Source organism: Mesorhizobium sp. W050 (assembly GCF_054719535.1).
In genome coordinates, this window is sequence record NZ_JBTTIH010000001.1 from 840418 (window position 1) to 895859 (window position 55442).

The following is a 55442-nucleotide window of genomic DNA, read 5'->3' on the forward strand; positions in this document are numbered from 1 at the left end:
AAGGCTGAATCCCGGCAGCACGGTCTTGCTCATCACGACTCCTTGCCGGCAAAACCGCTGCCGGCCTGTCGCAGAAATAGTTTCTGCCGCCTCCGTTGACAAGATGGTGGTATATGCCTACTTCCCAGAAAGTGGTATATGCCACTAACTGGAGATCAGGGCGGGACGAGGGTCATCGACCTGTCTCGCCGGGCAGAAAAAGGAACAGGACAATGAGTGGACAGGACAACAAGGGTACCGCAGTCGTCACTGGTGCATCGGCCGGCATAGGTGCTGTCTATGCCGACCGGCTGGCCGGGCAAGGCTACGATCTGGTGCTGGTGGCGCGGCGCGCCGACCGGCTGCAGGAACTGGCTGAAAAGCTGCGTTATGCCTACAAGCGCAAGGTCAGCGTGATATCAGCCGACCTCGCCGACGACAATGATGTGCGCCGCGTCGAGCAGGCGATCGCAGCCGACGATAGCGTCACGCTGCTGGTCAACAATGCCGGCATTGGCGGCCAGGCCGTGGTGGCAACGGCCGACGCCGACGAGGCCGAGCGCATGATCAAGGTCAACGTCATCGCCTTGACCCGCCTGACCCGCGCCGTTCTGCCGGGGCTTCTTGCGCGCAACCGCGGCGCCATCGTCAACATCGCCTCTGTGCTCGCCTATGATACCTCGTTCGGCGGCATCTACAGCGGTACCAAGGCCTATGTCGTCAACTTCACCGAGGCCCTGCACCGCGAAGTCGCCGGCACCAATGTGAAGGTGCAGGCGGTGCTGCCGGGCGCGACCCGCACCGATTTCTGGGAGCTCGCCGGTGGCGATATCCACAATCTGCCGAAGGAGATCATCATGTCCGCCGACGATATGGTCGATGCCGCGCTTGTGGGCCTATCCAGGGGCGAAGCCGTCACCGTGCCGGCACTTGCCGACACAGCCAAGCTCGACACCTTCCTCGGCGCAAGGCAAGTCTTCTACGGCAGCCTGCACGCCGACAAGCCGGCGGCGCGTTACGCGGCTTGAGAGTAGCTGGTTCGCTTCGCGAACCAGGACCCCCACCCCGCTCACTTCGTTCGCGGCCCTCCCCACAAGGGGGAGGATAAAGTGCGCGCTCCCCTACCTCCCCTTTGTGGGGAGGTCGGACCGCAGGTCCGGGTGCGGTACTGGCGCCGACCTCTGCGTTTACGCTCCCCGCCACATCGGTATGATCGACGCAGCCAGCACCAGCGCCAGCACGATGTTGAGCGCGCGCCATTGCCATTCGGTCTTGAGCAGCCGTGCCAGCACCATGCCCGCCACGCACCAGATCGACAGCGAGATGGCTGCGGTGAAGCCGAAGGTCGAGCCGAGCAGCAGCGCGAGTTGTCCCGGACCGTCGGCAAGGGCTGCGAACGAGGCCGCCGCACCCAGTCCCATCGCCCAGCCCTTCGGGTTCATCCATTGAATGCCGGCGCCGCCGAAGAAGCTGTTGGGTTTTGCCATCGCCACATCGAGATCAGGCGGCCCGGCGCGGCCGATCTTGATTGCCAGCCAGATGAGATAGAGCGAGCCGATGATTTTCATCGCCAGTTGCAGCGACGGCATGGCCAGCAGCAGACCGGCGAGCCCGGCGGCGGCAGCAGCGGTCACGGTGGCGAGGCCGGCAGCGCTGCCGATCAATAGGGGAACGGAACGGCGAAAGCCGAACTGCGCACCTGAAGCAGTCGACAGGGTGGTGGCGATTCCCGGCGTGACGGTGGCCACGAAGGCAAACAGGATGAGCGGAAAGATGGGCTGCAACATGAGGCGTCCTCCATCGAAGGCCCTACGGTAGACTTCTGCATACTTCAGTAAATGCAATGTTTGCGATGGTTGGCATTAGTAGGTATAATGCCAACCATGATCCGTAACCTCGACACAGCGCTGATCCGCACCTTCGTCACTGTCGCCGACAAGGCCAGCATGACGGCGGCGGCGAACGCGCTGCATCTGACGCAAGGCGCCGTCAGCCAGCAGATCAAAAGGCTGGAGGAGGCGCTGGGCTGCAGCCTGTTCGAGCGCGACCGGCGTGGCTTGCGGCTGACGCGGCCCGGCGAGCGGCTGTTCGGCAAGGGCAAACGGTTGCTTGGCCTCAATGACGAGATCTGGGCCGAGATGGCGGGCACCGAGGTCGCCGGCCAGGTGCGGCTCGGTGTTCCCTATGACCTTGTCGGCACCTTGCTGGCGCCGGTGCTGAAAGCCTATGCCGAGACCTATCCGAAGATCGAGATATCCCTACTCTGCGCCGCCTCGCCGGATCTTGCCGCGGCTCTTGCAGCCGGCACCATCGACCTTGCCGTCATCGAGGAACCGGTCGGCCCGTCCGCCGGTGAGTGCCTGGCCATTGACCGGCTGGTCTGGGTGGGGGCCAAGGGCGGCGTCGCCCGCGCCAAGCGGCCGCTGCCGGTGTCGATCGTCGCCGACACCTGCGCCTTCCGCCCGGTGGTGCTGTCGGCGCTGAACGAGCACGGGCTGGAATGGCGCACCGTGTTCGAGAACGGCAACATCGACGCCACGACCGCGACAGTGCGCTCCGACCTTGCCGTCACCGCCTGGCTGGCCTCCACCGTGCCTGCCGATCTTGACATCCTGGCTTTTGATGCCGGGCTGCCGCCGCTGCCGAATTTTTCCATCAATCTGCATTTGCCGAAGTACGGCACGGCGCCGGCAGCGCAGGAGTTCGCGCGGTATATCCGGGGTGGGTTGGCACGGCGGGCTGTGGCGGCTTGACAGAACTTGCATTTCCTCTCCCCCGTCGATCGGGGGAGAGGAAAGGTGCCAAGCCTGTCCCTGTTACTTCCAGTTCTTACGCCGCTCGAGCTCGGCCTCTGACGGCTTCTGCGTAGCGAACGACCCGACCTTGACCTCACCCCCGCGTTCGTAGGTCGCCATGATGACGCCTGTGGTAGTGGCCTGCGACTTGACCAGCTTGAAAGCGGCGGGCATCGCACCACCATCGAACAGCCGCTTGCCCTTGCCCAGCAGCAGCGGGAAGATCATCAACCGGATCTCGTCGATCAGCCCGTTGGCGAGCAAAGTCTGGATCAGCTCGCTCGAACCCTGGATGAGCAGGTCAGGCCCATCTTCCTTCTTGAGGCGGCGCAACGCCGCGACGATATCTTCTCCAAGCCATTGCGTATTTTCCCAGGTGAGCGAATCCGGCCGATGCGTCGCCACACATTTAGTCGCAGGGTTGAAGGCATCTCCGATGGCATCTTTCTGATACGGCCAGTAAGCGGCGAAGATGTCGTAGGTTCTGCGGCCGAGCAGCAGGGCGAAGGGTTTGGAGAACAATTCCTCTATGGCCACCCCCGCCACCTCGTCGAAGTAGTGGAACGTCCAGCCGCCGAATTCGAAGCCGCCAACCGGGTCTTCTTCCGGGCCGCCTGGCGCCTGCATGACGCCGTCGAGGCTGACGAAGGTGGAAGCGATGATCTTTCGCATTGGATTTTCCTTTTCCAGGATCCGCGCCGTCAGGGCCGGATTTCGATCTAAGGACGGACAGGCCGGCGGCCGCCCGACAGGCGTTGGCAAAAAAACGCTGCCGGCCGACAAGGGTACCTACCGCCGTCGCCCGCCGCCAAGCGCCTGCGACGAAAACCAGACGTCGCCGATGATGGCGGTGGCGGTCCGGTCCGGCGCCCTGTCTGATGTCAGCCAGATCGAACGGCTGCGCGCCGCCTTCTGGAGGTCGGGGATTTTGGCCGCCGAACCGGCCGCCGAGGCGCCGACGCAGGGGATGAACCACGAGCGCATGAAGGGGTCGCAGGCAAAGCCCTTGTCGTTGCGGGTTACCATCACGGCCAGGCCGACGCCCTGGGACGGACGCCAGGGAAAGATCATGCGGCCACCGGGTTTCAGCGCCCGCAGCCAGGCAGCCGGCGGTGCGACGACACCGGCATTGACATAGATGATGTCGGACGGCGGCAGATCGCCGGTGACGGCATCGCCGTGGACGACGCTTACATTGCCGTAGGTTTCGAGATTCTTTGTTGCTCTGGCAGCAAGATCTGCCTCTATTTCGAAGGCGGTCACCGGGCCGGGCGCAACCAGCCGCGCCAGCAAGGCGGTGTAGTAGCCTGTGCCGGCGCCGATATGGGTGACGGCCTCGTCCAGTCTGGGGGCGATCCTGCCTATCCACATGGCGTGCAGGGAGGGTTCGCCATTGTTGATGCCCTTGTCGGCATCGAGCGCCACCAGCACGTCCTGATAGATGTGAACAGGATCGGCGCTCGGCGTCATGATCTTGCCGTTGCCGGTGGTGAGCGCCCTGCCGGCGACTACCGCCCAGGGTCCGGGACCGAGAAAGGCCTCGCGCGGAACGGTGGCGAACGCCTCTTCGAGGCGCGGATCGGCCGAGCCGGCATTGGCCGCCATCAGCTGCGCGTAAAATTTCCTGGCGTCTTCGACACTTGTCATGATGGCCGGTAAGATAGCGCAAGCCGCCGGTTTGTCGCCGTCTTGAGCAATTCCAGGAAAAGTGTGAGGCGGCTTTCCGCCCGGAATTGCGTCAAAACAAGAGATTGAGCAGTTCGCCGTTTCGGCGAAACGGCGAACTGCTCAAGAAGAAACTCAGCCGACGCCGAAGACGGTGTCGTAGAGCAGCTTGAAGTTGAGCACCAGGATGACCGCCGCGACGACCCAGGCGAGGACCGCCACGCCGCGGGGAATGGCAAGGTTGCCCATCTTCTTCTTGTCGGAGACGAACTGCACCAGCGGGATGACTGCGAAGGGCAGCTGCATCGACAGTACCACCTGGCTGAAGACCAGCAACTGGCCGGTGCCCTTTTCGCCATAGAGCGCGGTGACGACCACCACCGGGACGATGGCGATGCCGCGCGTCAGCAGCCGGCGCGCCCATTGCGGAATGCGCAGGCGCAAAAAGCCTTCCATGACGATCTGGCCGGCAAGCGTTGCCGTAACGGTCGAGTTGAGGCCGGAGGCCAGCAGCGCCACCGCAAACAGGATGGAGGCGATGCCGAGGCCGAGCAGTGGCGACAAGAGCTCGAAGGCTTGGCCGATCTCGGCGACATCCTGATGGCCGGTGCCATGGAAGGCCACCGCCGAGACGATCAGGATCGAGGCGTTGACGAACAGCGCCAGGACGAGCGCGATGGTCGAGTCCGTCGTCGCCCATTTAATGGCGTCGCGCTTGCCTTTTTCGGTCCGTTCATAGGCGCGTGTCTGTACGATCGAGGAGTGCAGGTAGAGATTGTGCGGCATCACCGTGGCGCCGATGATGCCGATGGCGATGTAGAGCATCGCCGGATTGGTGACGATCTCCGTCGACGGCACGAACATCGAATGCAGGATCGAGCCGACCGGAGGGGCAGCGGCAAAGATCTGGATGGCGAAACAGCCGAAGATGATGATCAGAAGCGCGATGACGAAGGCTTCGAGATAGCGGAAACCCTTGTTCATCAAGAGCAGCACGATGAAGGCGTCGAGCGCCGTCAGCAACGCGCCGCCGATCAGCGGAATGCCGAACAGAAGCTGCAGCGCGATCGCCGTGCCGATCACCTCGGCGAGGTCGCAGGCGATGATGGCGAGTTCGCAGGCGATCCACAGCACGAAACTGACGGGACGCGGATAATAGGCGCGGCAGGCCTGGGCGAGGTCGCGGCCGGTGGCGATGCCAAGCCGGGCGGCAAGCGCCTGCAGCAGGATCGCCATCAGGTTGGACAGCATGATGATGAACAATAGCGTGTAGCCGAACTGGGCGCCGCCGGCGAGGTCGGTGGCCCAGTTGCCCGGATCCATATAGCCGACCGAGACCATGTAGCCCGGTCCCATGAAGGCGAACAGGCGACGGAACCAGACGCCGGACTGCGGCACCGCGATCGTGGAGTTCACCTCGCGCAGGCTGGGAGGATTGTCCTCCGGCCTGTCAAATCGCCAGGATGATCCCAAGGTAGCGTCAGCTTCGGACATGGAGGGCTTTCCACTGGGTGGATCGGTTGACGTCATCCTATCTATGCCAGGGCTCAACATTATGCAATAGGCTATATTTCATTGTATGTGCTTCCTGTTGCGCCGACCGGCAGGCCGGCAGGGGATCGCAAACGCCGGTTGCGCCTGCCATGGAATGGAAATAAACGGCTGGAACAGTTAAGCCCGTGCTATGAATGGCAAAGGGCGATTGCTTTGCCCAAAGCCGATTCTTGTCAAAAGATGGGAAGGAGCGCGTGTTGGCGCTGAAGCACAGACCGGTTGGACGCGAGGAGCCGCTGCCTGACGCCGAGATTCATTCGAAAGGGTTCCGGCAGCAGCGCGAAGCGCGCCGCGGCGCGCTGGTCGAGGATTATGTCGAGCTGATCGCCGACCTGATCGAGGACGGCAATGAGGCGCGTCAGGTCGATATTGCTGCGCGGCTGGGTGTCGCCCAGCCGACGGTGGCCAAGATGCTGACCAGGCTGTGCGCCGACGGGCTCGTTTCCAGAAAACCCTATCGCGGTGTGTTCCTGACCGACGCCGGGCGCAAGGTGGCGGAAGAGAGCCGCATCCGCCACCAGACGGTAGAAGCGTTTTTGCGTTCGCTCGGTGTCAGCGCCGAGACGGCGCGCATCGATGCCGAGGGCATCGAGCATCATGTCAGCGCCGAGACGCTGGAAGCCTTTCGCAAGGCGATGATCGCGCCGGGCTGAGGGGTGCCGGGGCCGCACCACTGGAACCTCCGCACGTCAGGCTCGTTGCTCCTGACGTTGCGCGTGATTGTTGCGCGCCAAGGAGGAAAACATGGGCGTCGAACAGGCACCGACCGCGAAGGGCAAGCAGGCGGCCGAGGGTTTGAGGCAGGCAGCGGCAAAGGACGAACGCAAGACCGAGGTCGAAACCGGCCATGCGCTGAAAAAGGGCGCCGCGCGTTTCGAGGAACGCTCCAAAAGCTCGGACGGCAAAAGCGCCGGCACCAAGCAGAAGATCTGAGTTCTGTTCGCAAGCGGCAACCTGCCGCTCATTCCTCGGTGTCCTGCACCCAACTGCGCGGATGGCCGTCGACGCGGAACTGGAAGATGAAATAGGGCGGAATGCAGGAGCCCTTGCCAGGCTTGGCTGCGGCCAGATCGTCGTAGCCGGCGGTGCAGATATAGTCCTCGCGGCAGGGATGCGCCTTGTCGCAGGCGCGCAGGCCGGCGGTCTTGGTGAATTCCCTGGTGCAGAATTTGTGATCCTTGCCCGACGCGATGCAGTCGTTGAAACCGGTCTTGGCCAGGCGGCCGCAAGTCGCCTCGTCGGGAAGCTTGTCGCAGCTTGCCTTGCGCAGCATGCCCCCGGGAAAGCCACCGGTCTTCTGCCCTGGGTAGTCATAGCGTTGGCGCGCCGCGCCATAGCCGGCGAGCTTGATCACCGGTTTCTTGTCGCGCGCCGGATCGATGGCGCAGGCTTTTGCGGTGGCCGGCGACAGGCGGCAATATTTGTCGCTGCCCCAGCTCGACATCTTGATCTCGCCGAACTCGACGGGGTCGCCGACTGCGGTGGCCGCCTCGCTGACGCAGGTGCCGAAGCCCGGATGGATGTCGCTTTCATGGACGCCGGCGCAGCGCAGGCTTTCGCCGCAGCTCCAGTCCTTGAAGCTGGCGTCATCGCCGCTGTAGCAGATCGAGCCCCAGCCATTGTAGAGATCGGTGCCTTTCAGCGCTTCGGCGAGTTTGGCGTCCGGACGGGCGGCGAAGCCGCGTGAGAAATCCGGATGGCCGCCGGCGGCGAAGTCCTCGACGATGGCGCGGCGGCGCGGCAGGTCGGCGAAGAACACCGCCGAGCCGGGGACGAAGACGGCGTTGCGGCGCGGCTCGCTGGCCGGATCGGCGCCGGTGTAATGGAAGCCGGCAATGCCGTGCGTCTGGTGGCAGCCGGTGCAGGTCATTTCGTTGAGACGCAGATTGAAGCCGGCCACCGATTTCACGCTGCGCAGCGTGTTGCCCCTGGCGACATAATCCTGCAACGCCTTGTCGATGTCAGCATCGTCGAGCAGCCCATAGGCGATGTTGTTTTGCGATCTGGCCATGCCGCCGGGTGCGACCGAGACGGCGCTGGTCGCCAGGAATTTGTCGTCGATGACCAGCCGGCCGCGGTCGAGATCGTAGATGTTGCGGTCGGTGAGCAGCCATTTGGCGAAGGCCGGCCGGTCGGCCAGAACCACTTTCCGGTCGATCTGGTTCTCCATCTTCGATTCCTGGAAGGTGGACGTCGTTGGGTCCCATTTGAAAATCTTGAGGAGATATTCGGCGTGGCCACCGAAGTCGCGGCGGCTCGAGGCCGACAGCCGGAGAACCTGCATGTTCAGCTCAAGCCGCATGATCTGCGACGAATTCAGCATGGCGTTGGAGAGCGGCCCTTCGTCGGAGCGCAGCCAGGCTGCCAGTTGCTCGGGCGCAAGGTTCTTCTGGCCGGCGGCGAGCCAGCGCTTGGCGATTTCGGCACAGGAAACGGCGGTGGCGCTTGGGCGATCTCTCGAAGCGCGAGGGCGAGCCTCGCCGGGCCTGGCGTTGAAAACCAGGCTCATGGTCAGCGGCAGCCGCGACGAAATTCGCTGTGCCGTCTTTCCCATCGCCGGCTTTTCCGCCACCGAGTAATGGAAGCGGTAGATCAGCCTGATCTCGCCGCATTCGGTGTGGCCGAGATAGCCGCGGTCCATGCGGTTGACGATGCCGGTCAGGTCGAGCGTCGAACCGTCATCGTCGATGTATTTCGGGTTGAATTTCTGGCTGGGGTCCCTCGTCTTCGCCAGCGCGGCGACATAGGGATCGGGGCTATTGGTAGGCTCATCGGCGATCTCCTGCTTGACGGCGTTGCGCACCGGGGTCAGCGCGCGCACCGAAAACAGGCCGCGATTGTCGACCTCGCGCGTGAGACCCAGCGCCGGGCCGAGCAGGCGGCTGATCGACAGGCCGCCACGCTCAAGCGCCTGCAATGTCTCGGGATCGGTTACGGCGACGCTGGAATCGAGTGTCACGGCGCGCGCCGGCGCCGGGCCGAGGCATAGCACCACCGCCAGCAGGAGAAATCGACCGATCGTCAGCAAGTCCCCGATACCCCGTTCGAACCGGATGCTACAGCGCGCATGCCGCCTCGACCAGAGTGCGAACGCGCGATGCCGCTTCCACGAAAAATACTGTGACTTGGCGCAACCATTGCGATAATTGTCTGTTGGGTCGGACTGGGCCACGACAATCGGCCAGGCCAGCCGAAAATTTGCATACGGGGAGTTGCCATGCTCTGGAAGGGCCGCCGTCAGAGTGACAATGTCGAGGACGAGCGCAGCGACAGCGGCGGCGGTGGTGGTTTCGGCGGCGGCAGCCCTGGCCAGTTCCGCATCCCGATCGGCGGCCGCACCGGCGGCGGCGGCAGCATCCTGCTGGTCGTCCTCGTGGTGCTGGCCGGATGGTATTTCGGCTTCGACCCGTCGCAGATCCTGGGCAGCGGCGACGGCGGCGGCGTGCTGCCGGGTGGCGGTGGCCAGATTACCGACAACAGCGGCGGCCAGGACGACGGCGCCGGCACGCCTGCTTCCGACGAGATGAAGCAGTTCGTGGCGACCGTGCTGGCCGAGACCGAAGAGACCTGGACCGGCATCTTCCAGTCGCAGGGCCTGAAATACGAGGACCCGAAGCTTGTGCTGTTCAGCGGCCAGATCCGCTCGGCCTGCGGCTCCGCCTCGACGGCAGCCGGACCGTTCTATTGTCCCGGCGACCACAAGGTCTACCTCGACACCACCTTCTTCCAGCAGCTCGACCAGCAGTTCGGCGCCTCGGGGGATTTCGCCCAGGCATATGTGATCGCCCATGAAGTCGGTCACCATGTGCAGAACCTCACCGGCATCCTGCCCAAGTTCAACCAGATGCGGCAGTCGATGGGTGAGGCGGAAGCCAACCAGATGTCGGTGCGCATCGAGCTGCAGGCCGACTGCTTCGCCGGCGTTTGGGCGCATTTCACCGCGCAGAAGGGCATTCTGGAACAGGGCGACATCGAAGAGGCGCTCAACGCCGCCAAGCAGATCGGCGACGATACGCTGCAGAAGAAGATGCAGGGCTATGTCGTTCCGGAAAGCTTCAACCACGGGACGTCGCAGCAAAGGCAGACCTGGCTGGCGCGCGGCTACAAGAGCGGCAAGCTGTCGGATTGCAACACGCTGACCGGTCCGGTTTGAGGCGCTCGCAAGTTCCAGCCGACCGCGGTTCAAAGCGCATCCGTCGGCGGGCCGATTTACCACCGGCAACAGATGTCAGGAGGAGAACGCCTGAGGCGTTCTCCTATTGTTCCAAAGTGACGCCTCGCCTATAACGGGCGCCCGCCCAAGGGCGGTCCGAGGGAGCAGACGCCATCATGATCGACCCCAAAACCGCCAGGCGGGGCCTTGCGCTCGTCTTCACCACGCTGCTGCTCGACATTATCGGCTTCGGCATGATCATGCCGGTGTTGCCGGCCTTTCTCAGGGAGCTTTCCGGCGTCGGCATCAGCGAAGCGGCAATCGAGGGCGGCTGGCTGTTCTTCGTCTATGCCGCGATGCAGTTCTTCTTTGCGCCGATCATGGGCGGGTTGAGCGACCGCTTCGGGCGGCGGCCGATCCTGCTTGCCTCGGTGCTTACATTCTCGATCGACAATCTGATCTGCGCCATCGCCTGGTCCTATCCGATGCTGTTCATCGGCCGCGTGCTGGCCGGCATTTCGGGCGCCAGCTACTCGACGACGTCGGCCTTCATTGCCGACATCTCGAACGACGACAACCGGGCGAAGAATTTCGGTCTGCTCGGCATCGCCTTCGGCGTCGGCTTCGTCATTGGGCCGGTGCTGGGCGGGCTGCTCGGCACGTTCGGGCCGCGAGTGCCGTTTTACTTTGCCGCCGGGCTTGCCTTCGTGAACTTCCTCATCGCCATGTTCTTCCTGCCTGAAACGCTCGATGAAAAGCACCGCCGCCGCTTCGAGTGGAAACGCGCCAACCCGGTCGGCACGCTGCTGCAGATGCGCCAATATCAGGGCATCGGCTGGATCGGGCTCGCCTTCTTCCTGATGACGCTCGGCCACATGATGTATCCGGCGGTGTGGTCGTTCGTGTCCAATTATCGTTATGGCTGGAGCGAGCAGCAGATCGGCTTCTCGCTCGGCGCCTTCGGCCTGTGTGGGGCGATCGTCATGGCGACGGTGCTGCCGCGCGTGATCCCCAAACTTGGCGAGTGGAAGACGGCGGTGATCGGCCTGACATTTACGGCGGCCAGCGCCTTCGGCTACGCCTTCGCCTCGCAAGGCTGGATGATCTATGCGGTGATCGTCGTCGGCTGCCTGGAAGCACTGGCCGATCCGCCGCTGAGAAGCCTCGCCGCCGCCAAGGTGCCGCCATCGGCGCAAGGCGAATTGCAGGGCGCGATGACGTCGATCTTCTCGATCACCTCGATCATCACGCCGCTGCTGTACACCGCGATCTTTTCCTGGTTCACCGGGCCTAATGCGCCCGTGGTGTTTGGCGGCGCGCCCTATCTGGTTGGCGCGTGCTTCCTGACGCTTGCCGTCATTGTCTTTGTAACGAAAGTTGCGAGGCCGACGGCGGTGAAAAGCGTTGCCAACAGCGCTGCGGAAGATGGAGCCCAGATATGAGCCATGACAGCCGCATAGAGCTGACCAAGGACGGAGTGTCGCTGTCGCGGCTGGTGTTCGGCGCCTGGCGCCTGCTCGACAACGCCGCGCGCCCGGACGCCGATCAGGTCGCGCGGCTGATCGGCACCGCGGTCGATCTCGGCCTGACCAGCTTCGACCATGCCGACATTTACGGGCATTACCAGGTGGAAGCTGCCTTTGGCGCCGGCTTGTCGCGCTGGAAGGGCAAGCGCGACAGCATCGAGCTGATCTCGAAATGCGACATCATGCTGGCATCGGCCAACCGGCCTCAGAACCGGCTGAAGCATTACGACACCAGTGCCGCCCATATTGCGGCCTCGGTCGACCGTTCGCTCGCCAATCTCGGCACCGACTATCTCGACCTGTTGCTGCTGCACCGGCCGGATCCGCTGATGGATGCCGACGAGACGGCGGCGGCCCTTGCCGGGCTGGTCAAGTCGGGCGAGGTGAGAGCGGTCGGGGTCTCCAATTTCACGCCGTCGCAGTTCGACCTTCTGGCTTCGCGGCTGCCGTTTGCCTTGGCCACCAACCAGATCGAGATGTCGGTGCTGAAAACCAATGCGCTGGTGGATGGCAGCCTCGATCACGCGCAACGCCTCGGCTATGCGCCGATGATCTGGTCGCCGCTCGGCGGCGGCTTGCTGTTCACCGGCAAGGAAGGGCGCGAGGCGCGGGTCAGGGCGGCAATCGCGGCGGTGGCTGCCGAGATCGGCGCCGGCGATCTCGCCGCCGTCGCCATCGCCTGGTTGTTGCGTCATCCGGCGCGGCTGGCGCCGGTGCTGGGCACGATGAAGCCCGAGCGGCTGGCAGCCACGGTCAAGGCGCTGGAGATCAGCCTCGACCGCCAGCAATGGTTCGCCATACTGGAGGCCAGCGAAGGCCGGCCGGTGGCGTAAGGTCACCCAGGCGCGAACTTCGAACCCGCCATAGGTGTGTGCTTCGTCCGTTAATGCGGCGCGCAAGCGAAGCGATGAGGAGGGCTTGGGCTCACGGGATGCCGTCGGCGCTCTCGAAGCCTTCGTCGCTTCGCGCCGTCACAAACAGACCGGTTGACCGGTTATTCCATTGACCCAAGACAAGGGCAATCGCGCCGCGTTTGTAACTCCGGCTATTCGGAGCATCACGATCTGGGCAACGGCTAGGCGAAGACCTGTAAAATCAAACCCGTTCGGCCAGCAGTTCCTCGCCGCGCTTTTCGCGGATCAGGTTGACGAAGCGGCGGAACAGATAGTGCGAGTCCTGCGGGCCGGGCGAGGCCTCGGGGTGATGCTGGACCGAGAACACCGGACGGCCCGTGAGCGCAATACCGCAGTTGGAGCCGTCGAACAGCGAGACATGGGTTTCCTCGACGCCCTCGGGCAACGAGTCGGCATCGACGGCAAAGCCGTGGTTCATCGAGACGATCTCGACCTTGCCGGTGGTATGATCCTTGACCGGGTGGTTGGCGCCGTGATGGCCCTGATGCATCTTGGCGGTCTTGCCGCCGAGCGCCAGGGCCAGCATCTGGTGGCCGAGGCAGATGCCGAATACCGGGATCTCGGTCTTGAGCAGGTCCTGGATCACCGGCACCGCGTAGTCGCCGGTGGCTTCCGGGTCGCCGGGGCCGTTGGAGAGGAAGATGCCGTCGGGCTGCATGGCCAGGATCTCTTCCGAGCCGGTGCCGGCCGGAACCACGGTGACCTTGGCGCCGAGGCCGGAAAGCAGGCGAAGGATGTTACGCTTGACGCCGTAGTCGATGGCGACGACGTGCATCGACGGCTCGGCCTGTTCGCCAAAGCCTTCGTTCCACACCCAGGGCGTTTCACGCCAGACCGAGGACTGGCCCGAGGTGACTTCCTTGGCGAGGTCAAGCCCGATCAGGCCCGACCAGGCGGCGGCGCGCCGCTTCAAATCGTCGATGTCGAAGATGCCGTCGGGCGCGTGCGCAATGACGGCATTGGGCATGCCCTTTTCGCGGATCAGCGCGGTCAGCGCCCTTGTGTCGATGCCCGACAGCGCGGCGATGCCGCGCTTCTTCAGCCACTGGTCCAGCCCGGTGCCGGCGCGGTAGTTGGACGCGTTGGTGACATCGGCCTTGAACACCGCGCCAACGGCGCCGGCACGGGCGACCGGGTTCAAGTCCTCGATGTCCTCGTCATTGGTGCCGATGTTGCCGATATGCGGGAAGGTGAAGGTGACGATCTGGCCGGCATAGGACGGGTCGGTGAGAATTTCCTGGTAGCCGGTGAGCGCGGTGTTGAAGCAGACTTCGGCAACGGCGGAACCGGTGGCGCCGAGGCCGCGACCCTCGATGACGGTGCCGTCGGCCAGCACCAGGACGGCGGTCGGCTTTTCGGTTGCCCAAGGCGGGGTCAGTTCGGGGGTCATCTCGGCCATGGCGACGCTCCTGTCACGCTGCGCGCTTCGATGGCGGGCCATCTGCGCAGCAAACGGCGCGGCCGATCTCTCGAGCCTGCGCGCATCAATTCTTTGTCTTATGCAAGGCCGAGTACATAGGGAAAGGCGCCAGAGCGGTCAATGATGCCGTGCCAAAACGGCGAGCATTTGTTTCAGCGAATGATATCAGAGCTTTGGCGCGTTTGATTTGCGGATGGGCCGCGGTTATTGTCCGCGCCGTTCGAAGGAGAAAGCATCATGCGCGCAAAAATCGCCGAATCCCTGAAAAGCGCGATGAAGGCGCAGGACAAGCACCGCCTGCCGACGCTCAGGCTGATCCAGGCCGCCATCCACGACCGCGACATCGCCAATCGCGGCTCGACCAAGGACCCCGCCAGCGACGAGGAGATCCTGCAGATCCTGGCCAAGATGGTGAAGCAGCGCGAGGAATTGGCCAAGGCGTTCGAGGACGGCAAGCGCCCGGATCTGGCCGCGCAGGAGCGTGGCGAGATGGAGATCATCCGCGGCTTCCTGCCGACGCAGCTGGATGACGCCGCCGTAACAGCTGTGGCGCGCGAGGCGATCGCTGCGACCGGTGCCGCCAGCCAAAAGGACATGGGCAAGGTGATCGCCGCGCTGAAGCAGAAATATGCCGGCCAGATGGATTTCGGCAAGGCCAGCGGCATCGTCAAAGGCCTGCTGCAGTAAGAGCCGACACCGCTTCAGTGGCGAAGGAGAGCAGGGGGCGGGACATCACCTCTGGGCAAGAAACGGTCCGCACCGGCTTAAGCGAGCCAAGCCTTGACCTGCCGGAGAGCCCCACCATAATCGAAATCGTCAAACCCACGCTCGAACATCTGCCCTCCTACAAGGCGGCGCTCGAGCGTGGCTGGTCGCCGGACAATGTCCGGCTGATGGAAGCGACGCGCGAGCAACTTGCGGCGATCGACGAGGATCCCGCGGCGTTCCTTGCCAGCCTCGACGATCCCGAGGCCAAAGGAGGCCCGATTACCTTGCCGGACGGCACGACCGTGCCGCGGCTGCCGGGCTTCCGGCGCTGGATCTGGGACGGCGAGGCCGCCGGCTCGATCGGCTTTCGCTGGCAGCCGGGTACGGCCGCGCTGCCGTCGCATGTGCTCGGCCATATCGGCTATGCCGTGGTGCCGTGGAAGCGCGGACGAGGCTATGCGACCGAGGCGCTGCGGCTGATGCTGGACGAGGCGAGGGCTGTTGGTTTGCCATATGTCGAGATCACCACCGACCTCGACAATCCGGCCTCGCAGAAGGTGGTGCTGGCCAATGGCGGCCGTGTGGTCGGTCCGTTCATCAAGGACGCCGCGTATGGCGGCGCCGAGAGTTTGTTGTTCCGGATCGATTTGTAGTCCGACGCTATTCGGCCGGTGCCGGCAGCGGCGGCGCTGCCCGGCTGCGCCCCTCCCAGATGTAGGAGGCAAGTGCCACCACCACCGCCACCAGCATGGCGGCAGCGCCCACAACCGGCAGGCTGCGATAGCCGTAGCCGGCATTGAGCATGGCAGCGCCCAGCGACGCGGCGAGCGCGATGCCGACATTGAAGCCGGAGGGGATGAGCGAGGAGGCGAGGTTGGAGGCGTCCGCCGTCCAGGCCAGGATGCGGGTCTGGATCGGCGTGCCGATGGCGAAGTTGAGGCCACCCCAGATAACGATGGCGATGACCATCGGCACGGGGTAGGGGCTGACGGCATAGATAACGCCCAACATCACCGCCTGCAGCGCAAGCATGGTGATCAGCGACGGCATCAGCTTCCAATCGGAAAGCTTGCCGCCGAGAAACACACCGACGGTGGCGCCGACGCCGTTGAGCAGCAGCACCCAGGGGATCAGGCTCTCGTCGAGATGGGTCACCTCAAGCAGTGTCGGGGTGATGTAGGTGAACAGGCCGAACTGGCCGATCATCAACGTCAGCATCAGGATCAGCGAGGTCCAGACTTGCTGGCGCGCCAGCACGCGAACCTCGCTGCCAAGACTGGCGGATGGCCTTGATGCGCCTGTCGTGCGCGGCAAAAGCGCAGCCATGGCGGCAAAGGCTACCACGCCAAGCGCGCACATCACCCAGAAGGTGGCGCGCCAGCCCCAGAGATTGCCGATCGCGGTACCCGCCGGCACGCCGATGACATTGGAGACGGTGAGGCCGGAGAGAATGACTGCGACAGCCATGCCGCGCTTGTCCTCGGGCACAAGGCCGACGGCAACCACCATGGCGACGCCGAAATAGGCGCCATGGGCAATGGCCACAGCGATGCGCAGAAGCAGCATCGAGGTAAAATCGGGCGCCAGCGCGCAAGCGGCCTGGCCGATGGTGAAGGCGACGGTCAGGCAAAGCAGCAGCGTCTTGCGGGAAATGCCCTTGGTGGCGAGCGCCAGCAATGGCCCGCCAACCGCGATGCCGCCGGCATAGCCTGAGACGAGATAGCCGGAGGTCGGGATCGAAACGCCAAGGCCGTCGGCCACTTGCGGCAGCACGCCGGCAATGACGAATTCGGTGGTGCCGAAAGCGAAGGCGGCGATGAACAGGGCAATGAGCGGAAGCATGGCGCGGAAGCGATCCTTGAACGAGTTGGCCTCAAATCATGGATGGCGCTTGCCGGCAATGCAGAAATTTTTGCGGCCGGTTTAGGTTTTCTTGATCAGCTCGCCTTCAACCTGGAGCCGCCGAGCAGGCCGCGCTCTTCCAGCACCGGGTAGGCCATCGACGCCAGCAGCGAGTTGATCTGCTTCAGGTCGCGGATGGTGTCGAGGTGGATGGAACTTGTCTCGACGCTCTTGGCGGTGCCGTCGCGCAGCCGCACGAAATGGCTGGCGCTGGTTTCCTTTTCGCGGTCGCGCAGCCGGTCCTTTTCCAGCACCAGCTGGCGGGCGGTCTCAGGATCGCGCGACACCAGCACGTTGAAGGCAAGCCTGGCATTGGCCAGCACCGAGCTGTGAAAGGCGAGCAGCTCGCTCCAGCCCTCGGGCGTGAACTCCAGCCCGCGCTCGAACTTCTTCTTCACATGCACCAGCATGTTGCGCACGATGATGTCGCCGACCTGCTCAAGTTTGACGCAGGCGCCTATCAGCTCCTGGCAGCGCAGCGCCTCGCCCTCTGTGAGCGAGTTCCTGGTCAATTTGGCCAGATAGAGCTTGATCGCCGCGTGCTTCCTGTCGACGCGGTCGTCAAGGGCGGCCAGCGCCTGGATCTTGTCGCCGTCGGCGCTTTCATACAGCTCGATGATACGCTTGAGCATGATCTCGACCGTCTCGCAGACGCGCACCACCTCGCGGGTGGCGTTGGCCAGCGCCTGGCTCGGAACGTCGAGCGCGCCGTCGTTGAGGGCGGAGAGTTCGACCACATCGAGCTCTGTAGCCGGCGCCGGCTTGGTGCCCATTGCGACGATCTTCTCAGAAGCACGATAGATCAGGCTGGCAAGCGGCAGGCCGGCGAGCAGGATGAGCACATTGAACAGTATGTGGGCATTGACGATCTGGTCGGGCACGGTGGCGCCGAGGAAGGCGACCGGTGGCTTCAGCGTCATGAACAGGATCAGCATCACCAGCGAGCCCATGCCGCGCATCAACAGATTGCCGATCGGCACGACGCGCACGCCAGGTTCGGCACTTCGGGTGAGCAGCGGCGCGATGATCGACGAGCCGAGATTGACGCCGAGCACCAGCACGATGCCGAGTTCGGGCGGGATGAAGCCGCGGCCGGCCAGCGTCACCATCAAAAGCACGGCGGCGATCGAGGAGTGGAACAGCCAGGTGACGAGCGCGGCGAGCAGATAGGCGGTGACGTAGTCGCTGGAGAAATATTCGATGATGAGCGGCATCAGCGTGCTCTGGCGCAGCGGCTCCGAGGCCTGGCCGATCATCTCCAGCGACAGTACCAAAAGGCCGATGCCGACCAGGATGCGGCCGAACTGGCGCCAGTCGCGCCGCTCGGTGGCCATGAACATGACCGTGCCGGCGACGAGGCAGATCGGCACCAGCAGAGTCAGATCGAAGGTCAAGAGCTTGACCACCAGCGCCGAGCCGATCTCGGCGCCGCGCACAGCCAATTGGCCCGACATGCCCGAGACGATGCCGGCGCCGGCGAAGGAGCCGACCAGAAGCGTGACGGCGGTCGAGCTCTGCAGCGCGATGGACAGGCCGCAGCCGGCCAAAACCGCCATGATCGGATTGCGCATGGTGGAGCGCAGCCGGTGACGCAGCACGTCGCCATAGGCGCGCTCGACGCCTGTCTTGACCATGCGGGTGGCAAACAACATCAGCGCCACCGCGCCCGCCAGATGCAGCAGGACGACGGAGCCGCTCATTTCGAAACCCGCACGCAGACAGGGACCGCGACGCGGAGGGCGCGCAGTGCAGGGAGGAAAACGGGGCTGCGAATCATGGGCATGACAGTCTTGAACAATATCCGGAATATTTTAGCCGGGTAATAAAATCTTGTCGATTTCAAGAGCCGTCGCGGCGCGACAGGGCGTGTCGGAAAATGGACGGATGCGCAAATGGTTGCATGGCGGATCCCTGGTGATGGCAGCGGATCGTCCCGGTTTGCCGGACTCCCGGCAATCGCCTTTGCGATGATGTTCAAATATCCAGGATAAGCACAAGATTTCATTACGTAAATGTAATGCTAGTGTTCAGTTTCGGTTCATCCTTCGGGCGCTATTCCCTAGGCATCGACAACCAAGGAGCCCCGCTATGAAACGCATTGTTCTTTCCGCCCTCGCTTTCTCGATGCTGGCCGCCACTTCGCTTACCAGCCAGGCCGCACCGGTGAACGCACCGGTCGCACCGCAGTCGAATTACACGCAGGTCGACTGGCAGAGGCCCGGCAAGCATGTCGATGTCAGGAAGCGCGTCGTGAAGAAGACGGTGGTCGTCAAGCGCAGCCATTGGCGCAATGGCCAGAAATATTCCAGCTGGAAGCGGCACCAGCCGATCCGCGATTATGGCCGCTATGGCCTGCATCGCCCCGGCCGCGGCCAGGAATGGATCCGCGTCGGCAACGACTATGTGCTGGTCAGTGTCCTGTCCGGCATCATCTTCGGCGCCATTGCCGCGCATTAAGCCCGGCCTCGCCGGCGCAATGCCGAGACTTGAAAGGAGGCGGCCCGAAACGGCCGCCTTTCTTTTGGCTGTAGAAACCGGGCTTTTTGGCTGTGGAAACCGGGTATGGTCCGCAATAAGGGTCGTCGGATTCCGCGCGCATGATTATATGAGGGACAAACGAGTTCCCCAATGCGCTTTCCGCCCGCCTTTCTCGATGAGATACGCGACCGTGTGCCGATTTCATCGGTCATCGGCCAGCGCGTCGCATGGGACAGGAAGAAGACCAACGCCTCGCGCGGCGACTATTGGGCCTGTTGTCCGTTCCATGGCGAAAAGAGCCCCTCCTTCCACTGCGAGGACAAGAAGGGCCGCTATCACTGTTTCGGCTGTTCGGTGTCGGGCGATCATTTCAAGTTCCTGACCGAGCTCGACGGATTAAGCTTTCCCGAAGCGGTCGAGAAGATCGCCGACATGGCCGGCGTGCCGATGCCGGTGCGCGACGAGCGGGAAGAACAGCGTGAGAAGGAACGCGCCAGTCTGACCGATGTCATGGAGATGGCGACTGCCTTCTTCCAGGAGCGGCTGCAAGGACCGGAGGGTGCAAAAGCCCGCGCCTATCTCAGGGATCGCGGGCTGACGCCGGCGACGCAGCAATCGTTCCGGCTGGGCTTTGCGCCCGACAGCCGCAATGCGCTGAAGGAACATCTTGCCGCCAAGGGTGTGCCCAAGGCCGACATCGAGGCCTGCGGGCTGGTGCGTCATGGCGACGACATCCCGGTCTCCTATGACTGGTTCCGCGATCGCATCATGTTCCCGATCCCGGATTCGCGCGGCAAGATCATCGCCTTTGGCGGCCGCGCACTGGCGCCCGATGCGCTGGCCAAATACATGAATTCGCCCGACACAGAGCTCTTCCACAAGGGCAACGTGCTCTACAATTTCGCCCGAGCCCGCAAAGCGCTGGCGAAAGGCGGCACGGTAATTGCCGTCGAAGGCTATATGGACGTGATTGCGCTGGCGCAGGCCGGCTTAGAGAATGCCGTGGCGCCGCTCGGCACCGCGCTCACCGAAAACCAGCTCGAACTTCTGTGGCGCATGGCGCCTGAGCCGATGCTGTGCTTCGACGGCGACCAGGCCGGGCTGAAGGCGGCGTGGCGGGCCGCGGATCTCGCGCTGCCGTCGGTGCAGGCCGGGCGGTCGGTGCGCTTTGCACTGTTGCCGGAGGGCAAGGATCCCGACGATCTGGTCAAGGCAGAAGGGCCGGACGCGTTTCGTGCCGTGCTGGCGGAAGCGCGGCCTCTCGCTGATTTGTTGTGGATGCGTGAGACATCCGGTGGCGTCTTCGACACGCCGGAGCGGCGGGCGGGGCTGACAAAGACGCTGCGCGAACTGACCAGCCGCATCCGCGATGAGAGCCAGCGCTACCACTACCAGCAGTGGATGCGCGAGCGGGAGCTGACCTTCTTCAGCGCCCAGCGCGAAGTGCGGCAAGGTCGCCAGGACTGGAAACCGGGGCAGGGCAAAACGCCCGCACCCGGCGGACAGTTCGCCAAAGGCAGCGGGGCAGGCGCGCGCGCCGCGATCACCGAAAGCCTCGGCCGCTCCGCCATGGTCAAACGCGGTGGCGAGATGATGTCGGTGCGCGAGGCGACGATCATCGTAGCCCTCGTCAACCATCCGGCGCTGATCGACGAGAACTTCGCCCATGTCGAGTTCCTCGATCTCGCCAACACCGATCTGCAGCGGCTGCACGCCGCCATCCTCGATGCGATGGCGCACGACATGGCCAATGACCGTAGCGCGGTGATCGCCACCATCGAACGTGCCGGCTGCAGCGATATCTGGGGGCGCGCCGTGGCGCTGATCCAACGGGCCAGGCAATGGCCCGCGCTGGAAACCGCAGCGCTTGACGATGCCCGCGACGCCTTCAACCAGGCGCTGCACTTGCAGCGCAGCGCGCGCACCTTACATAAGGAGCTGAAACAGGCGGAAGCAGCGCTCGCCAGCGATCCCACTGACGAAAACTACCGGCACCTCATCGAGATTCAGGCGCAGTTCCGTGATGTACAAGCAACGGAAGCGCTGATCGAAGGCTTCGGTGTGTCCTCGGGCAGGGGTGGGCGCGTGTAGGTCGAAACCTGCGCAAGAATGGATGATGTACGTGCTGCGCGTCGAATCGACGCCTCTAAGTCGGGTAATTGATTCGCTTTTTTGATGCGAATCATGCGAGAGGCGCTTGACCTTCTGGCAGAATGACGGAATCAGGACGATTCGAAACCTTAACCCGTGCCGGCGTCGATGGAAATGCACTGACGCGAGGTGCTGATCACTGGACAGGCTGTCAGCCTGCCACAGATATCAGGGTTAATCTGGACTTAATGCATATCGCCCAAAAGTGAAAACCGGTTTTGGGGGCACGATATGAACAAACAAAAGAGTTGATTCGGTTACCGGCCCGGTTAAGCGCCACCAGCGCATGTAGTTTGACCGGTGCGGCAGCTACGCGGCTTCGATGCTCGGCCGCTAGGAGAAGATAAAGACTATGGCGACAAAGGAAAAGGAAGAGGTCGAGACCGAACGTGAAGGCGCCACCGATGGGCCTCTGCTCGACCTTTCCGATGATGCTGTCAAGAAGATGATCAAGGCCGCCAAGAAGCGCGGCTATGTGACTCTCGACGAACTGAACGCGGTGCTGCCGTCGGAAGAGACCGATCCGGATCGCATCGAAGACATCAATGCGATGCTGTCCGACATGGGCATCAACGTGGTCGAGGACGACGATCAGAGCGAGGAGCCCGAGGCCGCCGACAGCAATGCCGACGCCGAGGAAGACGCCAACGAGCTGGCCGAGCAGACCGGCACCGCCGTCGCCGCCACGACCACCAAGAAAGAGCCGACCGACCGCACCGATGACCCGGTGCGCATGTATCTGCGCGAGATGGGCTCGGTCGAGCTCCTGTCGCGCGAGGGCGAAATCGCGATCGCCAAGCGCATCGAGGCCGGCCGCGAGACGATGATTGCGGGCCTCTGCGAAAGCCCGCTGACCTTCCAGGCCATCATCATCTGGCGTGACGAGCTCAACGAATCCAAGATCCTGCTGCGCGAGATCATCGACCTCGAAGCCACCTATGCCGGCCCCGAAGCCAAGCAGGCGCCGGTGGTCGAGCGCATCGAGGAGGCGCCCAAGGCCGAGGACAAGCCGAGGCGTGGACGCGACGAAGAAGACGACATCACCAATGTCGGCGCCGACACGCGCGGCCTAGTCGATGACGACGAGGAAGACGAGGACGAGGCGAGCCTGTCGCTGGCGGCGATGGAAGCGGAACTGCGCCCGCAGGTGATGGAGACGCTCGACGTCATCGCCGACACCTACAAGAAGCTGCGCAAGCTGCAGGACCAGCAGGTCGAGAACCGTCTGGCCGCGACCGGCACGCTGTCGCCAAGCCAGGACCGCCGCCTGAAGGAGCTGAAGGACCAGCTGATCAAGGCGGTGAAGTCGCTGTCGCTCAACACGGCGCGCATCGAGGCGCTGGTCGAGCAGCTTTACGACATCAACAAGAGGCTGGTGCAGAACGAAGGCAAGCTGCTGCGCCTGGCCGAAAGCTATGGCGTGCGCCGCGAGGAGTTCCTGAAGGAATATCAGGGCTCCGAGCTCGACCCGAACTGGACGCGCTCGATCGGCAACCTGACCTCGCGCGGCTGGAAGGAATTCACCAAGAACGAGAAGGACGCGATCAAGGATCTGCGTTCGGAAATCCAGAACCTCGCCACCGAGACGGCGATCTCGATCCTGGAATTCCGCAAGATCGTCAACCAGGTGCAGAAGGGCGAGCGCGAAGCCGCTATCGCCAAGAAGGAAATGGTCGAGGCCAATCTGCGCCTCGTCATCTCCATCGCCAAGAAATATACCAATCGCGGCCTGCAGTTCCTCGACCTGATCCAGGAAGGCAATATCGGCTTGATGAAGGCGGTCGACAAATTCGAATACCGCCGCGGCTACAAGTTCTCGACCTATGCGACATGGTGGATCCGGCAGGCGATCACGCGTTCGATTGCCGACCAGGCGCGCACCATCCGCATCCCGGTGCACATGATCGAAACGATCAACAAGATCGTGCGCACGTCGCGCCAGATGCTGCATGAAATCGGCCGCGAGCCGACGCCGGAGGAACTGGCAGAAAAGCTCGCAATGCCGCTCGAAAAAGTGCGCAAGGTGTTGAAGATCGCCAAGGAGCCGATCTCGCTCGAAACCCCTGTGGGTGACGAAGAGGATTCGCATCTGGGCGATTTCATCGAGGACAAGATGGCGATCCTGCCGATCGATGCGGCGATCCAGGCCAATCTGCGCGAGACCACCACGCGGGTGCTCGCCTCGCTGACGCCGCGCGAGGAGCGGGTGCTGCGCATGCGCTTCGGCATCGGCATGAACACCGACCACACGCTGGAAGAAGTCGGCCAGCAGTTTTCGGTCACCCGCGAGCGTATCCGCCAGATCGAAGCCAAGGCGCTGCGCAAGCTCAAGCACCCGAGCCGGAGCCGCAAGCTGAGGAGCTTCCTCGACAGCTGATAGCGGCAACAGACCAGCATTCGAAAAGGGCGCCGACGGCGCCCTTTTTGTTGCCCGGGGAGGGCTCTTGTCGCCCATCTCCGTCGGGAGGATACTTGCCTGGTCGGATGCATGTTCTGGGCGAAAAACCGGATGTCCGCCCCGGCTGATGTCCTCAGCCGTGCTCCGTGGCGCCGGAGGGAGGTGTGTGATGACAACCTACATCCTGCTGATGAACTGGACGGAACAGGGCGCCAGAAATATCCGAGAGTCGCCGAAGCGGCTCGATGCCGCCAAGAAGCAACTGGCCGACATGGGCGGCTCGTTCAAGGCGTTTTACCTGACTATGGGCGAATATGACATGGTGGCGATTATCGAGGCGCCCGACGACGCTGTGCTTGCTCGTTTCGCCCTGATGCTGGCAACGGGCGGCAGCGTCAAGACGCGAACGCTCAAGGCTTTCCCGGAATTTGCCTATCGCGAGATCGTCGCCTCGCTTGGATAGCGCTGGGCGTGGGTCCGTGCGGCTCGGCGTCATATTGCGGGGCCGTGCCGTCAGGGCGATAGTCGCGCCATGTCCAAGCCTGCGCTGACCGTCTGGTACAACACACGCTGCCCCGTCTGCGATGGCGGCATCACCCGGCAGAAACGGCGGCTGATCGAGGCGATCAAGGCTGGGCATATTGCGTTCCGCGACATCAATCTCGAACCGGCGGCGCTGGCCGGCCACGGTGCCTCGCTGGACGACGTTCGCCGCCGGCTGCATGCCACCGATGGCGAGGGCAGGCTGCTGGTCGGCGCCGATGTCGCGGTTGCTGTCTGGCGGGCGACGCCGGGCGAGGGCTGGCTGGCGGCGCTCTTCGGCAATCCGGTCGCGCTGCCGCTGACACGCTTGGCCTATGATCGTTTCGCCGATCTTCTCTATGCCTGGAACCGGCGCAAGGGTCGCTGGTAGCGAGGCAAGGCCCGAAGATATCTGCGGGCCTTGCCGTCCTGGGCGTTGCCGGGACGCCGGCTCGCAAAGCCAGCCGACAATGCGGCGCACCGCCGGCAGCACCATGAGCAACGTTGGGAACGCTACCAGCCAGGACAGGCCCCAGGCAGTGAGCCAGACAGCCGGCAAATCAGGTCGCAGTCCAAGGCTTTTCAGCGTCGATATGAACGAGACGATGAAGGTCATCAGCAGCGACAGCACCAGCGGACTGACGATCGCGGCATAGCGCGCCGGCAGCTTGCCGCGCTTACGGGTCGTGGTCATTTTTTGATTTTCCTGAAACATCCGGTCCGTCGCATTTGGCATCCATTGCGCCGGGTTTCCGGCGGAACTGCCCGGAAAGACCGGGGTGGATGCGTTGCTTGACGTCAGACGCTTACGGAGAGGTTTTGGCCCTCACGCGCTTTCTAGCTGCCGGCTGCGCCGCCTTTAGATACATCGTAAGATATATCTTGACTCGTCGGCGGGGGTAAGCCTAATTAAGATGTATCGTAAGATATAACTCAAGGAGCAATTCATGCACAGACATCATCCCTTTGGCGAGCGCGCCGAGCGCGCTTTCCTGCATATGGCCGGCAAGTTTGGTGGCAGAGGGGGCGGCTTCGGGCCGTTCGGCCACGGCGGACGTGGCGGTGGACGCGGCGGCCCTGGCGACATGTTTCGCGCCGGGCGCATGCTGGCCGACGGCGATCTCAAGCTGATCACGCTGTCATTGCTGGCCGAGGCGCCGCGCCACGGCTACGACATCATCAAGGCGCTGGAAGAGCGCACCAGCGGCATCTACAGCCCGAGCCCGGGCGTCGTCTATCCGACGCTGACCTTCCTGGAAGAGGCCGGCTATGCGGCTTCAGCCGCGGACGGCAACAAGAAGGTGTTTTCGATCACCGAGGCGGGGCAGGCGCATCTCGCCGAGAACCGCGAGATGATCGACGGCGTGCTCGAGCATCTGGAGCGCTTCGGCCGCAAGATGGCGAAAGCGCGGGACTGGTTCGGCTGGAACGACGACGGCGAGGAAGGCGGACGGCGTGGTGGACGGGGTCGCTCGGAAGCCCGCGACGAGTTCCGCGCCGTGCGCCACCGGCTGCGTGCCGCGCTCGGCGATCTCGTCGACGCGCCGGCTGAAAAGCAGGCCGAGGCGATTGCAGTCCTGGAAGCCGCCGCTGAAGCCCTGGAAGCGCTATCGCGCGGTTGACCCCTGGCGAGAACCCTTGCCCGTTCGACTGAGGAACGGTACTGAAAATCATCCTGCACCGCGAGACGTGGTGCAGGATGATTGCCGTTGGAGGAAGCCCCATGTCTTTTCTGAAACGTCTTTTCGGTGGTGGCGGCGGTGAGGCGGGCGAGCCCAAGAGCGCAGCACCGGTAAAGCAGGTTGAGCACAAGGGATTTTTGATCAGCGCCACGCCCTACAAGGCGGAGGGGGGCCAATACCAGACCTGCGGCGTGGTTTCGAAGGAAGTCGACGGCGTGATGAAGGAACACAAATTCATCCGCGCCGATCGCTTTGCCGGACTGGACGACGCCGTCGACATCTCGATCAAGAAGGGCATGCAGTTGGTTGACGAGCAAGGCGAGAAGATCTTTGGGTAGGGCCTGCGGTGGCCAACATTTGCACCGGTTGTTTATCTTTTCCGCCGATTTCCGCTCGATAATTTTTCGGCCTATGGCTCCGGCATCCCACTCATCTTTTTGAAACATTCGTCAAACGACAGATTACGACAGAGGTCGCGAAGAACGCCTGCGGGCACTTGTTGTGTGGCATCGGGCCGTGAGAATGTTTTCGCGGGCTCATTTGAGCCAGAAAGCGCGGCAGCAAGTTTAACAAGCACAAAGATGATCATAACCCATACCCACCCGGAAATAGGTGATTGACGCGCCGAACCGGTGGCTTGGCTCGATGGTGCGATCGTTTCGGGCTCAGGGTCCTGTTGCGGCGCGGACGCCATACGATATTGGGGTGCCGTCTCAGGATCGATTAGCGCGTGCAACCAGTCAAGCTGTTGACGCTCCCAATAGTTTGATCCGCGATTGTGTGTCCAGCCAAAGCGTTCGTCAAGCAAGTCAAGCAAGCGCTGCATCATCCAGGGCTTGGCCGACGGACGCTGCCGCTCGCCGAAGCCTGATTGTTCGCAAACATAGGTCCGCATGCGGGTTTCAAACTCTTGAATGTCATCAATCGTCTGTAGGAGCTCGCCATCCAGAATTGCCAGCCAGCTGTCTATTCTCTGCCATTTTCTTGGTTCGGTGATAAGCGACTCGACAGCTTTCATGGCGCGAAGGGCAGGCGCTTCGGTGGCAATTGAAGCCGTGCGGGCTGGAGCCGCTTCTTTCGGTGCATCTGGTTCGATATTTTCGATAAGGAGCGTCTCGATATCATCTTCCATGGCCCGCAAAGCGCGTGCTTCGAGGATAGCGGGAAGCGGACTCTCGTTGGACAGTGGCACGTTCTTCAACGCGGGCGTGTCGGTGTCTTCGGCAATTTGTGTCTCGTCAGGGGAAGTAATTTTCTTGAAATACTCCCGCCGGTTGACCTGATCGCGCGCCTGCTCGAATGCGTGACGCAATGCAATGAAGCTGTCGCGATCCTCATCGACGTTGATTAGTTTGAGCTTTGTAGCGTAGGCGCGCTTGATCTCGCGTTCGGTGACGTCTTCCCGGTCGGATATTCCGAGCATGGAAAACGCATCAATAAACATCGTACTTCTCTAACGCTTCGAGTTTTCCCGTGATTTGGGATCGCACTGCGGCGATTTCCTTGGGATGTTGCCGGGCAAGGATTGCCTCGAATTCCCCAAGCCATGCCGACAACATCTTGCGTTGCGGCCCCAAGGCATTTTCAAAAGCTTTCGTGATGCGCGCGACGAGCGCCGCGTTAAACGCTTCTTCGCGTGGATGGATTTTGATCCGTTCAAGTTCTGCCAGGCGTTGCAGAATGTCTTTTTGCGAAAGAGCGCCCGGATTGCCTTCTATGACAAGTCGATGAGCCTTGCCATTAGTGACGACCGTTGCGATGACTTCAAGCACTCCGGACGTATCGTAGGTAAAGCGAACATCGACCGCTTCATTTGCGTTGCGGTTGACGGGAACAGGAACGCTCAATGTACCTATCTTCACATTGTCGCGTACCAGCGGCGCCTCGCCCTGAAAGACATTGAGTTCCACTTTCTGCTGACCAGGAACTACAGTATTGAAACGCTCAACCCGGCTCGCTGGAATAACCGTGTTGCGCTCGATGATTGGAGCAAAATATCCGGGCAGGGTTTGGCTATTCGGTCCGACTTAATGATTTGTCTCGATACCCAAGGTGAAGGGTGAAACATCGGTCATGACGATGTCGTCGAGCGCCTGATGCCGGGAAGCAAGCCCGGCCTGTACCGCCGCGCCCAAGGCCACGACATGGTCAGGGTCGAGATCATGTTCCGGAAAACGCTTGAAAAGCTTGGTTATTGTAGACTTGATGATTGGCATTCTCGTTGCACCGCCAACGAGAATGATCCGGTCGATCTGGTCGTTGCTTAGGTTTGCGTCGCGCATCGCGCGCTGTAAAGGGGCCTTCATCCGGTTGACTAACTGCGTCGTTGCCTCCTCAAAACGATCTGCAGAGACGGAAAGATGCTTCTGTTCGCTGTCCAGGACATATCGGATATCGGCGTCTTTGCTGGTTGAAAGCTTGTGCTTTGCTTCGTCAGCCAGCGCACGCAGCCGTGACAGATCTCCCTTTCCCAAATCTTCACGGCCAAGATCCTTGCCCAACAACGCCACAAGGATATCCGTGAAGTCTTCTCCGCCCAGAAATGCGTCCCCGGCCGACGCTCGCACCTCCATGACGCCAGAAAACATCTCCAGAATTGAAACGTCGAATGTGCCGCCGCCAAGATCCACGACAAGAAAGGTGCTTTCATCGTCCTTGCGATGCAGGCCATAAGCCAAGGCCGCCGCGGTCGGTTCATTGATCAGCCGGCTTACCTTAAGACCCGCGAGTTGTGCGGCAGCGATCGTTGCCTTGCGTTGCACATCGTTGAAGTAGGCCGGCACGGAAATAACCGCATCGTCAATAGGGTGCTGGAAATGCGCCTCGGCGTCCGCTTTCAAGGAGCGCAGAATGAACGCGGACAACTCTTCCGGTCGAAATGCCTTGCGGCCGAGACGAACCATGTGATCCGTGCCCATATAACGCTTGAATCGTGCCGTGCTTATATCGGGATTGGACACGAGCCTGTCCTTGGCTGCCTGGCCGACCAGCAAGTCACCATTGTCGCTAAGCCCCACGGCAGAAGGCGTCAGAAAAGCGCCGATAGCATTGGGGATCAATATGGGGCCTTCTTCGGTAAAATGAGCTACCAACGAATTGGTCGTGCCAAGGTCAATGCCGAGAATTGGGAACTCAGACAAACAAGTCTCCATGAGCGGTTTCGAGGTGGCTTGTCATTAAGACGTATGTGACTTGCGCATACTGTACTTGGCATAAAACTCAAAATGGAACTTATCTGAATGATAAAACCCATGTGAAGAAAATTCACCCGACAACGCGTACACGGTTACGTGGCGATCTCGCGGCGCGTTTCACTACATGCGCTACTCCGTTCCGGTCGACATTCGTGCAACAACAAAAGAGGCAGGCGCCGGAGCGCCTGCCTTTTTTAATGCAGGTGGGAAGGGCCTGCGCTTACGCCGCTGCAGCAACCTGCTGGCTCGCAGCCACCACGGCATCGACCTTGGCCGTCGCATTGGCGAGCGCGGCGGTCACGGCGTCGGGACCCATGCCGACGCCTTCGATCCGGATGACGTCGACGTCGGTCATGCCGAGAAAGCCGAGCACGCCGCGCAGATAGGGGATGGCGTGATCGAACTGCACGGCCGCACCTTCGGAATAGATGCCGCCCGAGGCGAGTACGATATAGACCTTCTTGCCGGTGACGAGGCCCTTGGGACCACCCTCGCCATAAGAGAAGCTCTTGCCGGAGCGGGAGATGTGATCGACCCAGGACTTCAGGGTCGAGGAGATGTTGAAGTTGATGAAGCCGGTGGCCAGGATCACGGTGTCGGCTGCGAACAGTTCGTCAAGCACGATGTCGGAGACGCCGACGACTTCGGCTTGGCGCGGCGTGCGGGCTTCAACGGGGGTGTAGATGCCGGTCGCATAATCGGTGTCGATATGCGGCAGCGGGTTGGCCACGAGGTCGCGTACGACGAGCGTATTCGACGGGTCGGCGGCGACGAGCTTTTCAGCGAATTCGGTAGCGATACGGGTCGAGTGCGAGGCAGCGCCGCGCGGGCTCGAGGTTACAAGCAGGATAGACATAGCGGTTCTCTCCAGTGGGAATTGATTTCTCCCGCCTGATATGGGCCTACCGACCCATTCAAAAAACTGGTATATTTTCTATACGATCCATCCATAAAGTAGGTATGCCGTGCAGCCCAATCCGACGCTCGACCAATTGCAGATCCTGGTTGCGGTCGCCGACACCGGCAGCTTCTCAGCCGCCGGCCGCAAGCTTAACCGCGCGCAGTCCGTCATCAGCTACGGCATCGCCAATCTTGAAGCGCAGCTTGGCCTGAAACTGTTCGAGCGCGAGGGCACGCGCGAGCCGCAGCTGACCGAAATCGGCCGGGCGATGCTGGAGGACGCCCGGCGCATGGTCGGCGTGCTGCAGCGCATCCGTTCGCGTGCCGACGGTCACCATCAGGGGCTGGAGGCTGAAGTTGCGCTATCGGTTGACGCGGCGCTGCCCTCGCCGGTGCTGGTGCGGGTGCTGAAGGCGTTCGAGGCGCAGTTCCCGACCGTGATGATGCGACTGCATATCGGCACGCTCGGTCTGATCCCCGACCATGTCGTCAGCGGACAGTCGGATCTTGGCATCGGTGGCTTGCTGGGCGAGGTCGACGTGCATCTCGTGCGCATCGGCTTCATGTCGATCGTGCTGGCTGCCGCCCCCACCCACCCTCTGGCACTGCTGCCGAAACCGGTGGCGCTCGAGGATGCGCGAGAGCACACCCAGCTGGTTGTCAGTGACCAGTCGGAACGCACCAAGGGACGCGACTTCGGCGTCTTTGCCTATCGTACATGGCGGCTGACAGATGTGCGTATCAAGCATACGTTGATGCGCGAGGGGCTGGGCTGGGGCGGGTTGCCGCGCTGGCTGATCGCGGACGATTTGGCCAGCGGCAGGCTGGTCGAACTCGACCTTGAACCTTTTAGCGAGGTGCGCTCATCGCTCTATGCCATGCACCGCGCCGACCGTAGCCCGAAACCGGCGGCGGCCTGGCTGATCGACCAGTTCAAACGCCAGCTCGGCTGCTTCAACGAGTTCGACCCGGACGACCTGCCTGAAGATGAGCCGGAGACAGCCCATCGATCAGAGCCATGAGCACGGCGCGATAGTCTTCGGCCGAGGCGCCGGCCTCGACGGCAAGTGCTGCGCGGTCGAAGGCAGCGGCGAGCAAAGCGGTCAGCGCATCGGCCGGCAGTCTGGTCATCGACTGTTCGCGCATTGCCGCAACCAGGCCTTCGCGCAGCGACCGGTTGCCGTGGCGATTGTCGATCGCATCCATGGCGGCGCGGCCAAGCACGGCCGGCCCGTCGAGCAGCAAAAGCCGCGTGCGGCCGGGCGCGCGCATGGCGGCGAGATAGGCGTCCGAGCCGGCAATCAGCGCATTGCGGGCAAACAAAGAAGGCGGCGAGGCGCGCTCGATCTCTTGCGCCACCGCCGCCGCCTCCTGCTCGACCACGGCGGCAAACAGCGCCTGCTTGTCGGCAAAGTGGTGATAGAGCGCGCCGCGGGTGACGCCGGCGGCCGCAACGATCTCCGGCGTGCCGGTCTCGGCATAGGACTTTTCGATGAACAGTTTGCGCGCCGCAGCGATCAGGTCGGCGCGCGTCGCTTCGGTGCGGTCGCGGTTGGAGCGGCGCGGGGTTTCTCGTTGCATACATGCAGCCTGTATGTTATTTCGAATTACATGCAAACTGTATGTTGGCTGACGGGAGAAAGAAAGATGAAGACGACGAGCTATTATCCGGTGCTGATGACGGGCGACGTAGCCGGCACAAAAGCCTTCTATATCAATCACTTCCGCTTCAAGCCGCTGTTTGCGAGCGACTGGTATGTGCATCTGCAGTCTGCCGAGGATCGCCGGGTCAATCTCGGTATCGTCCAGGGCGACCACGAGACGATCCCCGAGGGGGGGCGCGGCCGCACATCGGGGCTGCTGATCAATTTCGAGGTGAGGGATCCTGATGCTGTCTATGAACGGATCGTTGCGGCCGGCCTGCCGATCCTGTGCCCGCTGCGCGACGAACCCTTCGGCCAGCGCCATTTCATCACCAGGGATCCCAATGGCGTGCTGATCGACGTCATCAAGCCGATCCCGCTCAGCCCGGAATTTCAGGCGCAATTCGCGGCGGGCGCGGCGGGCGCCTGAACAATGGCAGCAAATGTCGGCAGCGGCTCCGGCCGCTGTGGCCGGATCCGCACCATGCGGTCTATGTTGGTGACGTTGAAGCTGGGCCTGCCGCATGCGTGACATCTGCCTTGTTCGGGCGCCATCCAATCTCGGCCTTCGGCCCTTGGAGCCGGGCCATGTGCCCCGGCACCTGGCGTGCGCCGCAGGCGCTGAGCCAAGCTGGTTTGATCGAGTTGCTGGCGCCGGGGCGGGTGGTCGATCTCGACAGACCCGCCTACAGTACCGAACCGCAACCGGGCACTAGGCTGCGTAATGGTCCGGCGATCCGCCGCTTCAACCTCGATCTTGCCGAGATCGTCACCCGTGCGCTTGGGCAAGGCGAGTTCCCGCTGATCATCGGCGGCGACTGCTCGATCCTGCTTGGCGCACTGGTCGCCGCGCGGCGCTCGGGCGCAGTCGCCCTGGTCCATGTCGATGGCCACAGCGATTTCCGCCATCCCGGCAACTACGATGTCAATGCCTCACTCGGCTCGGTTGCCGGCATGGATCTGGCACTTGCCACCGGACGCGGCGAGGCTTTGCTGGCGCAATGGCCAGGTGTTGTCGGTCCGCTCGTCGCCGACGAGGCGGTGGTTCAGATCGGCGAACGCGAGAGCCGCGATGCCGATTTTGCCTGGCCCGACATCAATGCGACCGCCGTGACGCGCATCGACGTCTTTGCCGCGCAGGAACTCGGCGCGGCTGGAGTGTTGCAAAAGACAAGAGCGACGCTGGCGCGCGCCGGCTGTCCCTACTGGCTGCATCTCGATGTCGATGTGCTCGACCAGACGGTGATGCCGGCGGTGGATTCGCCCGGCAGCCCCGGCATCGACCCCGATGAACTCGTTGCCATTCTGTCGGCGCTGGCAGCGGACCAGCGCTGCACCGGCTTGGACATGACGATCTACGATCCCGACCTCGACCCGACCGGTGACCTTGCGCGACTGCTGGTGTCGCTGCTCGGGCGGGTGCTCAAGCCTCGATAAAGGCTCAGCTCGCCCTTGCTACCGGCGTCACCGTCACCTGGCTGACGCCGGTGCGGCGCACCACTGTGCATAGCGTCTCGCGGCCGATGCGTTCGGCGTCGAGCATGCGCACGAGGTCGTCGACGCCGGTGACCGGGCGACCGTCTATCGCCGCGATGATGTCGCCTTCCCTGAGGCCGGCCTTCGCCGCGGGTCCGTCTTTCTCGACGCTGCGCAGCCGCACCGCAGTACTGGTGGTCACCTGCGACAGGAGCGCTGCGCGGCGCGGCAAACTGGTGGTGTCGGCCGAGATGCCGATGAAGGCGCGCCGCACGCGGCCGAAGCGGATGATCTCCGAAATGACGAAGTTGGCGGTGTTGGAAGCGACCGCGAAGGCGATGCCTTGCGCGCCGTGGATCATGGCGGTGTTGACGCCGATGACTTCGCCTGCCGACGACACCAGCGGTCCGCCGGAATTGCCGGGATTGAGCGCGGCATCGGTCTGGACGACATCGTCGATCAGCCGCCCGGTCGAGGCGCGCATCGAACGGCCAAGTGCGGAGACCACGCCTGACGTTACGGTCCATTCGAAGCCGAGCGGATTGCCGATGGCAATGGCGATCTGGCCGCGCCGCAGCCGCTTGGAATCGCCGAGCGGCGCGACTTCGGTGAAGCTGCCATCGGCGCGCACCAGCGCGATGTCGGTGTCGGGGTCGCGGCCTAGCACGCGGCCTTCGCTGGAGGCGCCGTCGGGCATAGAGACGCGCACCGTTTTGGCATCGCCAACGACATGGAAATTGGTAACCACCAGCCCGTCCGGGGTGATGACGAAGCCGGAGCCATGGCCACCTTGGCCACCGACGCGCTCGATGCGGCAGACGGCTGGGCCGATGCGGTCGACGGCGTCGGCGACTGTCGTCGAATAGGCGTCGAGCAGTGTGTCGTCGGTCTCGAATTTGTGGGCGGCGAGGGCCATTGGCAGGGCTCCGTGTTTTCAGGCGCGATGATGACTATATGTGCGGAGCGGCTCGAACTGCCGCGACCTGACCAGATGGCCAGTCAAACCAGTAACTAGCCGTCAGACGAGTACCTCCGGGCGCACTGCCGAGCGATATCTGGGGCATGAGAAAACCCAGGAGATCATCATGAGTGACTTCAACCTTAATGCATTTTCCGAGGCCATCGCCGATCTCGCCGCCAAGGCTGCGCCGGCAACGGCAAGTTTCACCACCCATCACCATCGCACCGCCAGCGCCTTCCACTGGCGTGACGGCTATTTCGTCACCGCCGAGGAAGCTGTCGAGGCCGGTGAGGAGATCGAATTGACATTGGCTTCGGGCGAAGTGGTGAAGGCCGAACTGGTCGGTCGCGATCCGTCGACCGGCGTAGCGCTTCTGAAGCCGGCCGGCGCGGTCGCGGCGCCTGCGCTCGCCAAGGCTGACGCGGTACGGCCGGGCAACGTCGCCATCGCTGTCGGCAGCAGTCAGGGCTCGGCGCTGGCTGTCTCGGGCTCGGTCGGCGAGGTCGGCCCCGCCTGGCGCTCGATGCGCGGCGGCAGCATCGATCGGCGCATCAATCTCGCCGTCAATGCCGGCGGCCGTTTCGAGGGCGGGCCGGTGCTTGACGCCAAGGGCGCGCTGATCGGCATGCTGCTGTTCGGGCCGCGTGGTCGTGCGCTGGTCATGCCTTATGAGACGGTCGAGCGGGCCGTGGCGACGCTGCGTGAAAAGGGCCATGTCGCGCGCGGCTATCTCGGCGCCGGCCTGCACCCGATCCGTGACGGCGCGGCGCGCGGCGCCATGGTCATGAGCCTCGACGACAATGGTCCGGCCAAGGCCGCCGGCCTTGCGCTGGGCGACATCATCGTGGCGTGGAATGGCGAGGCCGTGCACGGCCCGCGCGAACTGATCCGAAAGCTCGGGCCGGATAGCGCGGGTGCCGCGGTGACGCTCGGCGTGGTGCGCGGCGGCGAGCAGCGCGATGTCGCGCTGACCGTCGGTGAAAAGCCGCTGAGCTGAGAGGGCCGATGGAAAGCGCCACGCTGACAAGGCCGGAGGCGGGTGGGCCGGAGGTGGGTGGGCCGGAGGTGGCGGGCGGCGGACGCCAGCTCGTGGTGCTGATCGCGCTGCACGATGCCGCGCGTGCCGAGCGCCTGTCGGCTTCGCTTGCCATGGCGGACGATCTGCTTCCGGTCGTGGCCGGCAGCGGGATTGCCGACGTCGCTGTCGTCGATGACGCTGTTGCGAACAGTGCGGCCTGGCTCGATCGGGCCGATGGTGGCAACAGCGCAATCCCACGGGTGCTGCTATCCGCGAGCGCTGGCCGGCCAGAAAACCGGGTGCTTGCCGTGCTGCCTTTGGCGTCGGATGCGAATCTGATCGCGGCTGCCGTCAGACTAGCGGCGGCCGGCTACCGGGTGTCCAGGGATGGGCGTTCGACGCCCGCTCGCCACGACGATTTCGATGGCGCCGCCAACGGCGGAAGCCATAGCGGGCTGTTCGGCGAGGAGCTGTTGGACGATGGCGCTACCGCCCGTCCGGCGCTGTCGCCGCGCGAGGCCGAAGTGCTGGCGCTGCTGGCCGAAGGCGCGCCCAACAAGGTGATCGCGCGGCGGCTGAACATCTCCGTGCATACGGCAAAGTTCCACGTCGCCGCGATCCTGATCAAGCTGGGTGCTGCGAACCGCACGGATGCCATCGCGATCGCGATGCGGCAGGGCCTGGTGCTGGTCTAACCCCCTTTTCCGTTTGAGCCTACGTTGCGTAACCCGTTGCAGGCTGCCGAGGCCTTGCGCAGTGCATTGCCGCCGCGCAATGGTTCGCGTCAGTGATGTAGCAAGGGAGGTGCCAAGACATGTCGCTCAAGGGAAAGACGCTGTTCATCTCCGGCGGGTCGCGCGGCATCGGTCTTTCGATCGCGCTGCGAGCTGCGCGCGACGGCGCCAATGTGACGATCGCGGCCAAGACCGCCGAGCCGCATCCGAAGCTGCCGGGCACGATCTACTCGGCAGCTGAGGAGATCGAGCAGGCCGGCGGCAAGGCGCTGCCTGTTTTGTGCGACATCCGCGAGGAGGCGCAGGTGGCTGAGGCGGTTGCCAAGACCGTCGAAAAGTTCGGCGGCATCGATATCTGCGTCAACAATGCCAGCGCCATCCAGCTCACCGGCACGCTGGAGACGGACATGAAGCGCTACGATCTGATGCACCAGATCAACACGCGCGGCACCTTCCTGGTGTCGAAAATGTGCATTCCGCACCTGAAGTTGGCAAGCAATCCTCACATCTTGAATCTGGCGCCGCCGCTCGACATGAAGGCCAAATGGTTCAAGAACCATGTCGCCTACACCATGGCCAAGTTCGGCATGTCGATGTGCACGCTGGGGATGAGCGCCGAGTTTGCCAAGGACGGCATCGCGGTCAATTCGCTGTGGCCGATCTCGACCATCGACACGGCTGCGGTGCGCAATCTGCTCGGCGGCGCGACGGTGGCGGCGATGAGCCGCTTACCCGACATCATGGCCGATGCCGCACACGCCATCTTCCTGCGGCCATCGCGCGAGACATCAGGCAATTTCTACATCGATGAAGAGGTGCTGCGGGCCGAGGGCGTGACCGATTTCGCGGTCTATGCGCCGGGCGCGACCGGGCCGCTGGCCGGCGACTTTTTCGTGCCGGACGCGGTATTTGCCAATTCGCCGACGAACGTCAAAAGCATCTACTGACGGAAATCACGGGCCGACGGCGCTGCTTCCTCATCCACCTGCCGGCGTTTTTCGAAAAACCAAGCAATTGGCTTTTCGCCCGCTGTGCGGACCAGCCTCACCTCCCCATGAACGGGGAGAAAGGGGCTCATCACTCCTCGCCCTTCTTGCCTTTGCTCAGTCCCATCAGCCGGTCGATATAGGCCAGCATCAGCGCCGAGACGACGAAAGCGAGGTGGATGATGGTCAGCCACATCAGCTGGTGGATCGTATAGGAAGACGAATTCAGGAACACCTGCAACAGGTGGATCGAGGAAATAGCGACGATGGTCGAGGCGACCTTGACCTTCAGCGAACCGACATCGATCGTACCCAGCCAGTGCACACCGCCATCCTGGTCGTCGAAGCGGCTGACGAAATTCTCGTAGCCGGAGATGATCACCATCACCACCAGCGAGGCGACAAGTGCGGCGTCGATGAGGCCGAGCATCTTCAGGATGGTGTCGGTGTCGTCGAGTGTGAAGGCGACCATGACGAACTCGTAGAGTTTTTTGCCGAAGGACAGCGCATAGACGGCGAGCGCTAGGGCCAGCCCGATGTAGAAAACCACCAGCAGCCAGCGTGAGGCGAGGATGATCGATTCGATGGCGAGTTCGAGACGTTTCATGCAGCGGTTCCGGTCAGCTTTCTGAGGTCGACTGGGGTATTTCGATCAGCTTGCCGCAGTTTGCAAGGCAAATTGCGACGCAAAAAAACCCCGCCGGGAGGGCCGGCGGGGTTCAATGCATCCCGCTGGAGTCGGGACGGGGCAGGGAACGCCCAGGCTTGAATCTGGGGAGGGCGGCCGCTCTATTCAATGAGCCGGTTCTAATACCAGTACAATTCTTGCTGAACCGGGATTGCTGTCCGCAGCTCGACCCATCCCGATCTGCCGGGATGGGTCCTTGTTGTCGATCTGATTCCAGAAAGCTGCTCAAGCCATTGGAAAGCAGATCAATTGTTACTCGCCACCGGTGCCACCAGCGAGGTGATGCGACGGATGCCGACACGGCGGTTCTCGCGGTTGGGCGCCGTGGTGTTGACCTTCAGGTATTCCTCGCCATAGCCCTGAGTGGTCAGGTTTTCCGGCGGGATCCCGAAGGCATTGGTCAGCGCTTCGGCGACAGACTCAGCGCGCCGGTCGGACAGAGCAAGGTTTGCTTCCGGCGTGCCAACCGCATCGGTGTGGCCTTCGATCAGGAAGGTTTCGGCCGGGTTCTTCTTCAACAGTTTCTCCATGGCCGTGGCGACGCCTTCCAGTTTCTGCACTTCGGTGTCGGATATCGAGGCCGAGCCGAACTCGAAGTTCAATGTATCGAGGTCGACGCGACGGGCAATGTCGCGCACGCGCGCCGAACGCTTCACTTCGTCGATGGAATAGAGGCGCTGGACCTTCTCCACCGGCGGTTGTTCGAGGAACTCGTAATAATCGTCCGGGCTTTCGACATCTTCCGAATCGAGGATGTACTCGCGGCGCGGGATGGTGAGCCGCATCGGCGGCAGGTCGTCACCGGGATCGCGCCAGTCATTGTCGTCGTCATAGCTGCGCTCGTCGACATAGCTCAGCACATATTCGTGCCCATCCGGCGTGATGCGCGATCGCCTGATGACGTCGCCATTGCGGTTGCGGATGGTGACGATCTGGATGCCATTGTCGCGCTCGACGATTTCCCGAGAGCGATCGCCCGACAGTTCCTCATAGTAAACATTCCTGGCGCCGCGGTGCATGCGCGGAGCGTCATTGCTTTCCACGATCGTCTGGTTGTTGAACTGCAGGATGACGCGGTCGCCGAGTTCCTTGACGACGTCGACGCCTTTCGGACGCCGGCGGTCGCGGACGTTCTCATCGGGTGCACGCTCGACGCGTTTGCCTTTTTCCTCCGTCACCGGGGCGATCTTTTCTGGCTGAATTGCCTGCTGAGCTGACTTGTCGTCGATGGGCGGCGGTCCCTGGTCGACCGGAGCCGGCTTCGGGGCTTGCGCCTCGGTGCCGCCCTGAGCGGGCTGCTCGCCCGTCTGGCCGCCAGCATTCTGGCCGTTCCCATTTTGGCTGTTGCCGCCCTGGTCCTTGCGGTGCTTGCGCCTGGCATCCTTCTGGCTGTCCAGGATGGGTGCTTCGTCGGGGTTGGCCGTGGCTTCGCCTTGCGCCGGCGTCTCACGTTGCGCGGGCTGCTCGGCATTGGCCGGTTGCTCCGCAGGCTGTGGTTCACCGGTCGCAGGCTGCTGTTCGCCCGTCACCGGCTGTTCGCCGACAGTTTTTTTGCCGTGCTTTTTCGCCTGATCCTTCGGCTGTTCACCTTCGGCGGGAGCCGCTTGCTGATCGGCCGGGGGCTGAATCGGCTCGGCCTGCGGCGCGGGCTCTTCGGCAGGCGCAACTTTGACGTCTGGCGCTTTGTCGGCAGGCGCGGCCTCAATCTGCTGATCCTGCTTTCGCTTTTTCTTGCCCGACTTGTTGTCGTTTGCCGGCGCCACCTGTTCGGTGGGCGCTGCCTGCTCGGCAGGCTGCTGGGCCGGCTGTTCAGCGGGCGCCGCTTCGATCTGCTGTTGGTCGCGCTTCTTCTTGCGTGGCTTTAGCGGCTGTTCTTCATTTGCCGGAGCTACCTGTTCGGCCGGTTGTTCAGCCGGTGCTGCCTCGATCTGCTGCTGGTCACGCTTCTTCTTGCGTGGCTTGAGCGGCTGCTCATCGGTCGCCGGCGCTGCCTGGGCGCCGCCCTCATCCGCAGGCGCCGCCTCGATCTGCTGCTGTTGATTGCGCTTCTTTTTGCGCGGCTGCTGTTCCTCGGCGGCAGGTGCGGCCTGTTCGGCCGGGGCCTGCTCGGTCTGCTGCTGATCCCGCTTCTTCCTGCGCGGCTGTTGTTCCTCGGCGGCAGGGGCGGGTTGCTCTGCAGCCGGTGCAGGCTGCTCGGCGGCCGGCGCTGCCTGTTCGGCCTGCTGGCGTTTCTTTTTGCGCGGCAGTTCCTGGTCGGTCTGCTGACCATCTGCAGCAGGGTCGTCCTGGACCAGGATCAGTGGCGCGGCCGTGTGCTGCAAGGGGCCGAAAACGGCGTTGCCCTGCAACGGGGATGCGCCCAACGGCGCGGATGCCATAAGCAGGCCAAGTGCCGTACCTGCCAGTACCCGTGGTTGGCGTTTCATCTTAAATTCTCCTTGTGGGGTCCCATCCCTGCCCAAACTGTCCTTGACCGGATTGGTTCCGGTTTGCGGGCATTACCCGCACCCAAGGACGATTGACCGGCGTTTTGAAGGCAACTTCATGTTTTTCCTATGGTGCGGCCGGAACTTGAAGTCACACAACAGCTTGACCTTGCCGCATGCGGAGGCCACATCTCGACCCATAATGGAAACGCCGTTCTGGAAGACCAAGACGCTGGAAGCGATGACGCCCACCGAGTGGGAATCGCTGTGCGACGGCTGCGGAAAATGCTGCCTGTCTAAACTCGAGGACGAGGACACCGGCGAGATCTACTGGACATCAGTCGGCTGCCGGCTGTTCGATGGGCAAAGCTGCCGCTGTTCGGACTATGCCAACCGGCTGGCGCGCGTGCCGGACTGTGTCGGGCTGACGCCGCAGAATGTGCGCACCATCACGTGGCTGCCGAAAACCTGTGCCTACCGGCTGGTTGCCGAGGGGCACGACCTCTATTGGTGGCACAGGCTGGTGTCGGGAAGTGCCGAGACCGTTCATGATGCCGGCATCTCCATGCGCGGCCGCGTCCGCGCCAGTGAGACCGATCTGGCCGAGCCGGACGACTATTTCGACTATATGCTCGATGACGAGCCCTGAGCATTCTGGAACGGACGCTGCCATAGGGCGTTCTGCGCCATTGGACGTTTTTGACGGTCAGGATCGTTTGCAGCGGTGGAAGGGGCGGTTGCTTTCAACCTGTCGGGCAGATTAACCGAAAATGAACGGCCGGTTCGCGAAGAGTTCAGATTGCAAGGAGCATTCTCCCCCCATCGGTTCGACCAAGACGGGCGCAAGCCCTCAACAAGGAGAGAAGACAATGTTCAACTCATTCAAGACGGCAGCCCTTTCGGGTCTCGTAGCTCTCGGCACGCTTGCCGCAGTGCCCGCCCAGGCGGACTCGATCTATCTCGGCTTCGGCAACAACCATGACCGCCGCGTCGGCGTCTACACCGGCGACGATGAGGACGGCTTTCGCCGTGACCGCAATTGGCGCCGCTGCTCGCCGGATCGCGCCCTCGACAAGGCCGAGCGCATGGGCCTGCACCGCGTCCGCATCGTCGATGTCAATCGCCGCGTGGTGAAGGTCGCCGGCCGTCAGTATGGCGATCGCGTTGTGATCGTGTTCGCCAATGAGCGCGGCTGCCCGGTTATTTATCGCTAAGAGAACCAGACTGATCTTCTGCGAAGATCAGTCTGGGATACGACCTTCTGCGAAGGTCGATCCGGAGGCATGTTCCTCCGCGAGGATCAGCCTGGAGTAGCGGCATGACCCTTCTAGGGTCAGCCAGGAGCCCCTTTCCCTCCGCGGAAGGGTGCGGCTCGAAAAAACCCCGGAGGCCAGTCCTCCGGGGTTTTTCATGTCGGCGATAGCGGTTCCGGCCGACGGGTTCAGCAGAACCGCGCCCGGCCCGGCGGCCTGCTACTTAAGCTCGAATGTCACTGTTACCTGCACGGCGTAGGCATTCTCGCCGGCCTGCACGGGAACCGCGGCGCCTGCCGCATCGAAGGCCTTGGCATTGATCGGCATCGGCGCCGGCGCAACGTTCTGGTCGGTGATTTCCAGCACCCGGCCGATGCTGACGCCGGCGGCTTCGGCCAGCGTCTTGGCCTTGGCCATGGCATCGGCGACCGCCTTCTTGCGGGCTTCGGTGACGGCAGCCTTCGGATCCTCGTTGGAGAACGAAATGCCGCCGCCCTGGTTGACGCCGAGCGACACAGCCTTGTCGAGGACCTCACCTGTTTTGTCGATGTCGCGAATGCGCACCGAGAGTGTGTTGGTCACCTGGTAAGCGACAAGCTCGGCTTCCTGGCTGCCGTCGGGCTTGTTGGTGTAATTGTAACGCGGGTTGATCTGGATGCCGGCGGTCTGCAGGTCGCGATCCTTGATCCCTGCCGACTTCATTGCCGCGATCACGGCGGCCATGGCGTCGTTGTTGGCGTCGAGTGCCGCGCGTGCGGTCTTGGCCTCGCGCATGACGCTGAGCGTCAGCAGCGCCAGGTCGGGCGCCACGGTCGACTGGCCTTCACCCGACACGATGATGCGGGGCGGGGGCAGCGAATCGGCAGCGCTTGCCATCGCCGGAAAAGCGATCGCGGCGGCAAGTGCGAGCGGCAAAATATGTCTGGTCATGAAAATCTCCTCGATGTGCGATCCAGTCGCGCCTGTCGACTAGGGCGCGAATATGGGCTGATTTGGGCGATCTCGGCCAGCCCGTCCGGAAAGCCTTGTGCCGCGCAAGGAAAAACACTAATCCAGCGCGCGTGGGGCCTGTAGCTCAATGGTTAGAGCCGGCGGCTCATAACCGCTTGGTTGGGGGTTCGAGTCCCTCCGGGCCCACCATCCAGTCCGCCCAATTTCCGGGTTTTTCGACCGTCTCAGAATAGCGTCGACATTTCCGTGGGTTAGCGCCGAGTAGTCGGCAACACTTGGCTGAGAAGACGCAGTGAGCGCCCAAAACACCTGACTTTTGGTCGTCCGTCTCGGTTGGGCGAATTCCGTAGCCAAGTGTTTGCCAAAGTGATGGTCGACTGATCAGCGAGATGCTCGCCGGATCGTTAGAGGCCGAGGAGTGAAGCCTGGTCGGCCCAGGCAAGGGGGAGGTCCGACAATCGGGACAGCCGGTGCGCCGTTAACTCAACAGGTTGATCACCTGCAACTATGTCGGTCGCAATTTTTGGAGCGAGGAAAGCGAAGGGCAGGAGGCGGCTGACCTCAGATATATCGGTGCCGTTGAGCATGGCAACATCGGTGAGGCTGCGGCCGGCTCCATCTACAAGTTGGCCGAGATACAGGTGGGCGCGGCGTAGAAGGTCGATCAACGCGCCGTCGGGTGCCCGGTTGATGTTGGATCCGTCGGTAAGCACGATCCGCGTTTCGACGCCGCGCCGCTTCATGCCGATTGGGCATTCGATGGAAGTTACCTGCGCGCCCTCGTTTGGTGGCAGTGTCCGGTTGAGAAGCAATTCCGACAGCGAGCGGCGATCCAGGTCGATTGTCAATGACCCCTGCTTGAGGGTAATCTTGCGAACGATCTTTTGAAGCATGGATCGCTTCGCGTCTGCAGTGTCTGAAGCCCAGCGCGACCGCAACTCTTCGGCTTGCCGCATCGCCGACCGGATTTCGCCAGCCTCGGCCCATTGCCGAATCCAATCAGACAGTTGGGCTTGATCACTGAGAATCCGATTCAAGCGATGCTCAACAACTGATTCAAATGCGGGTGCCGGAAGACGCCAGCCCCCGGAACCTTTCCTGCGCTCATGGACGAACTGCTTTGAAACATAGTAGCGGTAGCGAACACCTCGCTTGTTGGCATGAACCGATCGGAGTTTCTCGCCCGCTTCATCGAAGAGCAAACCGGTGAGCAAATGCTCTTGCGTGACATTGGACTGGCTTCGTCTCCGCGGTGCCTGCGAGGCGAGAAGTGCCTGGGCCTCCTCGAATGTGGCCAACGTGACGATCGGCTCGTGCTCTCCATCGTAGATTTGTTCCTTGTGCCTGATCTTGCCGATGTAGATCGGGTTCGAAAGCAGGTGGTAGAGGTTGCCGCGACCAAACGGCATGGTGACTGCGACTGATCCGTCTTTGCGCTGTCGCGATCGTGTCGAGAGTCCGTCGCTCGCAGCCTCATCAACGAGGTCCCGGACCGACTTCAGAGTGAGATAGCGGGCGAAGAGTTGTCTGACTGTTTGTGCCTCGGTTTCGTCAATCACCAGCTTGCGGTACTCGACGCGATAGCCCAGTGGCACCACCCCGCCCATCCACATGCCTTTCTTCTTCGATGCAGCAATCTTGTCCCGGATACGCTCTGCCGTGACCTCTCGCTCGAACTGAGCGAAGGACAAAAGTACGTTGAGGGTGAGCCTGCCCATTGAGGTGGTGGTGTTGAACTGCTGTGTCACCGAGACAAACGAGACGGAGCTGGCATCGAAGATCTCGACGATCTTGGAGAAATCCATCAGCGATCGGGTCAGGCGATCGATCTTGTAGACCACCACCACATCGACTTTTTTGTCCCGGATGTCTTGCAGGAGACGCCGCAGGGCAGGGCGCTCCATCGTGCCACCAGAGATGCCACCATCGTCGTAGTGGTCTGGGACAAGCTTCCAGCCAAGACCTACTTGCGATGCGATGAAGGCCGCTTCGCGCTGGGCATCTAGCGAATTGAACTCCTGTTCCAGGCCTTCTTCTGTCGATTTGCGAGTGTAGATTGCGCAGTTCAGGCGAGGGGTCATCGTCATAGCCCAAAGAACCTCGGGCCAGACCAATGGGTGCCGGTGATGCGGCGGGCGACAGCCGACAACGATCCGTACGTTTTGCCGTCGAGCACGAAGCCCTCGTCGACAACTTCGACGATGTGCATCCGGCCATTCCATTCCCGCATAAGGCGGGAGCCGGCCTTAGGCGGAAGAGATTGCGGCGAGGACTTCGGGGCCTGCTGGGCTGATGGAACGCGAGCCTGGCGATCCAATCCGGTATTGCCCGGTTGGATAGCGTTCACGTTGGTCCGACGCGCGTTGCCTGCCGCAAGAGTTTTCTTGATGGTCGAAGTCAAACCACCCAAACGCTTGGCCTGAAAATGCCAGGCAGCCGACCGCTCAAGCAACCCACGTTTGACCCCTTTGGGCGGCGGGCAGCCATAGGCCTTTGTCCAGGCTGTTGCCAGTTCATCTCGGGTGAGATCGCCGACTCCGGCGATCTCACCATCTAGATCGCGTCGCTTGCGCATTGAGGTCAACCGGCCGTCTTCGCCTCGACAATGCGGTACCGCCGCTGTCCGTCCTTCCCGGTTTCGCTGAGGACTTCGTGGCCGAGTTTCTTCTTGACGGTACCGGAGAGAAAGCCGCGAACTGAGTGCGCCTGCCATCCAGTCGCATCCATCAGGGTTTGGATTGTAACGCCTTTGGCCGACTTCAGCTTCTTGAGGACGATGTCGGTTTTGGTAGGCGCCGCCAGAACCTCATCCTTGGCTTTCTTGACCAAGATGGTCGCCCCCGATTTCGCGCGGAGCTTCCGGGTTGGGGTGCTGTTGTCGACGGTGGACGCCGTATCAGCGGCTTCCGCATTGTCGGCCTTCGCAATGGCGTTGTTGAGGATAGACATTTCAAATCTCCGTCAGTTCGAAGCCCGGACCATTCCGGCGCTTGTACTGACCGAAGCCCGCTGTCCTGGCGGGCTGGAGATTCTGCTCGGTGTTAATCCGCTGCTCTTACGCAGCGCTGAGAACACCAATGCTTCGTTGCCGTATGAAGTCCAGTCGTATCTCGCCCCCTCGTGGTCATTCGACAGGTTCCCCCTTGGGCAGCTTTGCGCCGCATGTCGGCCGAAACGGCCAAGCTTGCCATTGCCTTAAAGCAGACATTATTGCAGATCTGTTCCTGGGTCGGACATGCGCCGCAGACAGACGCCTGATTAACAAGACCCTTTCTTCAATCAGACGACTTTCGTCCACGAACTGTGTTAATAAGCGTTTGGGCAAGCAAAAAAACGAATCGGGAGGGCGTATGTTTGGTCAGTACTCGTTCGAAATTTGGAGTTTCCTCGGTGGTCTGGTCGGAGGCGGTATTGGCGGCTCGCTTCTCACGCTGAAAATGGTTCGCCAAAACAGCGTTAAGGGCAGCGGTTCAGTTGTGGACCAAAGTCGCACACGGGCCGGAGGCGACATCGTCGGCGGTAACAAGTCTGACCGAAGCTAGCTCGGTCCCGACCGCTTGATGAAGGGGCTCGTCGATCAGAACAGTGCCACTGCGCACGGCGACATCGTCGGCGGTAACAAACTCACGATTGTGAATCATCAGGCTCAATTGGGCTTCGTCGGAGTGCTAATCAAAAAGCTTCAGACGGAGGTTGAGAAAAAGGTTGAAATTCAGCATGTTATAGAAAAGCTTCAGCAGTTTCAGCAATATAAATCCGTTTCCGACGGAGTGATTGGCCTCGAAGCAAAGCTCGACAAGGCAGGCCGCTCCCACGAGAAAGACATTGCTCTGGAAACGAAAGAGGCATTCGCAAAGCTGCTCGAACGCTGGTCTCTATATCCTTCAGCCCAAGAGATATTCGCGCACCTTTTAGGGCGCGCGGTTCACGAATTTACCTATTCTATCTCACCCAAAATTGGCTCGCTGGACGAAAGTGGTATCAACCAACTCATCACAGATCGCGTAGTCACGCCTACCATTTCCGAATGCGGCACCGAAACCGTAGACTTCTCTCATGCAGCCGCGATGGGCATGATCTATTGGCTGGCCGAGCGCTGTTTTGTGAGGTGGCACAAGTGAATCAAATCGCCTTCCAGCCGGCATTTGACCCACTGCATGCAGTATTCCGGCTCCTGCGATTGCGAGATTTGTTCCGCAAACCTCCTAAGCCTTTGGCCATAGATCACGTCCGAATTTTAGATTTCTATCTCCTGTTTCCGTTCAGGCTTGCCGGCATGCGCGCTCCCGTCACCATGCGCACGCTGAAAGTAGTTGCCAAGAGCTACCAGCACACCGTTCCATACGGGGAGCAGCCCGATGATCGTATGGTCTTCAATCGTATGGAACCGATGCAGAAGGCCGCTCTTCAGGCCTTGGCGCTGCGATCACTGATCGACAAGGAGGCGCTTGAAAACGGCACTGTAGTGGCGACTGCGGAGCAGCTTCCAGAAGCTGTTGTTACGCGGATTCTTGCAGCCAACGCCTCCGAGGCGGACCTTCTCGCTGTTCTCGGAGCTTTGGCAGAATTTCCGCTTAATGGCATGGACGGACTAAAGCACCGCACTGGCCTATTGGAGCATCGTTATGATGCAGTTTGAGCCAACCCTGATCGTCAAACGCCTAGTGGTGTATCGCAACACCAATCGCGTTTTTGACGAACTCTTTCATCCTGGCGTCAATGTGATTCGAGGTGAGAATTCGTCTGGCAAGTCCACGGTGTTGAATTTCCTCTTCTATGGGCTGGGCGGCGATCTCGCCGATTGGAGCGCCGTGGCGCTTTTATGTTCAAGCGTCAGCGTCGAAGTTTCAATAAATGGAAATAGCGCGACCCTATCGCGTCAAATCTCTGAGCAAAGTGGTCAGCCGATGGAACTGTTTGGTGGCGACTTTGAGGCTTCGGAACGCGCGCCAAGAACGGAGTGGGTTAGATACCCGTACAAGCGCTCAGAGTCCAAAGAAAGCTTCTCTCAAGCCCTGTTCCGACTTTTGGGCATTCCTGAGGTTAAGAGTGGCGAGGCCGCTCAGAACCTAACAATGCATCAAATTTTGAGACTCCTGTACGCCGACCAACTGAGCCCGCTTGAAGACATCTTCAGGTTCGAACGATTTGATCCCCCTTTGCTGCGCGAAACGATCGGAAGGCTGTTGTGCGGTGCCTATGACAATGCGCTGTACGAAAACGAAGTTGAAATCAGAGTTCGAACTCGCGAATTCGATGAAGTGAGTGCGCAGTTGCGAACGCTCTTGTCTGTCGTCGGTGGGTCAGGACAACCCCTTACAATGGATTGGATTGAGGCGGAGCGTTCTGTTCTGTTGGCTCGTCAGGCCGAACTTCAAACTGCTATCGAGACGGCCGAACGCGACCTTTTTGCGGGTGCTAAAGCTGTGGAGGTGACGCTCCAAGCTCAACATCAAGCGTACGATCGCCTGCGGTCTTTGCAGGGGCAAATAAGTGAGGTGCGCTCTCAACGTGACTCAATCGCGCTAACGATCGCTGATTCCGATGCATTCGTTCAAAGCTTGCAACGCAAGCTCACTGCTTTGACCGACACCTCGACCGTGGCCCAATATTTGGGTGAAGTGAAATTTGCCTTCTGTCCATCGTGCTATTCACCGATTGATGAGAGTGATGACCATTCCAAGTGCCATCTCTGCAAAACATCGTTCGAGAGCGCAAAGGCCAGCGATCGAATTGTAGCGCTTATCAACGACACCGCTTTACAGATCAAGCAATCGACGTATCTCCAGCAGAAGCGCCGCTCTGAGCTATCTAAGTTGGACGCCAGACTTCACGATTTGACCGCCGAATGGAACAAGGCTGCGGAAGACCTTGCTGCACTTCAGAGACTGCCTACAACGGATGGCACTTCAGCGCTCCGCAAACTCCAACGCGAGGCGGGATACCTTGAGCGGCAACGCGAGAACCTCGAAGAGACAGCTAAGATAGCGCAACGGGTGCATGACCTTTCACAAACCAAGGGGGCACTAAATGCGCGGATCACAGAGCTGCGCAACGAGAATGACGTGCTGAAGGCATCTCAAAGCACTCGATTGGAATTAGCTTACAGTCGTATCGAAGCCGAAATCTTGAAACTGCTTCACAACGATCTCAGACGCGAAGAGGCATTTGAAGCGGCTAGAAGCGTTCAGTTCGAATTTGGCGCAAATCGGATCAGCGTTGACGGCCAAAGCTATTTCTCTGCGAGCTCACGGGTCATCCTGAAAAGCAGTTTTTATCTCGGGTTCTTCGCCGCAGCGAATAAAAATGCGTTCTTCCGACATCCTCGTTTTGCGATCATCGACATCACAGAGGACAAGGGGATGGAGGTTCAGCGAAGCCACAATTTTCAACTGCAAATCGCACGAGTGTCTCAGGAGAGCGCCGTCGATCATCAGGTCATTTATGCGACCTCAATGATTGCGCCGGAGCTGGACGACGAAGCCTACACCATCGGCCGTTACTACACGCGGGATGACCATACTATTGGTATCAAAATGAGCTAGGAAGCTGACGACGGTCTGGAGCGTCTGTGTCATTTCTGAAGCGACGCTAGTCTCACACACAAGTCCGCTTTCGTTTGCGAATGCCTGCAAGCTGCCAGTCCGCTTGCGATCCATTTTCGCCTAAAGAGCTTGGTGATTGGCGGCGGTAATCAGCCTGTGGACAAAACCTATATTCTCCGCGAGCAGACCCGGCATGGAAGCGGCGCGCGTGAGTTGGAGTGCAGTGCATGTTAGCCCAAACCTATAGATCAACGTCCCCGACGCGAACGACCTTGCGGGCTGGTTTCGACAGGGAGTGCTCCTGGGGCCAAGACCGTGGCGGTCAGCTTCCCGAGGTTGGACTGGAGAACGCGCCCTAGCGCCGTCTTGCTCGGCGGCTTACGCGCGGTGTGAGAACGTGCGTGCGCGTTAAACCTGGCGTAGAGGGATTGGCTTCTAGTTGGCTGAGCGCTTGATCTTCAAGGTCGCGATGTGTCGGAGCCGGCCTCAAGGGCGAGGTCTGCTATCATGAGCGATCGGCTCGAAAGTTGCCGTACCGGTTTCGGCCCCATATCGGCGACGGGAAATCATTTCCTACGTGGAAGCACCTGGGGCGACGTCTACGGCACCTATTGGGTGGGAAGCAGAATGGCGCCTTTGGGCAATCTGATTGGACAAGCGGACATGCGCTCGGCCCTTACACACTGCTGCTACGCGCCAATAGCAGACATCAGCCCCCACCTCTCGCCTGTCGTTCCAAAGCCCCGCCAAGGTCCTGGCCTCGGACGTAAGGCTCTGTCCTGGTGTGGAGCTCGAACGACCCGTCGCGAGCATAGAGCTGCTTGGTCGCATATCGAGCAATGCTCGTATTCAGTGCGGCGACCTGGTCGCGGCGATGATCTCGCTGCGCGGGCTGTTTGACGAAAAGCCCGACCAAGGCGAGCTCAGGCGAGATCGTGAACATAACGATCGTATTTTGGAGGCCGAATCCTGGCGAGTAGGGCCTCGGCTTTCCGTCAGCCCAATCTAGGATTACCGGATCGTCGGACGTCGCATAGGTGCAGCCAGGCTCGGCCGAGACGAGAGACCAGCTCCTGCGAGCGAGCTGTTCGAGGGCCGGCTGGACCGCCTTGAGCTCCAATCCGATCAGGTAGGTCCGATCGATCGCGATCTCGTATCCGCCGCGATCGATGAAAGCCTTCATATCCTCGTAGTTGATGTCATCGCGGATCGGGACGCCGTTCTCTCGAGCCTCCTTCACCGAGTCCTCGAATCGATCCCTGTCTTTCAGCATCATAACCATCATGCCGTTGACGATCTTGAGATGAAATTCTTCGTTCGACCTGAAGCGTGGATTGCGCACGGCCACATTCGCCATCAGCAGCATGATCGAGGAAAAATGGGCGTCGGAAGGGAAGCCTTTGGCGGCGATCGCCTCGGCGAGATGCCTTGAGATTTCACTCTCGATCTCAGCCATCCCGTCTTCGATGTGATTGGGGTCGAAGCCCTTGACGTCGATGCGGAAGAAGTGGCGCCGGCTGCCGACGTTCCGGACCAAGGTCTCGAACGACTTTCTCGTCGACTGATCGTAGCAGAAGACCTTGGCTTTCCGCTTGTCACCGCCAACGCTGAAATTCCGCAGATAGAACTGAGGGATGAAGTGGTGATTTGCCTTCTCTGCCACTATTGCCCGCAATGTTTGCAGACCCGCGGAGGCCTGACTTCGTCGATCACTGCCGATATCGCGCCCAGGATCTGGTCGACGAATGGCTCTGGTACTTTGTGGTAGGTGACATCTATAGCCGACCAGATCAGGCCGATCGTCAAGAACGTGTGCTCCCGAAGACCGATGTCCAGCTGCTCTCTGCTTAGATCGGGAGCACCCTCATCACAAGCATAGAGTGCCGTATCTCGGAAGTTCGCGCGCTTGTGAACATACTCCACCATAGTTCGGATATCCGGGAATCGGCTCACAAAGGCATCATTGGCGGCGGCGGGAGACGGGTTCTCCCCGTCCTCATTGAAGGAGAACAGCCGAAGCTCCAGCGGATACACGACCTCTTTGTCTCCCGATCTGACCTTTGCAAGCAGGTCATCGGCGGCAGGACTGTGAGCGATCGCCAGCTCGATCTGTTCCGCATGGTCGGCGATCACCTGGGTGTAGGACGCGACCACGACCTTCTGGGCGTGATCCCGGATATTCATCTTGCTCGCCCACGACCTGTAGCCGTTCGCTTTCGCCGAAGCGACGAAGCACGCCACCGCCTCCTCAGTCGCGTGCGTCGCACAGAAGTAGGAGACGGTCGTGGATATGTCCGCAATCTTCTGAGCTCTGACCAGGTGGTTCCGAGCGTTCACAGCGCACGATAAAGCCCGGCCCGACAGCCAGTCATAAACCTTCCTCGAGACCCAGTCCGCTACCGGATGGTCGATTAACGCCTTCACGACCACCAATTGCCTCCCGGCTTGTAGACCCGATTCGCATTCGGTATCATCCTCGCAAGTATGCAGGAGAACCTGATGCCGCGCGATATTTGCAGATAGAAAAGCATGGGAGTGGCCGCTTTCGGGAGGCGGCCGAAATGCTCCGAATTTCCGGAATGATGTCAGTGGCCGAACGGCGGCTTATCACCGAAATCTTCTAAAACCGGACGGTCCGGAATCAGCCCAAAACAGGACGTTCGGTACGCCGAACCCTGATGTCGGCTTCTAGGCGCATTTCAGACATTCAGTCAACATGTCGGTTTTGGGCCGAGAGCTGAACGTCCACTGTTAGCTGGCGGCAGATCGAAGCTGCCCTCCTGCGGGGATCCAATCACGGATGCGTTTGTCCCCACCGGCATCAGTTGTAATGCAACCTTTGTTCTAGAACAGGAGGAAGCGGTTCTGTTTCGGATGGCATGCCAATGATGTTGCGGAAAGCACATTATTGGACCAGGTTTTGGAGCAGCTATCGCAAAGGGTGCAGCGTTCCAATCGGCCCGGGAATCCTCTGCTAACCCCTGAGTATGATCTGAGGAGGTTTCTGCAATGGACACAACCGTTGAGAGCGACTGTAACGCCATACGGGCTCTGATCTCGCGCCAGTTTGCAAGCATGAGTTGGAAGGCGGCGGGCGAGCCCGACTGGAAGAAATTCCGATCCGATTTTTTCCCGGATGCGCAAATGTTTCCTTCATCGCGGCCGGCCCGGCCCCAATCCGTCCCCGCGTTCATCAAGCGAATGAGTTCTCTCGCAGGAAGCGACCTGTTGTCGCTTGATGAAAGGGTTCTCGGCAGCAAGATACAGGTGTTTGGCAATGTAGCAGTGGCAGTTATAGCCTGTGAGAATGTCGAAAACGAGATCAACTTGGAGCGAGTGGTTGAAATGATGCTTTTGGTGAAGGATCAGGGCAACTGGAAGATTGCGGCGCAGGCTTGGGACAAGGCAGGGGAGGACACGAGCCTGCCCACAGATATATTGGATTAATGAGCCGATAGCCGCCAGCCGGGTCACGCGCCATTATTTTCCTGCTGCGTCCGGTGAACCCGCTCTGGTCATCAAGTAGTCATGGAATTGGTGTGGACCCATCATTACAGGCTCCAGACGCTCGATCGAAAACCCCTGGGAACGGTAGAAATCGATCGCGGATTGGTTTTTTTCAGCGACAAAGAGCGCTTGCGGATACCCTACGCCGAAGTAGTTGCGAACTGTCTCGATCAGGAGTTTGCCCAATCCCAGCCCTCGGGTTTCGGGCAGCAGATACAGCTTCTTGATCCACAGGGTTCCGCCTTGGACATACGCGGAGGCATAACCTGCGTCCTTCCCGTCTGTCGTAATGATCCAATAGCTTTGCCGTCGCTCGTGCATGTCCGCGTAGAGACTGGGCATGGAATAGATATCGGCTACGATGCCCGCCGCCAGGTCTGCGCCGATCAGGGGTGTATAGTGGGCCTGCCAGATGACCAGGGCTAGGTCCCGGACCCGATGGAGATCGGTCGGGGCAACCAGTAAAATGTCAATGACCACCTAGACGCCTCCCAAAAGCGACACAAAGCAGAAGTTACTGTTTGAAACAGAATTGGCAAATTCCGTATGGGCCTGCCCCTAATTCCGAGAGGAACCTTAACCCGAAAGGCTTGTGGGCGCTCAGGTCAAATAGCGGACCAGGCAGAAACCTTCCTGGCAGCCTACTCAACGGCGGAATTCCTGAGATTGCGCCAGTCGCAATCTCGGAAGATGGCAAACCTGTCCGCCCATCGTTGGAAATGGAGACCTAGGTGGCTACATGCGTGCGCCGGCGCCTAGAGTAGTAGATAGACGATCGTCCCGAGCTGTCGTCACGCGCGCTCAAAAGTCATGCCGTAGTGATAGGGCGGCAGATCGATCAGCGTTATCAGGTGAAAGCCGGCCGGCTCGACGACGGCTCTCACCGCCTCGGGAGGCATCCGCATGTCCGTCTTTGGCCCGCGCGGGTGACCGAGTACCGTCGTCTGTTCGCGCGGCACCGGGTGCCAGTTGACGACAGCGAACACGCCGCCAGGCCTGAGCGTTTTGGCAACGGCCTGGACAAGGCCAGGCTGGTCGGGAACACCATGGAGTGTATTTGCGATCAAAACGAGATCCAGCTTTTCCGGGATCAATCGCGAGATCTCGCCGGCGTCGGCTATGATCCATTTTAGAACCGAAACGCCCTCCTGCTCTGCTTCCGCACGAGCCATCTCGATCATTGCAGGGTCGAGATCGAGCGCGTAAACGCGGCCATCGACGATCTTTGCTAGGGGAGCTGTGAAATATCCATCGCCGCAGCACAGATCGAGCACTGTCATACCCGGTGCCACGCCCAAAGACAGCAGGAGGCCTGCTGGATCCGGCCACAATACGGTCCACCAGTCCCGATCTGGCATCGATGTCGCAGGAAAAATTGCGCTCATACCGGCTGCCTAGAACGTGGCCGTAAATACGAAGACATCAGTGATCGTTTCGGCATTGATCATAGTCGGCCAGAACCTCGATCACCCGGCATTCGCCGACTTTACCATGACGGCAGCCTTCGACCATCAGTTCCAGTTCGGCTTTGAGCGCGTTCAGGCTCTGAATTCGCTGTTTGACCTCGCCTAGTCGAATCCGGGCGATGGCGTCGGCCGTGGCGCAGGGCTGGCCTGGGTCGTCCTGCAGCGTCAGAAGCGCCCGAATAGCGTCGATTTCAAAGCCCAGCTCTCTGGCATGACGAATGAACGTCAACCGACGCAGGTCCGCAGCCTCATAGTGGCGGCGATTAGCCTCGCTCCGGGATGGGGCAGGCAGAAGTCCGATCTGCTCATAATAGCGGATGGTCGGTACTTTCACGCCGCTTTGCCGGGCCGCTTCGCCAATGGTCACTCCATTCAGCATATTTCGCTTGCTCCTCTAGTCGCTAGAGGATGTAGCGTCGCAGTCAAACGATACAAGAGGAATGTTATGACCGCGTCCCAGGCACAAACACGTTATCGCGTCGAAGGCATGGACTGTGCCGGTTGCGCCACCAAAATCGATAAAGCGGTACGTCGCATCCCTGGCGTCGAAGATGTCAGCGTGTCCGTCACCGCCGGCACCATGACGGTCAGGCACACGCCCGAGAGTGACCTCGCCGAACTTGAAAAGAAGGTGACTGGCCTCGGCTACACGGTTGCCGAACTCAAGGTAAAGGGAAAGGTCGGGCTGGACGGGGCAGAGCACCATCACAATGACCACGACGATGCGGGCGACTACCATGCGGGCCATGCTCACGCCAGCCACGATCAGGTCAGCGAAAGTCAAGATGACCGCGAGGAGGGAATAGAGGGCCTTCACGGGCACGACCGCGCGCCAACCTCGGGGCCGTGGTGGAAGAGTCCCAAGGGTCGCCTGACGATCGCCAGCGGCGCGGCGCTGGTCCTTGCGTTTGCCATTCACTATGTGTGGCCGGCGTCCGGGGTGTGGGTCTTTATCGCGGCCATGCTGGTTGGCCTGGTGCCTATCGCCAAACGGGCCGTCATGGCCGCCGTCGCAGGCATTCCCTTCACCATCGAAATGCTCATGACCATAGCGGCCGTCGGTGCGGTCATTATCGGCGCCGGCCAGGAAGCTGCCACTGTGGTCTTCCTGTTCCTTGTCGGTGAGCTTCTCGAGGGCGTTGCCGCCGGAAAGGCGCGCTCGAGCATTCAAGCGCTGACCACGCTAGTCCCGAAAACGGCCTTCATTGAAAAGGGCGGCAAGACGCGCGAGGTGCCGGCCGAAAGCCTTGAAGTCGGCGCCATGATCATGGTGCGGCCGGGTGACCGGATTCCCGCCGATGGCGAGATCACCGAGGGTGAGAGCGCGATCGACGAATCCCCGGTGTCAGGCGAGAGCGTGCCGGTGCGCAAATGCGTCGGCGACAAGGTTTTCGCCGGCACCATCAATGGCGACGCTGTTTTGCGCATCAAGGTCACCGCCGTTGCCACCGATAACACCATCGCGCGCGTCGTCAAGCTGGTCGAGGAAGCCCAGGAGAGCAAGGCGCCAACTGAGCGGTTCGTCGACCGCTTCTCGCGCTGGTACACGCCTGCTGTGGTCGGCGTGGCCGCGATGGTGGCCGTGGTTCCACCTCTCGTTTTCGGCGGCAACTGGAACGAATGGATCTACAAAGGCCTCGCCCTGTTGCTCATCGGCTGCCCCTGTGCCCTGGTCATCTCGGTCCCGGCGGCAATCGCCGCGTCGCTCTCGGCTGGCGCCAAGCGCGGCCTGCTGATGAAGGGCGGGGCGGTCCTCGAGGCTCTCGGCAAGGTCACCGCCGTGGCGCTTGACAAGACCGGCACGCTCACGCTCGGCAAGCCCCAGGTCACCGACGTGGTTTCTTTCG

Annotated in this window: 53 protein-coding genes, 1 tRNA gene and 2 pseudogenes (2 of these 56 only partly in view); 30 read left to right on the forward strand and 26 right to left on the reverse strand. The window is 61.6% G+C overall.

What is annotated here, in order from left to right:
* Positions 1–33 carry the beginning of a MarR family winged helix-turn-helix transcriptional regulator gene (locus tag ACYG9Y_RS04050; protein ID WP_023740200.1) on the reverse strand. The gene continues 432 nt to the left of window position 1, outside the view, so only the first 33 of its 465 coding nucleotides appear in the window; its start codon is at positions 31–33; its stop codon lies beyond the left edge, outside the window.
* A gap of 179 nt (positions 34–212) precedes the next feature.
* On the opposite strand from ACYG9Y_RS04050, the gene ACYG9Y_RS04055 reads away from it, so the two are divergent.
* Entirely contained in the window at positions 213–1007 is a 795-nt protein-coding gene (locus ACYG9Y_RS04055; protein ID WP_023683784.1) for an SDR family NAD(P)-dependent oxidoreductase, read from the forward strand.
* A gap of 159 nt (positions 1008–1166) precedes the next feature.
* Here ACYG9Y_RS04055 and ACYG9Y_RS04060 read toward each other — a convergent pair whose 3' ends face one another.
* Positions 1167–1766, reverse strand: a complete 600-nt coding sequence (locus ACYG9Y_RS04060) for a LysE family translocator (protein ID WP_023683785.1) — start codon at positions 1764–1766, stop codon at positions 1167–1169.
* Between the two features lie 87 nt (positions 1767–1853).
* On the opposite strand from ACYG9Y_RS04060, the gene ACYG9Y_RS04065 reads away from it, so the two are divergent.
* Positions 1854–2732: a LysR family transcriptional regulator gene (locus ACYG9Y_RS04065; RefSeq protein WP_032888145.1), complete on the forward strand. Its 879-nt coding sequence runs from the start codon at positions 1854–1856 to the stop codon at positions 2730–2732.
* Positions 2733–2795: 63 nt separating this feature from the next.
* On the opposite strand, the gene ACYG9Y_RS04070 is transcribed toward ACYG9Y_RS04065, so the two are convergent.
* From ACYG9Y_RS04070 to ACYG9Y_RS04080, 3 genes are all read right to left on the reverse strand, one after another.
* Positions 2796–3446: a dihydrofolate reductase family protein gene (locus tag ACYG9Y_RS04070; protein WP_023691524.1), complete on the reverse strand. Its 651-nt coding sequence runs from the start codon at positions 3444–3446 to the stop codon at positions 2796–2798.
* A gap of 117 nt (positions 3447–3563) precedes the next feature.
* Positions 3564–4421: a protein-L-isoaspartate O-methyltransferase family protein gene (locus ACYG9Y_RS04075; RefSeq protein ID WP_023740199.1), complete on the reverse strand. Its 858-nt coding sequence runs from the start codon at positions 4419–4421 to the stop codon at positions 3564–3566.
* Positions 4422–4574: 153 nt separating this feature from the next.
* Complete coding sequence (locus ACYG9Y_RS04080) at positions 4575–5933, reverse strand: Nramp family divalent metal transporter (RefSeq protein WP_023672432.1); 1359 nt, start codon at positions 5931–5933, stop codon at positions 4575–4577.
* Positions 5934–6190: 257 nt separating this feature from the next.
* Between ACYG9Y_RS04080 and mntR the strand changes: the two genes are divergently transcribed.
* Positions 6191–6646: a manganese-binding transcriptional regulator MntR gene (gene mntR / locus ACYG9Y_RS04085; RefSeq protein WP_023740198.1), complete on the forward strand. Its 456-nt coding sequence runs from the start codon at positions 6191–6193 to the stop codon at positions 6644–6646.
* Positions 6647–6737: 91 nt separating this feature from the next.
* Complete coding sequence (locus ACYG9Y_RS04090; protein WP_023672434.1) at positions 6738–6926, forward strand: hypothetical protein; 189 nt, start codon at positions 6738–6740, stop codon at positions 6924–6926.
* Positions 6927–6954: 28 nt separating this feature from the next.
* Here ACYG9Y_RS04090 and ACYG9Y_RS04095 read toward each other — a convergent pair whose 3' ends face one another.
* A complete protein-coding gene (locus tag ACYG9Y_RS04095) occupies positions 6955–9021 on the reverse strand; it encodes a hypothetical protein (protein WP_031253244.1) in 2067 nt (688 codons plus the stop codon).
* A 189-nt stretch (positions 9022–9210) separates the two neighbouring features.
* On the opposite strand from ACYG9Y_RS04095, the gene ypfJ reads away from it, so the two are divergent.
* From ypfJ to ACYG9Y_RS04110, 3 genes are all read left to right on the forward strand, one after another.
* A complete protein-coding gene (gene ypfJ / locus ACYG9Y_RS04100) occupies positions 9211–10146 on the forward strand; it encodes a KPN_02809 family neutral zinc metallopeptidase (protein ID WP_023672436.1) in 936 nt (311 codons plus the stop codon).
* A 176-nt stretch (positions 10147–10322) separates the two neighbouring features.
* Entirely contained in the window at positions 10323–11588 is a 1266-nt protein-coding gene (locus ACYG9Y_RS04105) for a TCR/Tet family MFS transporter (RefSeq protein WP_023740196.1), read from the forward strand.
* Positions 11585–12505, forward strand: a complete 921-nt coding sequence (locus ACYG9Y_RS04110; RefSeq protein WP_023740195.1) for an aldo/keto reductase — start codon at positions 11585–11587, stop codon at positions 12503–12505. Before ACYG9Y_RS04105 ends, ACYG9Y_RS04110 begins: the two co-directional genes overlap by 4 nt.
* A 262-nt stretch (positions 12506–12767) precedes the next feature.
* Here ACYG9Y_RS04110 and carA read toward each other — a convergent pair whose 3' ends face one another.
* A complete protein-coding gene (carA, locus tag ACYG9Y_RS04115) occupies positions 12768–13985 on the reverse strand; it encodes a glutamine-hydrolyzing carbamoyl-phosphate synthase small subunit (RefSeq protein ID WP_084014398.1) in 1218 nt (405 codons plus the stop codon).
* Positions 13986–14243: 258 nt separating this feature from the next.
* On the opposite strand from carA, the gene ACYG9Y_RS04120 reads away from it, so the two are divergent.
* The gene (locus ACYG9Y_RS04120; RefSeq protein ID WP_460223101.1) at positions 14244–14693 is read left to right on the forward strand and encodes a GatB/YqeY domain-containing protein; all 450 of its coding nucleotides are present in this window, start codon (positions 14244–14246) and stop codon (positions 14691–14693) included.
* A 116-nt stretch (positions 14694–14809) separates the two neighbouring features.
* On the forward strand, positions 14810–15367 hold the full coding sequence (locus tag ACYG9Y_RS04125) for a GNAT family N-acetyltransferase (RefSeq protein ID WP_023683792.1): 558 nt from the start codon (positions 14810–14812) through the stop codon (positions 15365–15367).
* A gap of 7 nt (positions 15368–15374) precedes the next feature.
* Here ACYG9Y_RS04125 and ACYG9Y_RS04130 read toward each other — a convergent pair whose 3' ends face one another.
* Both ACYG9Y_RS04130 and ACYG9Y_RS04135 read right to left on the reverse strand, forming a co-directional pair.
* Entirely contained in the window at positions 15375–16556 is a 1182-nt protein-coding gene (locus ACYG9Y_RS04130) for an MFS transporter (protein ID WP_023749109.1), read from the reverse strand.
* A 95-nt stretch (positions 16557–16651) separates the two neighbouring features.
* Entirely contained in the window at positions 16652–18316 is a 1665-nt protein-coding gene (locus ACYG9Y_RS04135; protein ID WP_023740191.1) for a Na/Pi cotransporter family protein, read from the reverse strand.
* Positions 18317–18704: 388 nt separating this feature from the next.
* On the opposite strand from ACYG9Y_RS04135, the gene ACYG9Y_RS04140 reads away from it, so the two are divergent.
* The 5 genes from ACYG9Y_RS04140 (at position 18705) to ACYG9Y_RS04160 (ending at position 24556) form a co-directional block, all read left to right on the forward strand.
* Positions 18705–19073 (forward strand): RcnB family protein, encoded by a 369-nt coding sequence (locus ACYG9Y_RS04140; protein ID WP_023740190.1) that lies wholly within the window; start codon positions 18705–18707, stop codon positions 19071–19073.
* A gap of 171 nt (positions 19074–19244) precedes the next feature.
* Entirely contained in the window at positions 19245–21185 is a 1941-nt protein-coding gene (dnaG, locus tag ACYG9Y_RS04145) for a DNA primase (protein WP_023740189.1), read from the forward strand.
* A gap of 412 nt (positions 21186–21597) precedes the next feature.
* On the forward strand, positions 21598–23622 hold the full coding sequence (gene rpoD, locus ACYG9Y_RS04150; RefSeq protein ID WP_023672446.1) for an RNA polymerase sigma factor RpoD: 2025 nt from the start codon (positions 21598–21600) through the stop codon (positions 23620–23622).
* Between the two features lie 190 nt (positions 23623–23812).
* Positions 23813–24106: a GYD domain-containing protein gene (locus ACYG9Y_RS04155; protein ID WP_023733294.1), complete on the forward strand. Its 294-nt coding sequence runs from the start codon at positions 23813–23815 to the stop codon at positions 24104–24106.
* A 69-nt stretch (positions 24107–24175) separates the two neighbouring features.
* Positions 24176–24556: a thiol-disulfide oxidoreductase DCC family protein gene (locus ACYG9Y_RS04160; protein ID WP_023740188.1), complete on the forward strand. Its 381-nt coding sequence runs from the start codon at positions 24176–24178 to the stop codon at positions 24554–24556.
* Between the two features lie 48 nt (positions 24557–24604).
* Here ACYG9Y_RS04160 and ACYG9Y_RS04165 read toward each other — a convergent pair.
* Positions 24605–24859, reverse strand: a pseudogene (locus ACYG9Y_RS04165) (DUF2798 domain-containing protein); the annotation flags it as partial.
* Positions 24860–25112: 253 nt separating this feature from the next.
* Between ACYG9Y_RS04165 and ACYG9Y_RS04170 the strand changes: the two are divergent.
* The gene (locus tag ACYG9Y_RS04170; RefSeq protein WP_023740186.1) at positions 25113–25787 is read left to right on the forward strand and encodes a PadR family transcriptional regulator; all 675 of its coding nucleotides are present in this window, start codon (positions 25113–25115) and stop codon (positions 25785–25787) included.
* 101 nt (positions 25788–25888) lie between these two features.
* The gene (locus tag ACYG9Y_RS04175; protein WP_023740185.1) at positions 25889–26185 is read left to right on the forward strand and encodes an HlyU family transcriptional regulator; all 297 of its coding nucleotides are present in this window, start codon (positions 25889–25891) and stop codon (positions 26183–26185) included.
* Positions 26186–26256: 71 nt separating this feature from the next.
* On the opposite strand, the gene ACYG9Y_RS04180 is transcribed toward ACYG9Y_RS04175, so the two are convergent.
* From ACYG9Y_RS04180 to ACYG9Y_RS04190, 3 genes and pseudogenes are all read right to left on the reverse strand, one after another.
* Positions 26257–27291, reverse strand: a complete 1035-nt coding sequence (locus ACYG9Y_RS04180; protein ID WP_023749110.1) for a hypothetical protein — start codon at positions 27289–27291, stop codon at positions 26257–26259.
* Positions 27281–28999, reverse strand: a pseudogene (locus ACYG9Y_RS04185) (Hsp70 family protein). The gene ACYG9Y_RS04180 and the pseudogene ACYG9Y_RS04185 overlap by 11 nt, the downstream one beginning before the upstream one ends.
* 262 nt (positions 29000–29261) lie before the next feature.
* On the reverse strand, positions 29262–29897 hold the full coding sequence (locus ACYG9Y_RS04190) for an FMN-dependent NADH-azoreductase (protein ID WP_023740183.1): 636 nt from the start codon (positions 29895–29897) through the stop codon (positions 29262–29264).
* A 109-nt stretch (positions 29898–30006) separates the two neighbouring features.
* Between ACYG9Y_RS04190 and ACYG9Y_RS04195 the strand changes: the two genes are divergently transcribed.
* On the forward strand, positions 30007–30963 hold the full coding sequence (locus ACYG9Y_RS04195; RefSeq protein WP_023683802.1) for a LysR family transcriptional regulator: 957 nt from the start codon (positions 30007–30009) through the stop codon (positions 30961–30963).
* Here ACYG9Y_RS04195 and ACYG9Y_RS04200 read toward each other — a convergent pair.
* On the reverse strand, positions 30896–31522 hold the full coding sequence (locus ACYG9Y_RS04200; RefSeq protein WP_023740182.1) for a TetR/AcrR family transcriptional regulator: 627 nt from the start codon (positions 31520–31522) through the stop codon (positions 30896–30898). The two genes, ACYG9Y_RS04195 and ACYG9Y_RS04200, sit on opposite strands and share 68 nt — an antisense overlap.
* Positions 31523–31588: 66 nt before the next feature.
* Between ACYG9Y_RS04200 and ACYG9Y_RS04205 the strand changes: the two genes are divergently transcribed.
* The gene (locus ACYG9Y_RS04205; RefSeq protein ID WP_023705831.1) at positions 31589–32014 is read left to right on the forward strand and encodes a VOC family protein; all 426 of its coding nucleotides are present in this window, start codon (positions 31589–31591) and stop codon (positions 32012–32014) included.
* A gap of 158 nt (positions 32015–32172) precedes the next feature.
* Complete coding sequence (locus ACYG9Y_RS04210; protein WP_460223102.1) at positions 32173–33021, forward strand: arginase family protein; 849 nt, start codon at positions 32173–32175, stop codon at positions 33019–33021.
* Positions 33022–33025: 4 nt separating this feature from the next.
* Here the strand turns inward: ACYG9Y_RS04210 and ACYG9Y_RS04215 are convergent, their stop codons facing one another.
* Positions 33026–33976, reverse strand: coding sequence for a S1C family serine protease (locus ACYG9Y_RS04215; RefSeq protein WP_023705829.1), 951 nt, complete (start codon positions 33974–33976; stop codon positions 33026–33028).
* A gap of 169 nt (positions 33977–34145) precedes the next feature.
* On the opposite strand from ACYG9Y_RS04215, the gene ACYG9Y_RS04220 reads away from it, so the two are divergent.
* The 3 genes from ACYG9Y_RS04220 to ACYG9Y_RS04230 all read left to right on the forward strand — a co-directional run bounded on the left by ACYG9Y_RS04220 (position 34146) and on the right by ACYG9Y_RS04230 (position 36720).
* Positions 34146–35018 carry a S1C family serine protease gene (locus tag ACYG9Y_RS04220; RefSeq protein WP_023740180.1) on the forward strand — a complete coding sequence of 291 codons (873 nt, stop codon included), beginning with the start codon at positions 34146–34148 and terminating at the stop codon, positions 35016–35018.
* A gap of 8 nt (positions 35019–35026) precedes the next feature.
* Complete coding sequence (locus ACYG9Y_RS04225; RefSeq protein WP_156929742.1) at positions 35027–35734, forward strand: helix-turn-helix transcriptional regulator; 708 nt, start codon at positions 35027–35029, stop codon at positions 35732–35734.
* A gap of 119 nt (positions 35735–35853) precedes the next feature.
* Positions 35854–36720, forward strand: a complete 867-nt coding sequence (locus ACYG9Y_RS04230) for an SDR family oxidoreductase (protein WP_023740179.1) — start codon at positions 35854–35856, stop codon at positions 36718–36720.
* A gap of 130 nt (positions 36721–36850) precedes the next feature.
* Here ACYG9Y_RS04230 and ACYG9Y_RS04235 read toward each other — a convergent pair whose 3' ends face one another.
* Positions 36851–37366, reverse strand: a complete 516-nt coding sequence (locus ACYG9Y_RS04235) for a TIGR00645 family protein (protein WP_023740178.1) — start codon at positions 37364–37366, stop codon at positions 36851–36853.
* A gap of 326 nt (positions 37367–37692) precedes the next feature.
* Positions 37693–39873, reverse strand: coding sequence for an OmpA family protein (locus tag ACYG9Y_RS04240; RefSeq protein WP_023740177.1), 2181 nt, complete (start codon positions 39871–39873; stop codon positions 37693–37695).
* A gap of 202 nt (positions 39874–40075) precedes the next feature.
* Between ACYG9Y_RS04240 and ACYG9Y_RS04245 the strand changes: the two genes are divergently transcribed.
* The gene (locus tag ACYG9Y_RS04245) at positions 40076–40522 is read left to right on the forward strand and encodes a YcgN family cysteine cluster protein (protein ID WP_023672465.1); all 447 of its coding nucleotides are present in this window, start codon (positions 40076–40078) and stop codon (positions 40520–40522) included.
* Positions 40523–40742: 220 nt separating this feature from the next.
* A complete protein-coding gene (locus ACYG9Y_RS04250; RefSeq protein ID WP_023713887.1) occupies positions 40743–41087 on the forward strand; it encodes a hypothetical protein in 345 nt (114 codons plus the stop codon).
* Between the two features lie 258 nt (positions 41088–41345).
* Here the strand turns inward: ACYG9Y_RS04250 and ACYG9Y_RS04255 are convergent, their stop codons facing one another.
* Positions 41346–42056 (reverse strand): SIMPL domain-containing protein, encoded by a 711-nt coding sequence (locus ACYG9Y_RS04255; protein ID WP_023705824.1) that lies wholly within the window; start codon positions 42054–42056, stop codon positions 41346–41348.
* A 134-nt stretch (positions 42057–42190) separates the two neighbouring features.
* Here ACYG9Y_RS04255 and ACYG9Y_RS04260 point away from each other — a divergent pair.
* Positions 42191–42266 (forward strand) — tRNA-Ile (locus ACYG9Y_RS04260).
* Between the two features lie 215 nt (positions 42267–42481).
* On the opposite strand, the gene ACYG9Y_RS04265 is transcribed toward ACYG9Y_RS04260, so the two are convergent.
* The 3 genes from ACYG9Y_RS04265 to ACYG9Y_RS04275 are packed head-to-tail and all read right to left on the reverse strand — an operon-like array spanning position 42482 to position 45026.
* Complete coding sequence (locus ACYG9Y_RS04265) at positions 42482–44158, reverse strand: recombinase family protein (protein ID WP_031253246.1); 1677 nt, start codon at positions 44156–44158, stop codon at positions 42482–42484.
* Positions 44159–44160: 2 nt separating this feature from the next.
* Positions 44161–44652, reverse strand: a complete 492-nt coding sequence (locus tag ACYG9Y_RS04270; RefSeq protein WP_023740175.1) for a DUF2924 domain-containing protein — start codon at positions 44650–44652, stop codon at positions 44161–44163.
* A gap of 5 nt (positions 44653–44657) precedes the next feature.
* Positions 44658–45026 carry a DUF3489 domain-containing protein gene (locus ACYG9Y_RS04275; RefSeq protein ID WP_023740174.1) on the reverse strand — a complete coding sequence of 123 codons (369 nt, stop codon included), beginning with the start codon at positions 45024–45026 and terminating at the stop codon, positions 44658–44660.
* A 611-nt stretch (positions 45027–45637) separates the two neighbouring features.
* Here ACYG9Y_RS04275 and ACYG9Y_RS04280 point away from each other — a divergent pair.
* The 3 genes from ACYG9Y_RS04280 to ACYG9Y_RS04290 are packed head-to-tail and all read left to right on the forward strand — an operon-like array spanning position 45638 to position 48622.
* Positions 45638–46198 carry an ABC-three component system protein gene (locus ACYG9Y_RS04280; protein WP_023740173.1) on the forward strand — a complete coding sequence of 187 codons (561 nt, stop codon included), beginning with the start codon at positions 45638–45640 and terminating at the stop codon, positions 46196–46198.
* Positions 46195–46716 (forward strand): ABC-three component system middle component 5, encoded by a 522-nt coding sequence (locus ACYG9Y_RS04285; RefSeq protein ID WP_023740172.1) that lies wholly within the window; start codon positions 46195–46197, stop codon positions 46714–46716. Before ACYG9Y_RS04280 ends, ACYG9Y_RS04285 begins: the two co-directional genes overlap by 4 nt.
* Positions 46703–48622, forward strand: coding sequence for an AAA family ATPase (locus ACYG9Y_RS04290; RefSeq protein ID WP_023740171.1), 1920 nt, complete (start codon positions 46703–46705; stop codon positions 48620–48622). Before ACYG9Y_RS04285 ends, ACYG9Y_RS04290 begins: the two co-directional genes overlap by 14 nt.
* A 709-nt stretch (positions 48623–49331) precedes the next feature.
* On the opposite strand, the gene ACYG9Y_RS04295 is transcribed toward ACYG9Y_RS04290, so the two are convergent.
* Positions 49332–50285 carry a DUF4238 domain-containing protein gene (locus ACYG9Y_RS04295; RefSeq protein WP_023740170.1) on the reverse strand — a complete coding sequence of 318 codons (954 nt, stop codon included), beginning with the start codon at positions 50283–50285 and terminating at the stop codon, positions 49332–49334.
* Positions 50285–51052 carry a hypothetical protein gene (locus tag ACYG9Y_RS04300; protein ID WP_198018665.1) on the reverse strand — a complete coding sequence of 256 codons (768 nt, stop codon included), beginning with the start codon at positions 51050–51052 and terminating at the stop codon, positions 50285–50287. The genes ACYG9Y_RS04295 and ACYG9Y_RS04300 overlap by 1 nt, the downstream gene beginning before the upstream one ends.
* A gap of 579 nt (positions 51053–51631) precedes the next feature.
* Between ACYG9Y_RS04300 and ACYG9Y_RS04305 the strand changes: the two genes are divergently transcribed.
* On the forward strand, positions 51632–52069 hold the full coding sequence (locus ACYG9Y_RS04305; RefSeq protein WP_023740168.1) for a nuclear transport factor 2 family protein: 438 nt from the start codon (positions 51632–51634) through the stop codon (positions 52067–52069).
* A 33-nt stretch (positions 52070–52102) separates the two neighbouring features.
* Here ACYG9Y_RS04305 and ACYG9Y_RS04310 read toward each other — a convergent pair whose 3' ends face one another.
* The 3 genes from ACYG9Y_RS04310 to ACYG9Y_RS04320 form a co-directional block, all read right to left on the reverse strand.
* Positions 52103–52609: a GNAT family N-acetyltransferase gene (locus ACYG9Y_RS04310; RefSeq protein ID WP_023740167.1), complete on the reverse strand. Its 507-nt coding sequence runs from the start codon at positions 52607–52609 to the stop codon at positions 52103–52105.
* A gap of 311 nt (positions 52610–52920) precedes the next feature.
* The gene (locus tag ACYG9Y_RS04315) at positions 52921–53514 is read right to left on the reverse strand and encodes a class I SAM-dependent methyltransferase (RefSeq protein WP_023740166.1); all 594 of its coding nucleotides are present in this window, start codon (positions 53512–53514) and stop codon (positions 52921–52923) included.
* A 37-nt stretch (positions 53515–53551) separates the two neighbouring features.
* Positions 53552–53971, reverse strand: coding sequence for a MerR family transcriptional regulator (locus ACYG9Y_RS04320; RefSeq protein ID WP_156942345.1), 420 nt, complete (start codon positions 53969–53971; stop codon positions 53552–53554).
* Between the two features lie 69 nt (positions 53972–54040).
* Here ACYG9Y_RS04320 and ACYG9Y_RS04325 point away from each other — a divergent pair, with 69 nt between their 5' ends.
* Positions 54041–55442 carry the 5' portion of a heavy metal translocating P-type ATPase gene (locus ACYG9Y_RS04325; RefSeq protein WP_023740164.1) on the forward strand. Its footprint extends 860 nt past the window's final position, so only the first 1402 of its 2262 coding nucleotides appear in the window; its start codon is at positions 54041–54043; the stop codon falls past the right edge of the window.

Coding starts and splice junctions, on each gene's coding strand:
- ACYG9Y_RS04105 (WP_023740196.1), top strand. CDS start 10,323: ATGATCGACCCCAAAACCGCCAGGCGGGGCCTTGCGCTCGTCTTCACC.
- ACYG9Y_RS04130 (WP_023749109.1), bottom strand. CDS start 16,556: ATGCTTCCGCTCATTGCCCTGTTCATCGCCGCCTTCGCTTTCGGCACC.
- dnaG (WP_023740189.1), top strand. CDS start 19,245: ATGCGCTTTCCGCCCGCCTTTCTCGATGAGATACGCGACCGTGTGCCG.
- ACYG9Y_RS04175 (WP_023740185.1), top strand. CDS start 25,889: ATGTCTTTTCTGAAACGTCTTTTCGGTGGTGGCGGCGGTGAGGCGGGC.
- rpoD (WP_023672446.1), top strand. CDS start 21,598: ATGGCGACAAAGGAAAAGGAAGAGGTCGAGACCGAACGTGAAGGCGCC.
- ACYG9Y_RS04190 (WP_023740183.1), bottom strand. CDS start 29,897: ATGTCTATCCTGCTTGTAACCTCGAGCCCGCGCGGCGCTGCCTCGCAC.
- ACYG9Y_RS04250 (WP_023713887.1), top strand. CDS start 40,743: ATGTTCAACTCATTCAAGACGGCAGCCCTTTCGGGTCTCGTAGCTCTC.
- ACYG9Y_RS04265 (WP_031253246.1), bottom strand. CDS start 44,158: ATGACCCCTCGCCTGAACTGCGCAATCTACACTCGCAAATCGACAGAA.
- ACYG9Y_RS04065 (WP_032888145.1), top strand. CDS start 1,854: ATGCCAACCATGATCCGTAACCTCGACACAGCGCTGATCCGCACCTTC.
- ACYG9Y_RS04275 (WP_023740174.1), bottom strand. CDS start 45,026: ATGTCTATCCTCAACAACGCCATTGCGAAGGCCGACAATGCGGAAGCC.
- ACYG9Y_RS04245 (WP_023672465.1), top strand. CDS start 40,076: ATGGAAACGCCGTTCTGGAAGACCAAGACGCTGGAAGCGATGACGCCC.
- ACYG9Y_RS04225 (WP_156929742.1), top strand. CDS start 35,027: ATGGAAAGCGCCACGCTGACAAGGCCGGAGGCGGGTGGGCCGGAGGTG.
- ACYG9Y_RS04315 (WP_023740166.1), bottom strand. CDS start 53,514: ATGAGCGCAATTTTTCCTGCGACATCGATGCCAGATCGGGACTGGTGG.
- ACYG9Y_RS04170 (WP_023740186.1), top strand. CDS start 25,113: ATGCACAGACATCATCCCTTTGGCGAGCGCGCCGAGCGCGCTTTCCTG.
- ACYG9Y_RS04070 (WP_023691524.1), bottom strand. CDS start 3,446: ATGCGAAAGATCATCGCTTCCACCTTCGTCAGCCTCGACGGCGTCATG.
- ACYG9Y_RS04240 (WP_023740177.1), bottom strand. CDS start 39,873: ATGAAACGCCAACCACGGGTACTGGCAGGTACGGCACTTGGCCTGCTT.
- ACYG9Y_RS04220 (WP_023740180.1), top strand. CDS start 34,146: ATGAGTGACTTCAACCTTAATGCATTTTCCGAGGCCATCGCCGATCTC.
- ACYG9Y_RS04205 (WP_023705831.1), top strand. CDS start 31,589: ATGAAGACGACGAGCTATTATCCGGTGCTGATGACGGGCGACGTAGCC.
- ACYG9Y_RS04055 (WP_023683784.1), top strand. CDS start 213: ATGAGTGGACAGGACAACAAGGGTACCGCAGTCGTCACTGGTGCATCG.
- ACYG9Y_RS04120 (WP_460223101.1), top strand. CDS start 14,244: ATGCGCGCAAAAATCGCCGAATCCCTGAAAAGCGCGATGAAGGCGCAG.
- carA (WP_084014398.1), bottom strand. CDS start 13,985: ATGGCCGAGATGACCCCCGAACTGACCCCGCCTTGGGCAACCGAAAAG.
- ACYG9Y_RS04080 (WP_023672432.1), bottom strand. CDS start 5,933: ATGTCCGAAGCTGACGCTACCTTGGGATCATCCTGGCGATTTGACAGG.
- ACYG9Y_RS04280 (WP_023740173.1), top strand. CDS start 45,638: ATGAAGGGGCTCGTCGATCAGAACAGTGCCACTGCGCACGGCGACATC.
- ACYG9Y_RS04135 (WP_023740191.1), bottom strand. CDS start 18,316: ATGAGCGGCTCCGTCGTCCTGCTGCATCTGGCGGGCGCGGTGGCGCTG.
- ACYG9Y_RS04075 (WP_023740199.1), bottom strand. CDS start 4,421: ATGACAAGTGTCGAAGACGCCAGGAAATTTTACGCGCAGCTGATGGCG.
- ACYG9Y_RS04270 (WP_023740175.1), bottom strand. CDS start 44,652: ATGCGCAAGCGACGCGATCTAGATGGTGAGATCGCCGGAGTCGGCGAT.
- ACYG9Y_RS04290 (WP_023740171.1), top strand. CDS start 46,703: ATGATGCAGTTTGAGCCAACCCTGATCGTCAAACGCCTAGTGGTGTAT.
- ACYG9Y_RS04180 (WP_023749110.1), bottom strand. CDS start 27,291: ATGTTTATTGATGCGTTTTCCATGCTCGGAATATCCGACCGGGAAGAC.
- ACYG9Y_RS04230 (WP_023740179.1), top strand. CDS start 35,854: ATGTCGCTCAAGGGAAAGACGCTGTTCATCTCCGGCGGGTCGCGCGGC.
- ACYG9Y_RS04210 (WP_460223102.1), top strand. CDS start 32,173: ATGTGCCCCGGCACCTGGCGTGCGCCGCAGGCGCTGAGCCAAGCTGGT.
- ACYG9Y_RS04305 (WP_023740168.1), top strand. CDS start 51,632: ATGGACACAACCGTTGAGAGCGACTGTAACGCCATACGGGCTCTGATC.
- ACYG9Y_RS04160 (WP_023740188.1), top strand. CDS start 24,176: ATGTCCAAGCCTGCGCTGACCGTCTGGTACAACACACGCTGCCCCGTC.
- ACYG9Y_RS04090 (WP_023672434.1), top strand. CDS start 6,738: ATGGGCGTCGAACAGGCACCGACCGCGAAGGGCAAGCAGGCGGCCGAG.
- ACYG9Y_RS04255 (WP_023705824.1), bottom strand. CDS start 42,056: ATGACCAGACATATTTTGCCGCTCGCACTTGCCGCCGCGATCGCTTTT.
- ACYG9Y_RS04200 (WP_023740182.1), bottom strand. CDS start 31,522: ATGCAACGAGAAACCCCGCGCCGCTCCAACCGCGACCGCACCGAAGCG.
- ACYG9Y_RS04110 (WP_023740195.1), top strand. CDS start 11,585: ATGAGCCATGACAGCCGCATAGAGCTGACCAAGGACGGAGTGTCGCTG.
- ACYG9Y_RS04215 (WP_023705829.1), bottom strand. CDS start 33,976: ATGGCCCTCGCCGCCCACAAATTCGAGACCGACGACACACTGCTCGAC.
- ACYG9Y_RS04235 (WP_023740178.1), bottom strand. CDS start 37,366: ATGAAACGTCTCGAACTCGCCATCGAATCGATCATCCTCGCCTCACGC.
- ACYG9Y_RS04140 (WP_023740190.1), top strand. CDS start 18,705: ATGAAACGCATTGTTCTTTCCGCCCTCGCTTTCTCGATGCTGGCCGCC.
- ACYG9Y_RS04060 (WP_023683785.1), bottom strand. CDS start 1,766: ATGTTGCAGCCCATCTTTCCGCTCATCCTGTTTGCCTTCGTGGCCACC.
- ACYG9Y_RS04155 (WP_023733294.1), top strand. CDS start 23,813: ATGACAACCTACATCCTGCTGATGAACTGGACGGAACAGGGCGCCAGA.
- ypfJ (WP_023672436.1), top strand. CDS start 9,211: ATGCTCTGGAAGGGCCGCCGTCAGAGTGACAATGTCGAGGACGAGCGC.